Source organism: Moorena sp. (genome assembly GCF_982860115.1).
Genome location: NZ_CEYLVT010000001.1, coordinates 10,360 through 68,030 on the forward strand (window position 1 = coordinate 10,360; position 57,671 = coordinate 68,030).

General features: G+C 43.5%; 45 protein-coding genes and 1 pseudogene (1 of these 46 running past the window's edge). 26 read left to right on the top strand and 20 right to left on the bottom strand.

From position 1 onward, the window contains the following. Positions 1-205: 205 nt before the first annotated feature. Both AC4II3_RS00040 and AC4II3_RS00045 read right to left on the bottom strand, forming a co-directional pair. Positions 206-2,710 carry an endonuclease MutS2 gene (locus AC4II3_RS00040; protein WP_488009758.1) on the bottom strand — a complete coding sequence of 835 codons (2,505 nt, stop codon included), beginning with the start codon at positions 2,708-2,710 and terminating at the stop codon, positions 206-208. A gap of 549 nt (positions 2,711-3,259) precedes the next feature. Then, positions 3,260-4,144 (bottom strand): SDH family Clp fold serine proteinase, encoded by an 885-nt coding sequence (locus AC4II3_RS00045; protein WP_488009756.1) that lies wholly within the window; start codon positions 4,142-4,144, stop codon positions 3,260-3,262. A gap of 687 nt (positions 4,145-4,831) precedes the next feature. Between AC4II3_RS00045 and AC4II3_RS00050 the strand changes: the two genes are divergently transcribed. The 4 genes from AC4II3_RS00050 (at position 4,832) to trxA (ending at position 10,278) form a co-directional block, all read left to right on the top strand. After that, complete coding sequence (locus AC4II3_RS00050) at positions 4,832-5,533, top strand: DUF1449 domain-containing protein (protein ID WP_488009754.1); 702 nt, start codon at positions 4,832-4,834, stop codon at positions 5,531-5,533. A 115-nt stretch (positions 5,534-5,648) separates the two neighbouring features. Further along, positions 5,649-7,751, top strand: a complete 2,103-nt coding sequence (locus AC4II3_RS00055) for a flotillin family protein (RefSeq protein WP_488009752.1) — start codon at positions 5,649-5,651, stop codon at positions 7,749-7,751. A 168-nt stretch (positions 7,752-7,919) separates the two neighbouring features. Continuing rightward, positions 7,920-9,083 carry a GuaB3 family IMP dehydrogenase-related protein gene (locus AC4II3_RS00060; protein ID WP_488009750.1) on the top strand — a complete coding sequence of 388 codons (1,164 nt, stop codon included), beginning with the start codon at positions 7,920-7,922 and terminating at the stop codon, positions 9,081-9,083. A gap of 868 nt (positions 9,084-9,951) precedes the next feature. Continuing rightward, a complete protein-coding gene (trxA, locus tag AC4II3_RS00065) occupies positions 9,952-10,278 on the top strand; it encodes a thioredoxin (RefSeq protein WP_488009748.1) in 327 nt (108 codons plus the stop codon). 66 nt (positions 10,279-10,344) lie between these two features. Here trxA and AC4II3_RS00070 read toward each other — a convergent pair whose 3' ends face one another. Beyond that, positions 10,345-13,305, bottom strand: a complete 2,961-nt coding sequence (locus AC4II3_RS00070) for a methyl-accepting chemotaxis protein (protein WP_488009746.1) — start codon at positions 13,303-13,305, stop codon at positions 10,345-10,347. Between the two features lie 427 nt (positions 13,306-13,732). Continuing rightward, complete coding sequence (locus AC4II3_RS00075; protein ID WP_293086910.1) at positions 13,733-14,095, bottom strand: response regulator transcription factor; 363 nt, start codon at positions 14,093-14,095, stop codon at positions 13,733-13,735. A 563-nt stretch (positions 14,096-14,658) separates the two neighbouring features. Between AC4II3_RS00075 and AC4II3_RS00080 the strand changes: the two genes are divergently transcribed. Then, positions 14,659-15,861: an aminotransferase class V-fold PLP-dependent enzyme gene (locus AC4II3_RS00080; protein ID WP_488007736.1), complete on the top strand. Its 1,203-nt coding sequence runs from the start codon at positions 14,659-14,661 to the stop codon at positions 15,859-15,861. Between the two features lie 305 nt (positions 15,862-16,166). Here AC4II3_RS00080 and AC4II3_RS00085 read toward each other — a convergent pair whose 3' ends face one another. The 3 genes from AC4II3_RS00085 to AC4II3_RS00095 form a co-directional block, all read right to left on the bottom strand. Next, positions 16,167-16,958, bottom strand: a complete 792-nt coding sequence (locus AC4II3_RS00085) for an ABC transporter ATP-binding protein (protein WP_488007680.1) — start codon at positions 16,956-16,958, stop codon at positions 16,167-16,169. A gap of 178 nt (positions 16,959-17,136) precedes the next feature. Beyond that, positions 17,137-17,955, bottom strand: a complete 819-nt coding sequence (locus tag AC4II3_RS00090) for an ABC transporter permease (protein WP_488007682.1) — start codon at positions 17,953-17,955, stop codon at positions 17,137-17,139. A gap of 75 nt (positions 17,956-18,030) precedes the next feature. Then, positions 18,031-19,068, bottom strand: a complete 1,038-nt coding sequence (locus tag AC4II3_RS00095) for an ABC transporter substrate-binding protein (RefSeq protein WP_488007684.1) — start codon at positions 19,066-19,068, stop codon at positions 18,031-18,033. A 50-nt stretch (positions 19,069-19,118) separates the two neighbouring features. Between AC4II3_RS00095 and AC4II3_RS00100 the strand changes: the two genes are divergently transcribed. From AC4II3_RS00100 to AC4II3_RS00125, 6 genes and pseudogenes are all read left to right on the top strand, one after another. Continuing rightward, positions 19,119-19,292 (top strand): hypothetical protein, encoded by a 174-nt coding sequence (locus AC4II3_RS00100; protein WP_488007686.1) that lies wholly within the window; start codon positions 19,119-19,121, stop codon positions 19,290-19,292. A 613-nt stretch (positions 19,293-19,905) separates the two neighbouring features. Then, complete coding sequence (locus AC4II3_RS00105; RefSeq protein WP_488007688.1) at positions 19,906-20,883, top strand: 2-hydroxyacid dehydrogenase; 978 nt, start codon at positions 19,906-19,908, stop codon at positions 20,881-20,883. Between the two features lie 290 nt (positions 20,884-21,173). Next, positions 21,174-22,376: an agmatinase family protein gene (locus AC4II3_RS00110; RefSeq protein ID WP_488007689.1), complete on the top strand. Its 1,203-nt coding sequence runs from the start codon at positions 21,174-21,176 to the stop codon at positions 22,374-22,376. Between the two features lie 15 nt (positions 22,377-22,391). After that, a pseudogene (gene hypA, locus AC4II3_RS00115) lies at positions 22,392-22,776 on the top strand (hydrogenase maturation nickel metallochaperone HypA). 560 nt (positions 22,777-23,336) lie between these two features. Further along, positions 23,337-23,906 carry a hypothetical protein gene (locus AC4II3_RS00120; protein WP_488007691.1) on the top strand — a complete coding sequence of 190 codons (570 nt, stop codon included), beginning with the start codon at positions 23,337-23,339 and terminating at the stop codon, positions 23,904-23,906. Between the two features lie 187 nt (positions 23,907-24,093). Next, positions 24,094-24,537: an EamA family transporter gene (locus AC4II3_RS00125; protein ID WP_488007693.1), complete on the top strand. Its 444-nt coding sequence runs from the start codon at positions 24,094-24,096 to the stop codon at positions 24,535-24,537. Between the two features lie 85 nt (positions 24,538-24,622). Here the strand turns inward: AC4II3_RS00125 and AC4II3_RS00130 are convergent, their stop codons facing one another. Beyond that, positions 24,623-25,405, bottom strand: a complete 783-nt coding sequence (locus AC4II3_RS00130; RefSeq protein WP_488007695.1) for a class I SAM-dependent methyltransferase — start codon at positions 25,403-25,405, stop codon at positions 24,623-24,625. A 109-nt stretch (positions 25,406-25,514) separates the two neighbouring features. Between AC4II3_RS00130 and AC4II3_RS00135 the strand changes: the two genes are divergently transcribed. Beyond that, positions 25,515-25,916, top strand: coding sequence for a pre-16S rRNA-processing nuclease YqgF (locus AC4II3_RS00135; RefSeq protein WP_488007697.1), 402 nt, complete (start codon positions 25,515-25,517; stop codon positions 25,914-25,916). A 286-nt stretch (positions 25,917-26,202) separates the two neighbouring features. Here AC4II3_RS00135 and AC4II3_RS00140 read toward each other — a convergent pair whose 3' ends face one another. The 5 genes from AC4II3_RS00140 to AC4II3_RS00160 form a co-directional block, all read right to left on the bottom strand. Next, positions 26,203-26,466: a DUF3146 family protein gene (locus AC4II3_RS00140; protein ID WP_488007699.1), complete on the bottom strand. Its 264-nt coding sequence runs from the start codon at positions 26,464-26,466 to the stop codon at positions 26,203-26,205. Between the two features lie 446 nt (positions 26,467-26,912). Then, positions 26,913-27,332, bottom strand: coding sequence for a secondary thiamine-phosphate synthase enzyme YjbQ (locus tag AC4II3_RS00145; protein ID WP_488007701.1), 420 nt, complete (start codon positions 27,330-27,332; stop codon positions 26,913-26,915). A gap of 26 nt (positions 27,333-27,358) precedes the next feature. Next, positions 27,359-27,946: a hypothetical protein gene (locus tag AC4II3_RS00150; RefSeq protein WP_488007703.1), complete on the bottom strand. Its 588-nt coding sequence runs from the start codon at positions 27,944-27,946 to the stop codon at positions 27,359-27,361. Between the two features lie 25 nt (positions 27,947-27,971). Continuing rightward, on the bottom strand, positions 27,972-28,571 hold the full coding sequence (locus AC4II3_RS00155; protein ID WP_488007705.1) for a hypothetical protein: 600 nt from the start codon (positions 28,569-28,571) through the stop codon (positions 27,972-27,974). 17 nt (positions 28,572-28,588) lie between these two features. After that, on the bottom strand, positions 28,589-29,677 hold the full coding sequence (locus AC4II3_RS00160) for a glycosyl transferase (RefSeq protein WP_488007707.1): 1,089 nt from the start codon (positions 29,675-29,677) through the stop codon (positions 28,589-28,591). A gap of 163 nt (positions 29,678-29,840) precedes the next feature. Here AC4II3_RS00160 and AC4II3_RS00165 point away from each other — a divergent pair, with 163 nt between their 5' ends. Further along, positions 29,841-30,230, top strand: coding sequence for a RidA family protein (locus AC4II3_RS00165; protein WP_488007709.1), 390 nt, complete (start codon positions 29,841-29,843; stop codon positions 30,228-30,230). A 129-nt stretch (positions 30,231-30,359) separates the two neighbouring features. Here the strand turns inward: AC4II3_RS00165 and AC4II3_RS00170 are convergent, their stop codons facing one another. Further along, entirely contained in the window at positions 30,360-32,948 is a 2,589-nt protein-coding gene (locus AC4II3_RS00170) for an NACHT domain-containing protein (RefSeq protein ID WP_488007711.1), read from the bottom strand. A gap of 383 nt (positions 32,949-33,331) precedes the next feature. On the opposite strand from AC4II3_RS00170, the gene AC4II3_RS00175 reads away from it, so the two are divergent. After that, complete coding sequence (locus AC4II3_RS00175; protein ID WP_488007713.1) at positions 33,332-34,282, top strand: lysylphosphatidylglycerol synthase transmembrane domain-containing protein; 951 nt, start codon at positions 33,332-33,334, stop codon at positions 34,280-34,282. Positions 34,283-34,413: 131 nt separating this feature from the next. Here the strand turns inward: AC4II3_RS00175 and iscB are convergent, their stop codons facing one another. Further along, complete coding sequence (iscB, locus tag AC4II3_RS00180) at positions 34,414-35,709, bottom strand: RNA-guided endonuclease IscB (protein WP_488007715.1); 1,296 nt, start codon at positions 35,707-35,709, stop codon at positions 34,414-34,416. A 276-nt stretch (positions 35,710-35,985) separates the two neighbouring features. Continuing rightward, positions 35,986-37,773: an aspartate--tRNA ligase gene (gene aspS, locus AC4II3_RS00185; RefSeq protein WP_488007717.1), complete on the bottom strand. Its 1,788-nt coding sequence runs from the start codon at positions 37,771-37,773 to the stop codon at positions 35,986-35,988. 431 nt (positions 37,774-38,204) lie between these two features. Between aspS and AC4II3_RS00190 the strand changes: the two genes are divergently transcribed. The 6 genes from AC4II3_RS00190 to AC4II3_RS00215 all read left to right on the top strand — a co-directional run bounded on the left by AC4II3_RS00190 (position 38,205) and on the right by AC4II3_RS00215 (position 47,866). Continuing rightward, on the top strand, positions 38,205-38,615 hold the full coding sequence (locus AC4II3_RS00190) for a roadblock/LC7 domain-containing protein (RefSeq protein ID WP_488007719.1): 411 nt from the start codon (positions 38,205-38,207) through the stop codon (positions 38,613-38,615). Between the two features lie 523 nt (positions 38,616-39,138). After that, positions 39,139-39,999 (top strand): DUF4388 domain-containing protein, encoded by an 861-nt coding sequence (locus AC4II3_RS00195; RefSeq protein WP_488007720.1) that lies wholly within the window; start codon positions 39,139-39,141, stop codon positions 39,997-39,999. Between the two features lie 150 nt (positions 40,000-40,149). Next, positions 40,150-40,698, top strand: a complete 549-nt coding sequence (locus tag AC4II3_RS00200; protein WP_488007722.1) for a GTP-binding protein — start codon at positions 40,150-40,152, stop codon at positions 40,696-40,698. A gap of 927 nt (positions 40,699-41,625) precedes the next feature. Next, positions 41,626-44,121, top strand: coding sequence for a response regulator (locus tag AC4II3_RS00205; protein WP_488007724.1), 2,496 nt, complete (start codon positions 41,626-41,628; stop codon positions 44,119-44,121). A 1,366-nt stretch (positions 44,122-45,487) separates the two neighbouring features. Continuing rightward, positions 45,488-46,246, top strand: a complete 759-nt coding sequence (locus tag AC4II3_RS00210) for a DUF4388 domain-containing protein (protein ID WP_488007726.1) — start codon at positions 45,488-45,490, stop codon at positions 46,244-46,246. Positions 46,247-47,020: 774 nt separating this feature from the next. Next, positions 47,021-47,866, top strand: a complete 846-nt coding sequence (locus AC4II3_RS00215; RefSeq protein WP_488007728.1) for a DUF4388 domain-containing protein — start codon at positions 47,021-47,023, stop codon at positions 47,864-47,866. Positions 47,867-48,118: 252 nt separating this feature from the next. On the opposite strand, the gene AC4II3_RS00220 is transcribed toward AC4II3_RS00215, so the two are convergent. Then, on the bottom strand, positions 48,119-48,763 hold the full coding sequence (locus AC4II3_RS00220; RefSeq protein WP_488007730.1) for a sporulation/spore germination protein: 645 nt from the start codon (positions 48,761-48,763) through the stop codon (positions 48,119-48,121). A 377-nt stretch (positions 48,764-49,140) separates the two neighbouring features. Between AC4II3_RS00220 and AC4II3_RS00225 the strand changes: the two genes are divergently transcribed. Further along, positions 49,141-50,337, top strand: coding sequence for an NAD(P)/FAD-dependent oxidoreductase (locus AC4II3_RS00225; RefSeq protein ID WP_488007732.1), 1,197 nt, complete (start codon positions 49,141-49,143; stop codon positions 50,335-50,337). Between the two features lie 74 nt (positions 50,338-50,411). Further along, positions 50,412-51,065, top strand: coding sequence for an HAD-IA family hydrolase (locus tag AC4II3_RS00230; protein ID WP_488007734.1), 654 nt, complete (start codon positions 50,412-50,414; stop codon positions 51,063-51,065). 120 nt (positions 51,066-51,185) lie between these two features. Here AC4II3_RS00230 and AC4II3_RS00235 read toward each other — a convergent pair whose 3' ends face one another. Continuing rightward, entirely contained in the window at positions 51,186-51,785 is a 600-nt protein-coding gene (locus AC4II3_RS00235) for a MiaE family protein (protein ID WP_488013104.1), read from the bottom strand. 579 nt (positions 51,786-52,364) lie between these two features. On the opposite strand from AC4II3_RS00235, the gene AC4II3_RS00240 reads away from it, so the two are divergent. After that, positions 52,365-53,111 carry a metallophosphoesterase family protein gene (locus tag AC4II3_RS00240; protein ID WP_488013102.1) on the top strand — a complete coding sequence of 249 codons (747 nt, stop codon included), beginning with the start codon at positions 52,365-52,367 and terminating at the stop codon, positions 53,109-53,111. Positions 53,112-53,172: 61 nt separating this feature from the next. Here the strand turns inward: AC4II3_RS00240 and AC4II3_RS00245 are convergent, their stop codons facing one another. Further along, positions 53,173-54,081: a M48 family metallopeptidase gene (locus AC4II3_RS00245; protein ID WP_488013100.1), complete on the bottom strand. Its 909-nt coding sequence runs from the start codon at positions 54,079-54,081 to the stop codon at positions 53,173-53,175. A 432-nt stretch (positions 54,082-54,513) separates the two neighbouring features. Here AC4II3_RS00245 and AC4II3_RS00250 point away from each other — a divergent pair, with 432 nt between their 5' ends. Beyond that, positions 54,514-55,035, top strand: a complete 522-nt coding sequence (locus tag AC4II3_RS00250) for a DUF4330 domain-containing protein (protein WP_488013098.1) — start codon at positions 54,514-54,516, stop codon at positions 55,033-55,035. Between the two features lie 84 nt (positions 55,036-55,119). Here AC4II3_RS00250 and AC4II3_RS00255 read toward each other — a convergent pair whose 3' ends face one another. Further along, positions 55,120-55,668, bottom strand: a complete 549-nt coding sequence (locus AC4II3_RS00255) for a hypothetical protein (protein WP_488013096.1) — start codon at positions 55,666-55,668, stop codon at positions 55,120-55,122. A 26-nt stretch (positions 55,669-55,694) separates the two neighbouring features. On the opposite strand from AC4II3_RS00255, the gene AC4II3_RS00260 reads away from it, so the two are divergent. Together AC4II3_RS00260 and rpoD are read left to right on the top strand one after the other, a co-directional pair. Beyond that, positions 55,695-56,363 (top strand): polysaccharide deacetylase family protein, encoded by a 669-nt coding sequence (locus AC4II3_RS00260; RefSeq protein ID WP_488013094.1) that lies wholly within the window; start codon positions 55,695-55,697, stop codon positions 56,361-56,363. A 920-nt stretch (positions 56,364-57,283) separates the two neighbouring features. Continuing rightward, a protein-coding gene (rpoD, locus tag AC4II3_RS00265; RefSeq protein ID WP_070390974.1) for an RNA polymerase sigma factor RpoD crosses the window boundary here: on the top strand, positions 57,284-57,671 show its beginning. It continues 734 nt past the right edge of the window; 388 of the gene's 1,122 nt are visible here — the first part of the coding sequence; the start codon lies at positions 57,284-57,286; its stop codon lies beyond the right edge, outside the window.

Below are 57,671 nucleotides of genomic sequence, written 5' to 3' on the forward strand. Positions count from 1 at the left end.
CTAACCTGCTAACCTGCTAACCTGCTAACCTGCTAACCTGCTAACCTGCTAACCTACTAACCTACTAACCTGTTAACCTGCTAACCTGCTAACCGGCTAACCTGCTAACCGGCTAACCGGCTAACCTTTTAACCTTTTAACCTGTTAACCTGCTAACCTGTTAACCTGCTAACCTGCTAACCTGTTAACCCGCTAACCTATGACCTTATTTAAGGTAAGCAACGGTAACACCAGTCCCACCCTCAGATTGTTCGGCTAGCTTAAAACGCTCCACGAGAGGGTGCTGTTCCAAGAAAGCGTGGACACCTTGTCTTAATCGACCAGTTCCTTTGCCATGAATAATCCAGAGTACTCCAAAGTCTATCGCCTTAGATATTGCTTGGTCGATGTCAATCTCTGCATTAGCTACCCGACTTCCTCGAATATCAATGGTATTTTTTGAGGTGCGCACAGCCGTAGCTGGCCGCGAGACTGGGGTTGGGGCTGGAGCTGGTTTTGATGTAGTTTTTAGCACATTTTCGGGCTTTTGTCCATCCAACGATTCCACATCTGTTAGGGCAACGGTCATTTTCATTAAGCCAAAGCGTACCGTTAGCTCCCCATTATCTGCGGCACTGAGGATCTCGGCTGTCTGATTCAATCGGGGAATGCGAATGCGATCGCCTACTTTGGGACGGAATCCTGGTTTTGGTTTAGGAGGCGGTGCGGCTGGGATTTGACGCTGGGCAATCTCCTTAAGAGCGTTTGTGGCTTTTTGGGCATTTTGAGCAGTTTGGGAGCCTTGCTGCAACTGGCGAATCACTTGGGCAATTTCTTTCTTAGCTTGTGCGATCGCATCTTGCACAGACCGTTCTTGGGAAAGCTTCAATTCCCGTTCCCGGTCCTGCAAAAGTTTTGCCCGTTCAGAGAGTTCCTGATGGAGAGATTCAGCTTGTTGCAGTAACTGATTAGCCTCTTGGGCTTTAGTTTCCTGAGTGCGCCGTTGAGCTTCTAAACCGGCAATTACCTCATTCACATCTTCCGAAGCTCCCCCCAAAAGGGTTTGAGCCTGATCCACCACCGATGGGTTTAACCCTAAGCGTCTAGCAATGCTCAAGGCATTGGAGCGACCAGGAATACCCCACAATAGACGGTAAGTCGGTGACAGGGTTTGGTCATCAAACTCCACCGAGGCATTCTCAAACCGCTCGTCTTGATATTTTAGTGCTTTGAGTTCCCCATAATGGGTAGTCGCAATGGTTAATTGTGTTGTGTTTGCCAGGTATTTCAGTAATGCGATCGCTAATGCACTACCTTCTGCCGGGTCAGTCCCTGCTCCTACTTCATCTAATAGTACGAGTGACGAATTAGGAGTTGAAAGTTGTTGGATGTTATCTGGTTGGATGTTATCTGGTTGAATGTTGTCTGGAAAACTTTCAACCAGATAACCTTCAACCTGCAACCTGTCAACCTGTAACTCTTCTTTTCGGGTAGTTATCGCCTCAATAATCCGACTAATTCGGCGAATGTGACCCGAGAAAGTGGATAAACTCTGTTCTATAGACTGCTCATCTCCAATATCTGCCAGAATTTGGTCAAACCAAGGCAGTTCTACTGGTTCCCTTGCTGGCACAAATAAACCCGCTTTTGCCATCAGTGCCGCTAAACCAAAGGTTTTCAACGTAACGGTTTTACCGCCAGTATTCGGACCGGTAATAGCAACTACCCGAATATAGGACTGAATCTGAACATCAATCGGAACCACTGATGTTCCTTGTTCATGTTTTTGCTGCCACACCAGTAGGGGATGGCGGAGTTGCCGCAGAGTAATGCTTTCATTCTGATTGCGGTCAATAAATCTGGGGGGATTGGCTTCTAACCACAGACTATACCTTGCCTTAGCGGTAGCTAAATCCAGGGTAGTTGCTACAACCAGCAACCGTTCTAAGTCTGGCTTAACTGCTGCTACTTGTTCAGTCAATGCACGACGTACTGCTTCCGATTCCACTTGTTCTTGCCGCCGCTGGGTTCGCAGTTGATTGCCTAAGCTAACAATAGACTTCGGTTCTACGTATAGGGTGGCACCGGTACTAGAGGTATCGTGAACAATACCAGGAATAGCATCTTTCTGGGGAGCTTTAACCGGGAGTACAAACCGATCACCCCGTTGAGTAATTAACTGTTGCTGTAATGCCCCCCCTTTACGCTGGACAATCCCCTGGAGGATTTCATAAATTCGGTCTCGTAATGATTTCATCTGAGTCCGAATCCCTGCCAGCTTCGGGGTTGCCCGGTCAGCTACATCGCCTCGGTCATCGATACAACGGTGAATTTCTTGTTCAAGTTCTGGGTAAGTGCGGCTGTCAGCCACCAGTTCCTTCAGAATTGGTACATCTTCTTGGTCTTCAATAAACCGTCGTAGACGCCTCACACCAGCTAAGGTTGTTGCGATCGCTAATAGTTCCTCACCAGACAAAATGCCTTGGAGCTCTGCCCGATCCAGAGATTCACCAATATCTTGGATGCCGTCAAAAGTTAGTCCTGTGTCTAAACTCGTTTCCAGTTGATAGGCTTCTTTAGTCTGGGCTAGCAGGTCTAGGCTTTCCCGTTGAGTTGCTGGGGGGTGGAGATAACGAGCCGCAAAGGCTCCCAGCTTAGTAGCCGCAAACGTAGCCAGGTGTTGGCACAGGCGGGACCATTCCAGTAGTTCTAAGGTTTCAGATTGAATCAAGGCTCAGAGACAAACGCATACCTCAATTGTATTATCTTATAATTCGGTTAGGACTGGGAAAGTTTATATTGAGCAAATTACCAATTACGTAAGTATTCAGCACTCAGCTATCAGCGGTCAGCTTATTTTATTGACAAGCTGTCTCGTTCCCGTAGCTTGGCCTACGGCTAATCGGTGATAGCTAATGGCTGATAGCTGTTCGCGCAGCGTGTTCATAGGCTGATAACTGATAGCTTATAGCTGATAACTGATAGCTGATAACTGATAGCTGATAACTGATAACTGATAGCTCATAGCTTACCTAATTAGTAATTGCCATCTGAAAAAGACACAAAAACCCCAAATTGGGATATGCTGGAATAAGTTGATGTATGCCCTACCAGATTTATCCTAAATTCTCCTTCTTCAGATGGTTTAATCGTATGGTAGGGCTTCCCTAAGGTTTTTAGCTCCAGTACGAGTACTGTAAGGTACGTACTAAGCCCTGAGTGGAGCAATTGATTTTATCCACTTCACCCGATTATCTCATCATTTCAGCATTATCAAAAACTACTTGTCAGATAACGATCTGCTGGTGTTATCCGGTAACGTAGGAGTAGGTTTGTATGGCAGAGGAATATACTGTACCGATGGACGTCCACCTTGAGGTTGAGGGTACAAATCCATTAGTTTATAGATAGCTTTAGGTAGACCAACCGTGACAGGTAGACCTAGTTCAGAGGCTTCCTCGACAGTAATCGGACAGTCATGGGTGATTTGACCAGTGGTAAGAAAGTCAATAATTCTATCGATGTGTTCTGGGTCAATCTTCTGCTTAGGGATATCGTCTAGCAGTAGCGTTCGCACGAAACGTTGCACCTGCTTCATGGCTTTGGCTGCCAAATCGGCCATCATCAAGGTTTGATCCTCAATACTCTCAAGGGGCTTTTGCTCCACAACTCTGAGAATGCTAGCAGCAGCAGTATTCCCTAATTGAGGGTCAACTGGTCCAAGGACAGCATTGGCATCCATCACAATTTCATCAGAGGCTAGGGCTAACATGGTACCACCACTCATAGCATAGTGAGGTACAAAGACAGTAACTTTAGAAGGATGACGAATTAAAGCTCTAGCAATTTGTTCTGTAGCCAGCACCAATCCCCCAGGAGTATGTAAAATAAGATCAATAGGAACATCTGGTGGAGTTAGACGGATTGCCCTGAGCACTTGTTCAGAATCTTCAATAGATATGTAGCGGGACACAGGGATGCCAAACAAGCTAATAGACTCTTGTCGGTGAATCAGTAAAATTAACCGACTTTTGCGGTTCTCCTCGAATTCTTGCAAAGCTCGAAAACGTCTATATTGCATCTGGCGACGTTGCCACAAGGGCTGCAACGAGGAGATAATCAGAAAAATCCAGAACAGATCAAAAAAGTTAAAGCTAAAGTTCATCGCTTACGTACAGGTATCTAGTAGTTGTACCCTTTAGTTTTCCCGTGCTTAGGATGGTTTATTGCTAATTTTTAGTTTTTTTGGCTTAGTTTTGTGGGCTCATGACTTGCTAGAGAAACCCAGACTGTTTTGAAGTCTTCAGCAATTCCTGATCATAGTGTGCCCTATCACCTGTACTTTAAGCAACGCCAAAACTCCTGTAAGTTAACTTAAGTTAAGTTTTGTAACAAAACGCCCATCTCAGCCATAAAAGTTAGGGGTTAACCCTGATTAGTATTTAGTGACTCAATCGAGAGTATATGCCCTTACTAATCAGTTTGGTGATTGCTGCAGTAGCTACTTACCTTTCTGTGAACACTACAGAAGAAATATTGAAAGTGGCATCATTATTCATTGTGATAATTTGCCTGTTCCTAAGCTTTGTTTTTGCCCCACTACTAATTAAAGTGTTGATTCTCGGAATTTTCCTAGTAATTCCTAAAATTCCAAATAAATCTTAAGTCTTGTGGCTGAATGCCTAGAGTTAATTTTTGCGGTGCGACCCGTGGCGAATTAAATTCTTAATGGGTCAAGGGCACCAGCAATAACATTAAAAATACTATACATTGTCCCGATTTCCAAGAAACCAGTCGTTAGGCTGGATATATAAAGCAACAATTCATTCAAAAAACGCGATCGCATACACCCATGCTATTTAACCTAGCCAACCTCCCCTACTGGATCTTTTTGGGTATGGGAGTTCTACTGTTTCTGTTAGTCATTGTTTCCGGTGGCGGAGACGATGACATGGATATAGATGCAGATGTAGATCTGGATGTGGATCTGGATGTAGATGCAGATTTCGGTACTGATACAGATACTGATGCCGATGGTGAAGGTGGTATTGAGATTCTAGGATGGCTAGGTATCGGCAAAGCCCCCCTAATTTTACTCTTGGCAACAGACTGTAGTCTTTTGGGACTTTTCGGCTGGATGTTCAATGTCATCATTGGTGGTGTTACTGGCAGTATTCCCACTGGGTTTTTGGCAGGGGTGGTATCAGTAATGTCATTATTCCTAACCCTAGTTACCGGAGGATTCATCTCTCGACCGATAGGAAAAATTTTCGCCTCCTTTGGAGAAGATACCAGTAGCGATCGCTTAATTGGCTGTCACGGTACAGTTTCTTCTGCCACCCTTCCCAAGGAAAACCAAGGCAAAATCGGTCAAGTCGATGTCCTAGATCCAGCTCGTAATTTACTTACAGTCAATGCCACCTTACCAACTTGGGCAACAGTTACTCCTAAACGGGGTAATAAAGTATTAGTGATTGATCGGCACCATCATAACTATCTCGTGATCCTTAAAGATAGTGCTGATCAGCAAGCCTGGTTAGACAATGCCCATTAGTTAGCAAGGGCGTACAACCTGCTGTGATGTATATAAGTTGCTCAAGATTATCAAAAATTTTCTGATTTGCCCTGATTAGTATATATAGCTCCATTTATCTGAAAGATATTTAGCCATGTCAAACTCATCGATGAATACAACAGTGCAAACTGTTCCGGTACAGTCATCTATAGCCCAGCTTCCTCCTGGAATTCTATTTTTCCCCGGTGTGATTGGAGGTCTGATTGTATTATTGCTATTAAGCATCTGGGCTTACACCAGAGTTTATGTCATCACCCCCAACAACGAAGCATTTTTGCGGACAGGTGGTGTCTTTATCAAAAAGAAAACGGTTATTCTCAGTGGCGGGTGTGTGGTTTTGCCAGGATTTCATGAACTTACCCGTGTCCCACTCAGAGAAATTTCCATTGATGTTGAGCGGACAGGTAACCTAGCAGTTCGCACCCAAGACTACCTGCGGGCTAATATGCGGGTAACCTTTTATGTCTGTATTAATGCCAATGAAGACGATGTGATTACTGCTGCCCAACGACTGTCTCGTGAAGGTAAAATTTCCCCCGAAGATATTAAAGAAGCTATCGAAAAACGGGCGGATGATGCTATTAGAGCAGCAGCAAAGAAAAAGAATTTGGCAGAAATTGATTCCGATAAATTAGGATTTGCTGATGAAGTGTTGAATTTGATTCAGCAAGACTTAAGAAAAGTCGGATTAACCCTCAATAATATCGCGATTTCTGAGATAGAAGAGAGTGATACCTACGATACGAATAACTTCTTTGATGCCCAAGGAGTACGTCTGCGCACGGAAACCATTCAACAATCAATTCAGCAAAAAACTGAAGTTGAGCTAAATACCAAAGTTGCCATTGAAGAGAAAGAACTAAACGCTGAAAAGCAATCCCTACGCATTGCCCAAGAACAAGAAGAAGCGAAACTGGCGCAAAAGCTTGAGGTTGAAGCCCTGAAAGCCCAGCGTGAGCGAGAAATCGAAGAAGCTAAAGCCACAGAAGCAGCCACAATTCAGCGGACTAAAATTTTACAGAATAAGTCTGTAGAAGAGGAAGAAATTCGGAAGCTACTAGCCTTGCAGCAAAGTCAAATTCAAGCCGATATTACCCTCGAAGAACGGAATAAAGCCCTCAAGGTAGCCCAAACCCTGCAAAAACAAGAAGCGGAATTGGCAGAAATTAATCGTCAGAAAACCTTAGAAGAGGAAAAGATTCAACAACAGCTGACAGTTCAAGCTAAGAAAATTCAGGCAGATATTGAATTAGAAGAACGGAATAAAGCCCTCAAGGTGGCACAAATCCTGCAAAAACAGGAAGCAGAAGTAGCAGAAGTTACTCGTCAGAAAACCGTCGATGCTGCCTTGCTTAATTCTCAGGTAGAATTGGCAGAAGCAGAACGAGAGTCAAAAATTGCTCAACAAGACGCTGCGATCGCAATTTCCGAAAAAGAACGCGATCGCTTCAATTCCGAAGCCGAACGAGCTCAAGCTGAAGCCGCTGTAGCCACCGCTACGGAAGTAGAAGAAGCCGAACGGCAACAACGCCTTTCTATCATTGCTGCTGAACAAGAAGCCGAACAACGGCGGATTGGTGAGCAAAACGTGATTGAAATCGATGTATTCCGCCGCTCTCGTCAAGCTGAAGCAGCCAGACAAGCAGCAGAACTAGAAGCTGAGTCGATCCGCACCCTAGCAGAGGCAAATCGGGATAAAGCCTTGGCAGAGGCAGAAGGTAAACGATCCCTGATCGAAGCCGAAAATTCCATCAGCGATGCTCAGCTAACTGCTAAAATCATCACTACCATATGGCCAGAGTTAGCCCCTCAACTACCAGAAATTGCCAAAGCCTTGGCTCCCCAGCCAGGAATTTTGGGAGATACTCGGATTTACTCCTTCCCCGGTGTCAATGGCAATAATGGTAACGGAGCTAGCAGTGTAGGTGACATCAACAAACTGCTACTGTCTACCACTGGCTTATCAATGATTAATGGTTTGTTAGAGGAAGGCAAGCTAGGGCCATTGATTAGTCAAATCCGCCAGATGATGAGTAACAACAGTAGCACAATCACCAGTAATACAATCACACCAAAGGATAAGAAAACCCCAACCACGGATATCATCCCATCACAGCCAGCAGCAACCTCAAACCTTACCGAAAAAAACCACCTTAGCCACCCAAGCATCAAGAAACCTAAATCAGGGAAAGGCTAAGGTGCCCTTGACCCATTAAGAATTAAATTCGCCACGGGTCGCACCTGAAGTATTAAGAATTCATAATTCATACTTCATGCTTCACAATTCATAGTTTCTTTGTATAGTTCGAGCAATCTTCGCTCCAATTTGATAACCTAGCTAAAATAATCTCGGAAGAAAAACAGCGTGGATATTCAAATTGGGCGAGGTAAGATAGCTCGCAGAGCCTACGGCATCGATGAAATTGCACTTGTTCCCGGACAGCGGACACTCGATCCCAGTTTGGCTGATACTCGCTGGCGTATTGGTGGTATTGAACGGGAAATTCCCATTATCGCCAGCGCTATGGATGGGGTGATTGATGTGTCCATGGCAGTCAAATTGTCCCAAATTGGGGCAATGGGGGTTCTCAACTTAGAAGGGATTCAAACCCGTTATCCTGACCCATCACCCATACTAGACCGCATTGTCTCGGTGGGAAATTCTGAGTTTGTTCCCCTGATGCAGGAACTTTATAGTTCACCGATTAAGCCAGAATTGATTACCCAGCGAATTCGGGAAATCAAAGACCAAGGTGGTATTGCAGCTGTGAGTCTGACCCCTGCTGGAGCCAGTAAATATAGTCAGGTAGTGGCAGAAGCTGGTGCTGATTTAATGTTTGTTCAAGCAACAGTCGTTTCAACAGCTCACCTGTCACCAGAGTCCATCAATCCCCTGGATTTGGGACAGTTTTGTCAGGATATGCCCATGCCAGTAATTTTGGGGAATTGCGTGACCTACGACGTTGCCCTCAATTTGATGAAAGTTGGGGCAACTGCTGTCTTGGTGGGTATTGGTCCTGGTGCTGCTTGTACCTCTCGGGGTGTCTTGGGTGTGGGTGTACCTCAGGCAACAGCAGTTGCCGATTGCGCTGCTGCCCGTGACGACTACTATCAGGAAACCGGTAACTATGTGCAAGTGATTGCTGATGGCGGTTTAATTACAGGAGGTGACATCTGTAAGTGTATTGCTTGTGGTGCTGATGGGGTGATGATTGGTTCTCCTTTCGCCCGTGCGAAAGAAGCTCCCGGACAAGGATTTCATTGGGGGATGGCAACCCCTTCCAGCGTGCTACCCCGTGGGACACGAATTAAAGTCGGCAGCACTGGCACACTTGAACAAATTCTGACTGGACCAGCCCAAATGGATGATGGCACCCACAACCTTTTGGGAGCATTGAAAACCAGTATGGGAACCCTCGGAGCAAAAAACCTCAAGGAAATGCAACAAGTGGAAGTAGTGATTGCTCCTTCTCTGCTAACAGAAGGAAAGGTATACCAGAAAGCTCAGCAGTTGGGTATGGGGAAATAATATAGTGTGCAGTTGAATACTTATCATTCTTGGTTGCTCATCAATAATTGAAAATTGAAACTTGACCATTGACAATTACCAAATATTATGGTCTTTGAGAACTTGAACAGCTTTTCTACAGGTTTCTAAAGTTCACGAACAACTGTTGTCAATAGTTTAAGCGCTGAGTATATATACTTATCGCAACCCCTGCCAATCGTCAAAATTTTTCGACTGGCTTGGAAATTGCTGAAAAAAAATAAACGGTGACATACAATGGAAAAAGCGGAGACAAATGTTTCCGTTCACTCCTCACACCACACTCCGCCCGGACAGAGTTCGGGCGGTTCCTTATTTTTATCATTTTGAAGGTTAAACGTTTAAGGTTTAATGTTGAAGGTTAAACGTTTAAGGTTTAATGTTGAAGGTTTAATGTTGAAGGTTTTTGGCTTAGCGTGGCCGTTCGCGCAGCGTGGCCTACGGCCTTAAAGCCAAGGTTGTTTGGTTGTTCGCCCCGTATTCGGTGTAGGGTAGGTTGTTGGCGTAGCGTGGCCTTAAAGCCAAGGTTGTTGGCGTAGCGTGGCCTTAAAGCCAAGGTTGAGACGATAACCTGTAACCTGTAACCTGTAACCTGTAACCTGTAACCTGTAACCTGTAACCTTAAACCTGTAACCTGTAACCTGTAACCTGTAACCTAATAACCTGTAACCTGTAACCTGTAACCTTCAACCTGTAACCTGTAACCTGTAACCTAATAACCTGTAACCTAATAACCTGCTGTTCCCGCCCTATGGGAGTGTCAACTTTTGCCCAACATATTTAATCGGTGTTGTGACTATGGTAAAATTTCGTAGGTACGTAGCAAAAGTATTCGCAAGGATTTCCAGGCATGTCAAAAGCCGCCCCAGTTACAGACTCGACCTTTCAGGAAGAGGTACTTGATAGCGACACCCCAGTATTGGTAGATTTTTGGGCACCTTGGTGCGGTCCCTGTCGGATGGTGTCTCCGGTTGTGGATGAGATAGCAGACCAGTACGAGGGTCAGGTCAAAGTTGTTAAGCTGAACACCGACGAAAATCCTAAGGTGGCAGGTGATTATGGTATCCGTAGTATACCAACGTTGATGATTTTTAAGGGAGGTCAACGAGTAGATATGGTTGTGGGTGCAGTCCCCAAAAGTACCTTGGCGAATACTCTCGAAAAGCACCTCGACTAATGGCAAAAGGCTTGTAGGCAAAAGGGGAAATGTAAAAGATTGCGTCCCACCTCCTGAGCTCCTCAGCTATTCGTCACCAATCTTAAATTGACCAACGGACATCTGCAACTTCTGGGCAACCTCTACAGTTGTTCGTAGGGATTGAGAAACTTCGCCAGAAGAATGAGAGGTTTGTCGGGAGGTAGCAGCAATTTCCTGTATTAAGTCAGTAACGTCCCGAGATGTTTTGGCTTGGGAAACTGTGGCGTTAGAAATAGATTGGACTAACTGGTCAATCTCATGGGAGACGGCAACAATTTCTTCTAGGCTCTGTTTAGCCTTGAAAACCATTTGGGTTCCATCAACCACTTGTTTTTTTCCGTCTTCCATGGCTTTGACCACCTCTTGGGTTTCCTGCTGAATGGTGTCAATCACCTGTTGAATGTCTTTGATGGCATTGGCTGACTGAGTTGCTAGTCTACCCACTTGTTCTGCAACCACTCGAAACCCTTCTCCCTCTTCTCCCGCACGGCTCGCTTCAATTCCAGCATTGACTGACAGTAAATTAGTCTGTACGGCTATTTCCTGTACCAACCCGACTACTTTAGCAATCTCCTTAGAAGATTCCCCTAGCAGCTTTACTTTGTTGGCTGTGTTGACTACAGTCTCTCGCAAATTTACAATAGTCTCAACTGTGCTATCCATAGCTTGCCCACTAGTAAGGGCAGCGTTTGAGGCGATGTGAGAAACGTCTGCTGCTTGGCGGGCATTTTTTGAGACGGCTTCAATCGAGTACATCATCTGCTCAATAGAGCTTAGAGTGTTGGTAACCTTATCTGACTGCTCCATGGCTTGCTTGGCCAATTTACCCACTGCCTGTTCATCAGCAGCAACAGCAGTATTCACTTGAGTTGAGGCAAGTTTGACCTGGATTACAATTTGCCGCAAACTTTCAATCAGGGCATTGAAGAAGTCCGCCACTGTACCAATTTCCCCCTCACCCACTTCTGCCCGGACTGTCAGGTCTCCCTTGGCAGCATTTTCCACATTATACAAGAGTTCCAATACTTGGTGCTGGAGTTGTTCTTTTTGCTGACGTTGCTCAATAGCATTTAACTCCGCCGCCCGGCGTGCTTGTTCGATTTGGTCAGAGGTTGATGCTGCTTTCTTGAGCGCTAAGTCCGCGTCTACTCGTGCTTGTTGTAACTGTTCAAACAGATGAGCTTGGTTTAGGGCAAAGCCCATCTGAATCGCCAATTGCTTTAATAAATCCGCCTCTTCTGGCTGCCAGTCCCGTGGCTGAGAACACTGGTGAGCACATAATAAACCTACCAGTTCCTCCTCATGCAAAATAGGCGCAACCATGTTGGCTTTGACCTGTAGCCGTTCGAGAATCTCACAGTGGCAGCCCGTTAAGCTAGCTTCATAGACGTTATGGCAAACCCAGACTCGCCCACTTTTGAACCGATCCACAGACCCTTCCCGCAATGGGTCATTGATAATTTTTCCCATGGCTTCAATCCAACCAGGTCCTAAGGATTCCGCCATGATTGTTCCACTATCCCACCCTTCATTGAAGCTATAGATCACCACCCGGTCGGTTTGCAAGATGCTGCGAACTCCATCTACTGAAGTACTTAGGATATTTTCTGATGTCACAGATTTATAAAGAAGGCTGGTAAACTCAGCAAATAACTGGGAGCGCTCCGCTATGGCTTGCTGCAGAAAAGCCTGTTGAGCGAGAGCTTCTTCCTTAGATACGATGTTGTCAGCAAGTTTATTGAAGGTATCTGCCAGTTGACCAAGTTCATCAGTAGCTATTACCTCAGCACGGGTTTGGCGATCGCCTGCCGCAAATTTATGGGTAGTCTGCTGTAGCCTTTTAATCGGTTCAGCAATTGACCGCCCCAGCAGAATTGCCAAAAATACATCTGTTGCTAATACCAAAAACCCAATAGACCCTTGTAGCAGTAGGCTACCTGTAAGAAAAGCATTTAGGTTAGATTCGCTAGTCCCCCGCACTAATACTGCCACCGGTTTTCCCTGAAAATTCATGAGAGCTTTTGCTGCCATGGTGTAGGTTTGCTCTCCTACCTTCTGACGGTCGGTAACTAACTCGCCCACTTTACCAACATTAACGGCTTTCTCAAGTAGGGATTGGTTAGGTAAGGGAAGATCAGATTGGGCTTGGTCCCAATTGGCCGCTTGACCTTGGTCTAAGGCTGTTACTAAGGCAAATTCTCCGGAAGGCTGACGCAAATAAACAGCACTGTAGCCTCCGTTAAAGGTTTTCAGGGTTTCCTTGACAATGGGTTCCTTGCCATTAACAATATCCCCAGAAATCAAAGCACCAATCACCTCGTCAGTTTTTGGGTCTTTTACTGGTGTGACCGTGTAACGAATTAGGGCACCTTGCTTTACAGTATCTTGGTTCGTCAAACCATCAGGTAAAGGGGGTGATTCTTTTTTTAATTCTTGCCAGCTGACAATTTGATTAGCGCTAATTTGCTTACGCTGCTTGAGGACTTGACTAACCAGGTTATTGGGATCAAACTTTTCTCCTTTCCGGTCAGCATTAGCATTAACAATAATTCGTAAATCTTTGTCTACCAGAGTAGCATATTCAATCTGCCGAGCCCTCATTTCATTCTGGAGAATCTGCTTAACTTGTCCCTCTAATGATTTGGACAATAACTGATTTCTACTATGGGCAAGAGCAGCTTCAATAATAGCAGTATTTTCCGATTGACCACGGAAACCAAACCCCATTTGGTTGATTTTAATGTTGTAGTTGATTTCTGTAACAGCCAATTCTGACTGAGCTTGTCCACGTAATTGAGCTCTTCCTCCAAATATAATTAATATTGCTCCTACACCCATCAGTGCAGCCACAGAGATTACTTCGGAGGAAAACAAACCAACAATTTGCTTACTCCTAACTGGTAAGTTATAAAACCATTGTAGGCGTGATTTTTTGCTTTGTTGAGAGGAAGAAATTCTGAGGGTAGTCGTTGGCTTGATTACGGGACGCAATTGTATACCTGTCATTATTGAGTAACTATCCAACTAGAATAATATATAATAATTAATTATTTTTTTATATATATAAATAATAGAATAATTTCTTTAGAAGATTTTATATAGCCGATCTAATATTAATCAAGTAGAGACACTTATTTTACCCTTCCTGATCGGAATTTACTTCCTAAAATCAAAAACTTGTTTACTTTTTTTAAAAAATGCTATAATTTTATCAAAGCTAGCATTTTTATGCTAGTACTGTGTTATCTGTAATCTCTCTATAAAAAATACTATTATAGCAATAAATAATAAAATAATCGAAATAAATTACTTTAAATTAATAAATATATTTATATCTATTACTTTTAAATCTTTCAAGAGATAAAAGATTTAAAAGATTAGGGTATTATTATTATGATTCCTAGGAATCAAATGATGTGAATCAACTGATGACTCAAACCACAGCCAACTTAACAATGTCCACTAGCTGCTGTTTAGAAAAAGGTTTGGTGAGATAGGCATCAGCGCCTTGTTTCATACCCCAGAGACGGTCGATGTCCTGATTTTTAGAAGAACAAATAACAATGGGAATGCTAGTGGTATCCCGATGGTTTTTCAGGCTGCGACACAACTCAAAGCCACTCATGCCTGGCATGATTATATCTAGGACTATAACATCAGGTTTTTCGGTTACTGCCTTATCCAAAGCATCTTTAGCATCGGCAATACAAATAACTGTGTTACCACTGTCCCGTAGGTATCTAGCCATTAACTCTAACTGAGCCAGGTTATCTTCAACAATCAAAACTTTACTCATAGTTCAATTAATTGGTGTTTAACACTATAATCTAATCATGAATTTGTTGACTGTTGACTATTGGTTGACTATTGACTGTTGACTGTCCAATACGGTCAACTCAACAAAAAACGTTATTTTAAATAAACTTTTCAAGTTTAGTCAAGTTTAATTCTCATTGACCTATTTAATTCTCATTGACCTAGTAAAAAATAAAACTTTAATAAAATTTTAATAAAACTTTAATAAAATTTTAATAAAACTTTAATAATATAATACGGCTCATTAGACCGGTTCTAGTTTACTGCTATGGACTTAATCCAAAGACAGTAGTAGAGTAAGTTGACTGGGGCATACATAATAAAATAACCCCAAGACCAACGGATTAGTGTTAGCGACCGTCAACTGAGGAATTTCTTAAAATTTATACATATGCACTTGACAAGCTCAAGCAGCGCTGTAGAAATGCACGAAGTTTGCGCTTTTTAAATTAAGACATATGTCTTAGTTCAATATATCCAAAAAATTTTAGCTTGTCCACGGGGCTGATACGATAAAATACCACGGGAATGACTAAAATGCTCATGACTGGTATATCTCTTACAGCAACTCCACGGGACATCCACCGACAGCAATTTCCGGCATTAGCTCATAAAGCCTATTTCAATTTTGGGGGCCAAGGGACTCTGCCTCTGGTATCTCTAAATGCGATCCAACAAGCCTATGAGTATCTGCAGCGCTATGGCCCATTCTCGGGTAAAGTCAATGACTGGGTTACCGAGGAATCCCACAAAACTAGAAGTGCGATCGCATCAGAGTTGGGGACATCAGCAGAAACCATCACCCTAACCGAAAATGTTACGGTTGGCTGCAATATTGCGATGTGGGGGATTGATTGGCAACCGGGTGATCACATGTTGATGAGTGATTGTGAACACCAAAGCATTATCGCTACTGCCCAGGAAATTTCCCGTCGGTATCAGGTAGAGGTATCTACTTGTCCAATTATGGCAACTCTAAATCAGGGAGACCCTACTAAAACTATTGAGCAATACTTACGACCTCAGACGCGATTGGTGGTATTGAGTCATTTACTGTGGAATACCGGTCAAGTATTGCCACTCAAGGATATTACTCAAGTCTGTCACAACTACAATCAGAGTAGCCAAGTGGTAAGGGTTCTAGTGGATGCAGCTCAGTCAGTAGGTTCTTTGCCCTTAAATCTAACCGAACTGGGGGCAGATTTCTATGCCTTTACCGGTCACAAGTGGTGGTGTGGCCCAGCAGGCGTGGGAGGTCTCTATGTCAGTCCAGATGCCAAGAGCAGCCTCAATCCCACATTTATTGGTTGGCGGGGGATTATTCTGGATAAAGCTGGGAAACCTGTGGATTGGCAACCAGATGGACAGAGATTTGAAGTGGCTACCTCGGCTTATCCCCTGTATGGAGGATTACGTAGTGCGATCGCAATTCATCAGCAATGGGGAACTGCTGAAGAACGTTATCACCAAATTTGTCAATTGAGTGAATACCTATGGCAAGGCTTATCCAAGTTGGAAGCAGTCAGCTGTTTGGCGACTTCACCACCCAAAGCTGGTCTGGTGTCCTTTGTGTTGACTAATGGCAAGCGCCATAACAGGTTAGTAGAGTTTCTGGAGCAGCAAGGCTTTTTGCTACGAACTCTCCGAGACCCAGACTGTGTCCGTGCCTGTGTTCACTACTTCACCCAGCCGGATGAAATTGATAGGTTGATTGAGGCCATTGATGGGTTTAGTTCTGATAATTAATCATAAAAGCTTAAGTCAAAGCTTAAGTCAAGGTTTAAGTAAAGATGCACCCCATTAGATAGTCATGGCCTACGATTCACACACATTTCATACTTTCAATAATGAGGGGCTAGTGTTTGCGATCGCATTTGCAGTTAGGTTTGTTTTGTATGAGTTGATGTTTGTTTTCGTTGACGATTGACGGTCAAGGGTTGACAGTGAAGCGTCAACCCTTAATATCATCTCAGGATAATTAGCCTTAATAAAAATCTCCCCTATCTCCCTAAATCTCCCCGCGCCCAGGCCCCATACTTTTATTATCGGTATTAAACCGGACTTGATATTACACTCCTACTTACTTCCTCTGGCCTATCCCGGAGCAAATCCATAATTTCCTCAGTGTAGCGATGGAATTCGGGATTACGCTTGATTTTGTAAGTGCGCTCACCCTCTAACTCAATCCGCAATTCCCGTTGGATTGTACCAGGTCGTGCTGTCAGCACATAAATCCTTTGAGACAAAAACACTGCTTCTTCTACATCATGGGTAATCATTAATATAGTGCAACCCGTCCGCTGCCAAACCTCAAGCAAAAACTGTTGCATGGTTTCCTTAGTTTGTACATCGAGTGCGCCAAAGGGTTCATCCATCAGCAGGATTTTCGGATGACAGGCTAGAGCTCTTGCGATCGCAACCCGTTGTTTCATGCCCCCAGATAATTCTTTCGGATAGGACTTAGCAAACCCAGACAGCCCAACCACATCTAAATAATAACCAGCCTGTTCTCGGCGTTTTTGCTTTGGGACACCTTGCAGCTTTAAGCCAAACTCCACATTATGGATCACATTCATCCAAGGGTATAGGGTATATCGTTGGAAAACCATGCCTCGCTCTGAACTAGGTCCAGTCACCGTCAAACCATCAACCGTAATTTCTCCAGCTGTAGGCATATCTAAACCAGCTATCAGACGCAACAGCGTAGACTTACCCGAACCAGATGCACCCACAGCACAGACCAATTCCCCCGTCTCAACATGCATATTAATATCCTTTAGGGCAACAATAGTACCTTGTTTCGTGGGAAACTGTTTGTAAAGGTGAGCAATTTCTAAGTGCATGGTTTTTTATTATTACTTATTGCAATTTTAAATTTTCCTGCAAGCCTTTTCCCTTTTGCCTGTGATTAGGTAAGCATATACTGTTCGCGTAGCGTGGGCGTAGCCCATTAGCTGACAGCTTACCTTCAACTTTCAACCTTCAACCTTAAACCTTAAACCTTAAACCGTTAAAAAAAATCTAATCAATCGCCCATTTACAGGTCAGTCTGAGCAGCAATCGGAAGGATAAATCAATGGCAAATCCGATTAATCCTAGAATAATCAAGCAGGCAAATATTTCATCAGTTTTGAGGAATTTTTGTGCTAGCAAAATTCGTTTACCTAGTCCCACTTTTGCTGCCACCAATTCTGCTACAATCACTAAATTCCAAGACGCTGCCATATTAACTCGGAAGGCATCAATAATATTGGGAATCACATAGGGAGTAATAACCTCGAATAGGACTTGTGTTCTTAGTCCTCCCAAAGTGTAGGTGCTTTCAATTAAATCCTTGGGAACAAACTTTACGGCATCCATAATCATTAAGGTATTGAAAAAGACAGTACCGATAAAAATAAGTGCGATTTTCGGAGCTTCATCAATACCTAGATAGATAATGAATAGAGGGATAAATGCTGGAGCTGGCATATAGCGAACAATACCAATTATTGGTTCTGTTAACCCTCGGATACTGGCAAATGCTCCCATGGAAATGCCCAAGGGAATGGAAACAATTGCTGCCAACAAAAATCCCGCAAAAACCCTGAGAATGCTAGCAATAGTATCTTGAATAAGAAAGCCTTGTTGCCACAAACGGATAACGGCTTTACCCACGTCAATCGGTGACGGGAGGAAGACGGAATCAAGGCCAGCAAAACTTGAGATTAGCCACCAAGCAACAAACGGAACAGTAACTGATAGGATAATTAATATCCAGTTTAAGGATTTGGGAATATCCTCAGCAATGCGCCAAAAAACAGTGGGTTTTAGAGTTTTGGTTGTCTGGGAACTATTCATTAAAGAGTTTAATAAATGTGTAAGGTGCGTTAAAGACGTGTAACGCACCGGTTTAATTCGATAGCTTATTAATGACTAAGAACGACCTGCGGCATAGGCTTTTACAAACTGGTCATCAAGTATCTTATCTAAATCAGGAACTTTTTGAATAAATCCCACATCCAGCATAAACTGAGACATTTTTTTAGCGGCAAACGGCATATGCTTCATGGTATCACCAGGGCTAAATGCCTCTAAGTTTTCTTCCAGGGTAAATATTCGAGTTCCCTCTTTAAACTGTTGAAATTCTTCAACGCTAACATTAGCGCGTTCTGCCATCAGTTCATCGGCTTTCTTGGGATTAGTTTTGATAAACTCCAGGATATCAAACCAAGTATTCACTAGACCTTGAACTTTATCAGGACGTTCATCAATCAGCTTTTGAGTAACGACAAGTAAGTCAGGGATTGCCCCAGGAAATGCTTTGGAACTAATTAATTCTTTACTTCCCTTTCGTTTTAGGGCAGTGAGCCAAAAGGGAGGAAATGCACCCACGGCATCTACTTTACCCGCTGCAAATGCTGCTGCTGCTGCCCCAGTTTCTAAGGGAACAATTTCCACATCTTTTCTGGACATTCCCTTTTCTTCTAGGGCTAAGCTAAGCAAGAAGTCATCTACAACTCCCTCTTCTATCGCTACCTTTTTCCCTTTCAAATCTTTCACGGAATTAATTTCTGCTGTGACAATAATTTTGTCATTGCCAGCAGAGTTATCATTCACCAGTACCGCTACTTCACCATTAATAGCATCAGCAGCAAAAGATATCGTATCATTAAGGGTTTGGCAATTAGCATCCAGTTTTCCTGCTGCTAAAGCTTCCATGGATTCCAGGTAGCCATCAAACCATTTTAGTTGTACATTAAGGCCATTGGCTTCAAATAAACCTTCTTTCTCTGCAATGTACCACGGCCACCAACCAGGCCAACTGCTGTATCCCATAACAATGGGAGTAGAATCTTTAACGGCTTGGGACGTATCTGAGGGTTTAGTGTTTGGGGATTGGTTGCAACTAATAGCTAGGACTAAACTTAGTAGAAATACAGCACATAGGGATAGTAATTTGGGAATTTTCATTCTTCTATTGCGGCAGTATAACACACCTACACTCCTAGAGTTAGGTGGGAATGAATGCTGCACCTCCAACTAATGGTTTACAGATTAATCCGGCACTGGGTTCAAGTAACCGTTTTTTCTGGGCAGAAAATTTTCCAAGTCTTTTCCAGTTAACATCTGACCCAGACACCGATCATCCTACCATCCACACTTTCCTTTTAGGAGTATTAGATTTGACATGGTAGATGACTGCTAACGTTACACCGTCCATTGCCTGGTTGGCTGGGATCTGCTTACTTTTGTCAGCTTTATCTTTGTCTAGCCTGATGTTCTAAGGTTAGAGGTTTCCCCAGAAGTGTTTAATCCAGCTATCAAAGTTTACCAAAATTGCTAATGTCTGTCTATCGTTGTTGTGAACAGAGCAATAATTAGGATAAAGATGCTAAAAAGTGTAGTTAAAGATACCAAGTTAATCTAAAACTAGTTCATCCGAAGTTCCCTGATATGAAGTTCAACACTTCTGCATCCCACCTTGAGGAGTAAGCAATCCAATCAATCATTATATAGAGTGGAAAGATCAGAATTTCTAGGAATTTGTGGGGTCTTTTTGTAACGCTTCCCTTGCGCCCTAACTTGCACCCTCACCCTATAAGATCATAGGTCTGGTGTGAGGAATTCTAGTTCTTCTAGTTTCTAGTTTGGGTAAAATGCAATCAGCCAGGTCTAACTAAGGGGAATCACTATGCTAAAGTATGACCCATTACAATATTTTCCTACTTCCGAGGAGTTACCCTCTTCTGATAACACCCCTGTGGATAATGAACTGATCGCATCCGTTGATCAATATTGACCGACCCCATGTCTCAACCCAAAGTCTTCATAACTCGCCGCCTTCCTGATACCAGACTCGAACAACTCCACCAAATCGCCAATGTGGAAATCTGGCCAGAGCGTCAACCCCCTCCCTACGAGGTCTTGCTCAACAAAGTTAAAGAAATCGATGGCTTACTGTGCCTACTGACAGATTCCATTGACAAGCAAATCATCGAAGCTGCACCATCCCTGAAGGTAATCAGCCAATTAGCAGTAGGTTACGACAACATTGATATCCCTGCTGCCACCATCCGGGGTATCCCCATTGGTCATACTCCTGGTGTCCTGACTGAGGCTACAGCTGATTTAGCCTGGACCTTACTAATGGCAACAGCACGGCAAGTGATTGAAGCAGATAAATTTGTACGTGCTGGTCATTGGCAGACTTGGGAACCTACCTTATTGCTAGGACCAAACATCAGCGGTGCTACTTTAGGAATTGTTGGCTTTGGACGCATTGGTCAAGCTGTTGCTCGTCGTGGGCGAGGGTTTGATATGGAAATTCTTTATTACAGTCGGCATCGACGGGACTCAGAATTAGAACAATCCCTTGGTGTAAAGTATGCTGAATTCGACCTGCTGCTAAGGGAATCAGACTTTATTACCATTCACACTGCTCTGTCTGAAGAAACCTACCATCTATTTAGTACTCCCCAGTTTGAGCTGATGAAATCCTCCGCTATCTTGATCAACACCGCACGAGGAGCAATCGTAGATCCAGAAGCATTGTACCAAGCTCTGAGCAATGGTCAAATCGCTGCAGCTGCTCTGGACGTAACTAAACCAGAGCCCATTCCCATGGATAGTCCCTTGTTGAGCTTGGATAATTTGATCATTACTCCTCACATTGGCAGTGCAACTTATCAAACGCGATCGCAAATGGCTACGATGGCCGTGAATAATCTTATTGCTGGACTTTTGGGTAAGCGATTACCCCATTGTGTGAATCCACAAGTTTATTAGATTAAATCAGTTTCCTTGATTTCTAGGGTCTGTCTGCAAACTACTCGATGAAGAAAAGTAGGGGGTAAGACAGTGGTAATTTATCATTGCTTCCCATAGTTCCCCTACCTCCCCTGCACCCCTAAACCAAGGGTGACGATCTCGAACTTAGGTAAAAGAAATCTGTAGGTTTATCATTTCAGAACCTATCGGTGAGAAGTTTAAAAAATACCATAGCTTTCATCTCCAACCTGGGAATGTAGGCTATAAGTCGCTGATTAAGATGTTTTGAAAACTTCTCGGGAGTGCAAATGACTGAAAATTCTTCTGAAAACCCCTTGTTTGAAAGCCCAGGCAGTAACAGTTCAAATTCTTCTGAGGCGGAACGTGCCCTGGAGCGTGAAGCTCAACTACCATTGACGGGATGGCAGCAGGAGGTGTCAAGGGGGCTCGAATACGGGCTGGAAGCAGCAGAGAGTATTAGCGATCGCACTATTCCCACCTTTTCGCGCGGTGAACTACCTCACTACGCTGGCATCAATACCTTCCTCAAAGCACCTTATCTCGAAGATGTTCGCCAGGTTGAGGGATACGATGTGGCCATTGTCGGGGTTCCCCACGACTCGGGAACCACCTATCGCCCCGGAACCCGCTTTGGTCCCCAAGGCATTCGCCGCATTTCTGCCTTGTACACCCCTTACAACTTTGAGTTAGGGATTGACCTGCGAGAGCAAATTACCCTCTGTGACGTGGGAGATATTTTCACCATTCCAGCCAACAACGAAAAGTCATTTGACCAAATTTCTAGAGGCATTGCTCACATCTTCAGCTCTGGAGCGTTTCCCATCATTTTGGGAGGGGATCATTCCATCGGATTTCCTACCGTTCGGGGTATTTGTCGGCACTTAGGGGACAAGAAAGTTGGCATTATCCACTTTGATCGTCATGTAGATACCCAGGAAACCGACCTGGATGAGCGGATGCACACCTGCCCTTGGTTTCATGCAACTAACATGAGGAATGCTCCACCCAAGAACTTAGTGCAATTGGGCATTGGCGGTTGGCAAGTACCTCGCCAGGGAGTCAAAGTTTGCCGGGAGCGGGCAAGTAATATCCTGACAGTAACCGATATCACTGAAATGGGATTAGACGCAGCGGTAGAGTTTGCCCTGGAACGGGCACTAGACGGTACCGACTGCATTTATATCAGCTTCGATATTGACTGTATCGATGCCGGTTTTGTTCCTGGTACAGGCTGGCCCGAACCGGGCGGACTCCTCCCCCGGGAAGCTCTGTATCTACTGGGCAAGATAGTTCAGAAAGCTCCTGTTTGCGGTTTGGAAGTAGTGGAAGTCTCGCCGCCCTATGACATCAGCGACATCACTGCCCTGATGGCAACTCGCGTAATCTGTGACACAATGGCGCACCTAGTGCTATCCGGTCAACTGCCGCGCCAGGAAAAACCCTCCTACATTCATCCAGAAGCGCAGCCGGAATTAGTAGAGTGGACTTGAAGGTGGATTTCAACAATGCATGAAACTGACATGACCAAGGCACTAATTGTGACCTTGCGCAATTGGTGGGAAGCACAGCCAGAGCGACCCAAAATTTCCTGCGTCCATCTGACAGTAGGCCAGCCAGTTCACTGGCGTCGAACCCGTGAGTTTGGAATTGGCCTTTGAAGCTCAAATTCCCAACACCTTTTTGTCTGGTGCAAAACTGGTGATTAAGGAAACCCCCTTGATTGCCTTTTGCCATCAGTGTCAACAAGACTATCGGCCTGATATTGATAGTCAATACGCTTGCCCAGAATGTAACTCCCCGATGGAAGACATCCGCTCTGGGCGAGAATTAAAGATTGACCGCCTTGAATACTGTGGCTCTGCTGTTGAACCCAATGCATCAAACCTTTGATGCAGCTCTGGAAATTAACCTGCTCCATGGAAGAAAGGCGTTGACCACAATCGCACTAAGGGTAAACCTATCTAAATTAAGTTGAAAAATCGACTATTTTATGAATTATCCCAGTAAGGATTAGAACGGTAATTAAAAGGCGATCGCTATGATATTAGCTGTAAGCGATCGCCTTTTAGTATTGGTTACTAAAGTTTGACAACGTTGATAAAAATCAATAATCTGAAGTTAATAACTTGTGTTTTGTGGAGATAGTCAAGTAATTTTTTATTAGGCGTTACTGAAGCGATGCAGTTAACTAAAGGGGGTTTCACCCACTCGCGCTTTGCATCAAGACATTGAAGTATGAATGCGCGATCATTTGATTTGGGTAAACCACCCGTTGGTTTCGCAAGTTTGGGGGACTAGGGGGGCAAAACGATACCAATTAAGTAACGCCAATAATCTCATAACTGGACTTTTGGGTAAGCGATTACCCTATTGTGTGAATCCACAAGTGTATTAAAATAAAGTATTAAAATAAATCGGTTTACTTCATTTCTAATTTAAGCAAACTTAATATGGATCCTAAAAAACCCATCCAATCAGCTATTTCAGACATCCAACCAAAACCCTCTGGTCGCCCTAGTCTGCGGGAGAAGTTCTTCGATACCCTCAAGACTAAATACCCTAACATCCACGCTCTATATGTAACAACTTGTATCATAGCCATCTGGAGTGGTGCTGTCCTGATCTCGGATACATGGGCACAAGGCACCAATTTGCTTGAGGAGCCTGCCCCTGATTTTGCCCTAAAAGTGGTGATGCGTCACCTTGCTTTGTTAATAGTTGGTTTGTTCACGCTCTGGATAGATGACCTATCCTTGGAGGAGCTGGTACTTATGAAAAAAACTCCTATGGAAAAAGATTTCGAAGAAATGAATTCGAGGGAAAAGCTCTTCTACCACTTCAAAACCAAATATCCCAACTTATCAACTATGTATACTCTGATCGCAATCATCACTTCTTGGTGTGGGATATGGGGATTGATTTGGGACATACCCATTCAACCTTTTTGGCGATCACTAATGACAATATTTCTAGGCTTCTTCCTGCTCTATATTGACGATTTAAAATTGGAGGAGCTTTAACTTGGAGGAACTAAACTAGACTAATTCAGTAATCGGGCATAAGTAAGACTTTTTCAGCAAGCCTTACTTAGAATAAATCTTATCCGACCAAGTAAGTCAACTCTGAGAGATTATACCTATTGTGACTGTTTTAGTGTTAGATTAGATGAGTTTAATACATACTCGGATACTTGACTAGGATATTTTAATGAGTTCAGGGCTTATAATTCTTTCGTTAGTGATAGCGTTTCTTTATGGATCGTACAACTTTTTTATAAAACTATCATCAGAGCAAATTGATCATATCTTGGGAGCTGCTATTCTCCAATATACGGCTCTTCTCCTAGGACTACCTGTACTTCTTTTTTTAAAACTAAAAGGTGCGCCAATAGAAGTTACTACCAAGGGCATCGCCTACTCAGTATCTGCCGGAATCCTGATAGGGCTAGCTGAAATTCTTTCATTTTACTTTTTTGAAGATACTGATGTCTCTATTGGGTTACCTGTAATTATTGGAGGAAGCGTTTTGTGTGGGAGTTTGTTAGGTTTTTTTATTTTGCATGAAAAGTTCACTGTATTGCAAATCATAGGAATCCTTATGGTGATTATAGGTATAGCAATAATTTCCTTTAATACTCAGTTAGATACCTAAGGTGACCGCTTTTAAGGTGTTGTAAGTTTGGTGGTATCATCTGATATTTGATAAATACTATAGAGTGACAATTATTGATCACGACTTAGCACTTAGGTTGAGCTAGGTAAACCTTGGTACGATACCTCAAGTAAACTAAACCTTTGTGATCACACCAGCTGTTGTACAATTCCTGCAAATCAGAGATAAGTTTCTGGTGGGCTAATCCTTCCCGTGGGATATATGAGACACTCATAGCACGACCAATCAGACCATCTTTGTCCAAGGCTTGCTGATAAGAAAAGGTGTAGGAATAGACATTGGGAAACAATGGACTAGCGAGCAAGGGGTCTACCGAACACATACGGGACTCGGCGGGATGATGATTGGAGGCGATTTGCACTAGATGACTATAGCCTTGGGTAAAATTATCTTGACGGTTGCGGTCATTCCAGACCACAGCTAATTGTCCAGTAGGCTTCAGAATACGGCGAAACTCTAGCAAACTTGGCTCTGGGTCAAACCAATGGAAGGATTGAAAGCAAGCCACTAAGTCAATAGATGCATCAGCTAAGTTGGTCTGTTGAGCAGTTCCATCCCGGAATTCAACCAATGGATCGGTGCTAGCAGCTTGTCTCATCTCAGTATTGGGTTCGATGGCAATCACTCGCACTCCCCATTGAGCTAGTAGCCGAGAGGAAATTCCTGTTCCTGCACCAATATCCGCAGCTACCAGTTGCCCTCTGTTCTCAAGTCCTTCGAGAATCTTGTCGATAGCTGCAGCTGGGTAACTGGGTCGGTATTTGGCATAATCTGCCACCAACTCAGAAAATCGACTCTCTGGGTTCATCTGGTGTAATGGTGTTGTCTCAAGGTTCGTTTCGTCCATGATTAATACCAATCATGATTTAGGCAATCACTCTACCGGTAGGGTAGGTTACTAGTTGTGTTGCCAGATTAGCAATTTTGAGAAAGATTTACATTACCCGTGACTTGAGATGATTTTAGGCTTCGATCCAGGACGAGATAAATGTGGTGTAGCAGTGATGGAGAAAGAGGGTCAGGTGCTAACCCATGAGGTAGTGGCTTCAGGAAATGCGATCGCAAAACTCCAGCAACTGTGTCAACAATTCCCCATTGAAACCATTGTGATGGGAGACCAAACTACTGCCAAGAGATGGAAACGGAAAATCAAGGAGGAATTACCAGCATCAGTACCTATTGTCCTGGTAGATGAGCGCTACAGTAGTTTAGAAGCTCGCCCACGCTACTGGCAAATGTATCCTCCCAGAGGGTTCCAACGCCTCATCCCCCAAGGAATGCGCCAACCTCCTCGACCCATTGATGATATTGTGGCAATTTTGTTAATCGAGCGCTATATAATCAAAAGCAAAAGCTAAAAGGGATATCGTCGTCTTCCCTTGGGCATGACCTATTGACAGGATGCTCAAGCCTGTTCTAATTTCCCCCAATTCTCCCAAATCCCTGACTTTCCTAACTTCCCCCTCTTATCCCTTCTGAGAATATAGCGTTTATCAGAGTTATGAGGTACATAAGTTACCTACTCCCTACTCCCTACTCCCTACTCCCTACTCCCTAATCCCTAATCCCTACTCCCTAATCCCTAATCCCTACTCCCTACTCCCTAAAACCCAGAACAAAAGTACCTCACCGAATTGATATATGCTATAGTTCAGCTCGAATGGTAAAAGCATAGTTTCCTCCTGCTTCGAGCTGGTAATCCCACTGTTCTAAAAATCTGCCAAGGGGTTCCTGAATCAAGGCACGGCCCAGAGAGGGGGTGACTAACAGCTGACTGACCCGAAAATGCCATTGAAACTCCCATTCATAGTCTGCGGCTTGGACTTCTCCTTCAATCTTGCCCTGTTGCCAGCAGTGCCGCGTAATTCTGACGTAGGCAGTGGTTTCAGGCAAACCCTTTGCACTCACAATGGTAAAAAATCCTAATCTGCTTTAAAGACATAGGTTAGCAGACCTGTTGGCAGATAAGTCAATAGGGATCAACCGGAATGTCATATCCGTGTGGGTGGTTGATGCCCAAGGCAACCAGGTGCTGATGGATGCTTTTTACAAAACCGTTCCAAAAGATAACATCACTAAGAGCTGATTCGTAAAGACTATCATAACAAGTCTGAAAGCCTTGCTATGATAGTCTTTTCGGTATTAAATAGTTCAATTGTTCTATTTTAGCGCAAGCCTTATCCTACAAGGTTTAGTGCGAGTTTACGAATCAGCTCTAAGACTCAAGCCCTACAGCAAGCACAACTCCCGTGGCTCTTGAGTCCTAAATACAGTAACCCTTAGTACTGGTCACAATTTCTGCTTAATTATTGGTAACAATTTTAGGTAATAGTTAGAATAGATATTGGTTGATATTAAATCCCTGCAATATGCACCACCACCTCCCGGTAGTGAGCCTGTCGCCGATGCTCCCAAATATAAATGCCCTGCCAGGTTCCTAGGAGCAATCTCCCTTGAGCAATAGGAATCTGTTCCGATGTTTTAGTCAGCGCAGTGCGGATATGAGCAGGCATATCATCGGGACCTTCCGCACTATGGCTATAGCTCTTACCATCTTCTGGTACTAATTTAGCAAAAAAGTTCGATAAATCCATGAGCACATCAGGATCAGCATTTTCCTGAATTACCAAACTTGCCGATGTATGACGCAGGAAAATGGTACACAATCCAGTCTCCAGTCCTGATGTAGCAACCACGGATTGAACTTTGCCGGTAATGTTGGAGAAGGATTTACCGGTAGTCTTAATTTTGAGTCGTTGTTGATAATGAGTCATAGAAGGGTTAGTTAATCCAGCCACTGCTACCCGAGCTGTTTCAGTTCCTCCGATGGTGTTTCGCAGGTTTCTGTGGCAACACCTGTTGGTGGATTTTCAGCAGACTTCTCCACCACAAGTGTAACGGAAGTTTCTGTGGCTACAGCTGTTGGTGGATTTTCAGCAGACTTATCCACCACAGCAGCAGTTTCTGATGACTCTATAGTATCTTCTGATAACGACTCAGGGACAGTTGCCAATTCTGCAGCAGTTTCTGATGACTCTATAGTATCTTCTGATAACGAAGTATCTTCTGATAACGACTCAGGAACAGTTGCCAATTCTTCTGTATACAGCTTATCGAGTTGAGCAGCAGTTTCTGATAACTCCGGCTTTTCTGCTGATTCTGGCTCAGTTGCAGATTGATTGTCACAGGACTCATCTGCCTGCTCGGAATTTTCCGATGCCTCTGGATTCTCTGGTTCCCCGTCACGCCAAGGGGAATCATAGTGATTCCAGGGCAGAATAGGCTCGTTGGGCAGGTTACGGGTCAAGACAGTGATGTTCTCTGGGTCTGGTTCTGGTAAACTCAAGGGTTCTCCAGAGGGTTTGTTATTAACCTGTTTAGAATTCATAGTCTCAGCGAAAGCCAACAATACATCACATCAGTTTAAGCGCAGGAATGCAAAACTCTGCTATGACATTCAACGTAATAATCAAGGCAACCCCCCAAGTTACATAAGCAGAATACTTCAACGATAGAGAAAAATCTTCTAATCGCTGCCTGTTTGCATTATAAGTCTCTACCAGATTAACCAGCATCTGTAGCTGGTATTGTTGTGGTGAGAGTACCAGGTAACGTTCTAGGAATTTTTTATCTCCCAAGTTGGGACTGACTGCGATCTGACGCGGTAGAAAAGCACGGATTAGTAGGGTAAAATTAAGCATAAATCCCAGTATCTCAGCAATACCAAAGGGACTGCGGAAAAATACTAGTCCCGAGATGGTTAAACTGGTTAACAAGGCTCCATTAGTCACAAACAAGATATTGAGCTTTGTGGTCAAGGTTTGACTGCGCTCCCTTTGTTGATCAAGTACCATACGAACATCTCGTGCTGCCAACTCTAGGCTGGGGAAAGAGGTCTGCTCTTTAGAGGTTTGCTCTTCAATAGTAGAGGTTTCTGGTGTGTCGATGGACTTTGGGATAGAATTATGGCTATTCTGGATCTGTTCTATAAGCGAATCTACGGTAGATATCATGGCAGGGGCTATTTAGGCTATTTAGTGTAAGTCTGGAGGTAGTTAACAATATCTTTAGCAATCTTGTCTGTTCCATCCTTTACCAAGCTTTGAGATTTTCTGGGAGGCTTGGGAGTATGATGGAGGAATTCCCACTTGCCGTGGAAAAATTCTGTCGGTGTTAAAATCTGGTGGTGACCGTAGTCTTGCACCCCTTCTATAAGGATAGCGGCTTCAGCAAATCCCGAGCGGGTAACTGAAGAAATAGGTATATCCAGGCGTAAGGCTTCAGCAAAAGTACTGTACCCCGGTTTGGAAATCACTCGCGAGCACAAGGGCATGAAATCCACTGGTCGATAGTCGTGACCCTTGATTTTTAGTAAATTGGGTAAATCTGGTGCTTGAGAGTCAAATGTGATAAACTGCCACTTAGGGAATCTAGATAGATTATGGTAAGGAATTTGTTCCAACCCTAATCCCCCAAAGGTGAGTAAAGCAGTTTTAAACTCTGGAGACTTCAGATCAAAATGCTTCCTTAATTGATCGGTACTGTATCCTGGTGATCCCCCTGTTAAGCCCACATCGGTGATATGGGTGAAGGCGCTCATGGGTTCATGTAAAGGAAGGCGAAATAAGCGATCGCATTTTCCATAATACTCACTGATCCAATCGGCAATCTCAGCAAACTCTCCTCCCCAGTCTCGATAGATGAAGTCCCAGCCAAAGTTACTCATCATCCAACAGGGAATGTCAGCCGCTTGAGCAATACCTACAGCTAAGGGGGGAATATCGGCTAATATCAGCCCTACTCGATTGTTACGAATAAAGTCAACCTCACTAGCAATAATTGATCTAGCATTGGAACGAATTTGCTGTAGTTTGCTTAAGGTTACCTCTTTATCCATTGTTAAGCTGTCGGTTTGAATAACACCAACATCAAAAGCCCGTGGGCGATGAATAAAATCCCCCGGAATGTAGGATTCTAATAACCAGCGTGGTATTGTTGTTACTAAAATCAGTAAGATATCCGGACACAGTCGTTGAATAGCCGCAGCTACGGAGGCACTACGTACAGCATGACCAAAACCGTGGCTAGTGATAGCGATGTATAAAACTGGTCTAGACATTCTAGGAGCTCAGGTATTGAGTTAATTGAAGGCTTTTATGCAGGCTAACAAAAATAAACCACAAGTGGCTAACTTTGGCAGTTACTACCTTGATTATAATTTCCACAGTTGAAAATCAAATTCAGAAAAAAATTTAAAGTTTATTGTTTAAGGAGTTGAAAACGTGCTGGAATATATCACTTTACCGAACAACGTTTTGCCACCTGTAGCTCCTTATTCCCACGCTGTTCGGGCAGGAGATTTTCTATTTGTGACGGGACAGCTAGCTGAAGACCCTGTCACTGGAAAATTAATAATTGGGTCAATTGAGGAACAGACTAAACAGGTAATGGAAAACTTGAAGCTGGTTTTAGACCATGCTGGCACTAGCTTCGCTCAGGTAGTTATGGCTCGCATTTTTGTGACTGATTTTAGATACTACCAGACAGTGAATGAGTTATATGCTTCTTATTTTAACAAGAATCGGTTACCTTGTCGAACAACGGTTGGAGTCATAGGTCTGGCTGGTAATGGTGATGTAGAAATTGATTTGATTGTTTATTGTGGTGATTAATGATAATGGTAAATTCGCAAGATTTTATTTAGCTCTTAGCATTCAGCTTAACCACTTCGCCCATGGGAAGCTAATCGGCATTTCCATTTATAACTGTTAATAATTATTTTGCTTTTTTTATTGGATAGTCTAGTTAACTTTTTCTCGAACAACCCGAATTCCCTCCCAAGCTGGCATTCGACCAGTTCGTCGCTCATCCATTAATAAAAATAATGTGTAAATTGGAGCAATTTTATCCCTATTACTGGCATACTTATGGCTGAATTCTTGACAATTTTGAACCGTCAAATGAACAGGTTTTAGGATTTCAGGATTGGTAGCAGCTTTTTTATAAATATCAGCTCGCACACTCCAGGCAATAAATACTAACAACACATAGAAGCGGAGTAATTTAAGATCTGGGTTTTCGTATCGCTCAAGGTTGAAGTTGAGGTAGGGATTGAGGTTGATATATTTACCTAGCTTGAGGTCTTTGTATAGGTCTTGGTATGGCTCAAGGTTTTGGTAAAGGTATCGATCAAGGTCGAGGTTTTGTTCCAGCTCTTGGTAAAGGTTTCGATATTGGTAGAGGTTAAGCTCTAAATACCGGTAGAGTTGGATATCTAGGTATCGGAACAGTTCTAGTTCCCCCTCCAAGTTTAGGTTTAAATCTAGAGCTATATCTAGTTGAACAACATTAGCTAATTGTTTTTGCCAATTTTTCCACTTAGCTGGTTTTATGCCCACAATCACGTTGTGTTCTTTTTCCTGGCACCAGCAGCCTACTGCCTGTTCAATACCTGGGTACTCCTGTGCTTCATCGGAAGTGGGCAATCTGTACCTGAATCCTGATGTTGAGTAGTTTTGAGTCAACCATTTACAAAATGCTTCGGCATCACTAGCTCCAATTCCAGTAATTGGCTGATTTCCCTCTAACGCTATAAACCGTTTGCTTTGCCAATGATCTGGCTGATGATACTCACCTGCTGGTAGGGTTTCATCCAAAAATAATTGATACTCAGCACAGGTAATATAACTCAAGCCAATTTCGATTTTGTCATCAATTCGGAATAGTTGATTCAACCGCCTAGATAACTTAACCTCTGCAGCTAACTGAGCAATTTCTGGATTAGGGGATGCTAAATCGGCTGCTAGGACTTGTTCAAGTTGTTGCTCTAGCTTAGGCTTAACGGTCAACCCTTGCGCTAGGCAATTATAGGCAAAAGCTAAAGACTCTTCTGTTGCCTTTTCCAAGGCTGCACGAATCAAGTTAGTGCCATCAGCATCCGACGCCCAGAAGAGGATAGTTTCAGTCCACCAGGGATTATCCACGTTTTTAGTCAAGATCTGCTCTTGGTTCAGTTCCTTTACCTGAGCAGCGGCTAAATAGTCCTGAAAACTCTGGTGAGCAAACTCGTAAATACCTAGCCTCCTTTCCACTAATAACCCAGTAGCTGTCTCTATATGCTTAAGAAATTCTTTTGGTTTTAGTGGACTCCCTGCCACTGATGCTAGGTACTCTTGACTATCAGATGGGGTGAATTCACAAGTTTCCTGTTCCATCAACCCTAGTGCTAGTTTTTGTAAGACTGATTGTTTTTGCACAGTTGTTAGCGGTCTAGGGATGTTCTGAGCTGATGACACCTCCAGCAATACATGGCAAATTTTGCTGTAAAGTTCTCCCCGACGCTCTGGTAAGATGCTACCGCAAGCGTGAAGGGTAGCTATCATAGTTAGCAGCAGTGGGTTGCTTGCCATTGAAGCTATCGAGGGATTCTTTCTAATCCGCTCTACTAAATCCTCAACTTGCTTCTGAGCTGATAATTGTTTTCCTCGACTACTAATCTGAGTTTGTTGATACCAGCCCTGAAGAAATTGCTGAATTTGGTTGAAATTGAATGGTTGTACTTCTAAAACTGTTTCGATCTGCGACCCCAGTATACTACGATAGCCCTGGTGACGATATGTCAGGATAAAAGCAGTTTGGGGATAGGTTTGCATCTGCTGGTTAACCCATTGACTCACCTGCTGACGCTGATCCGGATCAGCGACTTCATCCAACCCATCCAACATCACTAAGCATTTGCCATTTTCTAACTGATCCCGAAACCAATTAGCAGGAGGTTTCTCCAAGCCTGCGGATTGACCCAATCCTGGTAATGACCCTTCCTCAACTTGTTTAGTAACTAGCTGTGCCAATAATGGTGTTTGCTCACTAGTAATGCGATCGCAACTATTCCGCAAATCTACCAGTATAGGAATTAGTTTTGGCGCTTTATACTGGCGGTGAGCATTCTTGGCATAGGTCAGGGTCAAATGCTGCAACGTAGTGGTTTTTCCTGACCCTGGGGGGGCAATGATTGCCAAATGTCGATAGGCTGGTCTTTTAGGTATTTTGGCGATAAAGTCCCAAATTTCCTGACTGATCTGAGATTGATGGGAGTTTGTCCATGGGTTAGGTCTATTACCTGGAATTTTTGTAGCGAATCTTAGGGGGACAAATACCTGCTCGAATGAGAGCCTTGATAGCCTTGTGTTCAACACTACCGTCTTCAAGTCACGAAAACCGTAGACTAAGCTTTGGTAATACTTGTCTTGAAACTGTGAGGTTGATTTTCCGTCGTGAAACTGTGAGGTTAATTTTCCCCACAACCCCATGACCAAGTTTTCTTCTGGTTCCAAAGCTTTCTCATTTGACTTGTTTTGGAACGATGGCTTGTCCGACATGTTTTCTGGCATAGTGATGCTACTGCTACAAAGCCCCTTGCTTTCGAGTGTAAGCGAGTCTAATACTAAGTTGCCGCTTAAAGATGTAATTTACTGGTAAGACTATCCTTGAATTTGACTTTTAACCGTCAACTGTCAACGCTCAATCCTCTTGGGCAAAAAACCGTTGCAATAGTGATCTAGTAACAACCGAACTTGCTGTAAACACGCTTACTCGATGACACTGCTGATCAATTCTAAATTTTTATAAACAATGCTATATTTTAAATATATATTTTTAACTATTAGTAATCTAATTGAGTTTTTAGCATTTTATCACTCTCATTCTTTGTCTGTCATTTGTGATATCTTCTAAGTGTCGTATTACTTTGTAAAAATGTTAGAATAGATAGTCAATGAATGTAGCGATTAAGCGAGTCCTATCACCCCTAAAACCTTACCTACGCTGGGCAATATTAGGTGGAACATTATTCTTTTTAGCAAAAGCCTTGAAAGACAACTGGCAAGAAGTGCTAGCGATTCGGATCAGCACTTCTGGATGGACTTGTTTAGGGATCGCTGTTGGCGTGACATTGCTAGCCCACACTTGGACTGGCTGGGTTTGGCATTGGATACTCAGGGAATTCGACCAACAACTAGGGCTTGGATGGTGTATCCGGATCTATCTGAAAGTTAACATTGCCAAATACTTACCAGGTAACGTTTGGCACTTCTATGGTCGGATCTGGGCAGCGAAAACAGCAGGAGTTCCATTGGGAGTAGCTACTCTGAGTGTGTTAATGGAACCTCCCATGATGGCAGTAGGTGCTTTATTGCTGGCTTTGATCAGTTCTCCTTTGGCCAGCCGGATCATTCAACTCCCAATTCTGTTTGCTGTACTGATACTGATTCATCCTTGGTGTTTAAACCCATGCCTACAGTATTTAGCTAAATTAACAGGTAAGAAGAAAAGCATTGAATCAGGTGTTGATCAGATTATCCGGGTCAAGCGCTACCCAATCCTACCATTGTTGGGGGAATTGGGCTTTTTGGGATTGCGAGGTTCAGGCTTTTTGCTTACCCTGTTAGCCTTAAGTCCAATCAGCCCCAGCCAACTCCCCCTGTTGCTTAGTGGGTTTAGTGTAGCTTGGCTGTTGGGCTTAATTATCCCAGGGGCACCAGGGGGAGTTGGGGTATTTGAAGCCACTGCAGTGGGTTTACTAGAGCATGACTTTGCTCCGGCAGTGGTGCTGAGTTCGGTTGCCTTGTATCGTTTGATCAGTATTCTATCAGAAGTTGGCGGTGCGGCACTGGCATGGTTAAATGAACCTCCAAGCGATAGCTCTTCTAACCAAGATGAAGGATAAATTCTTGATACTTCATCCTTCATACTTGATATTTCATCTGTCCGCCTCCCTGGAGACTCCCGCTATAATCGCGTGATTTAGCGGTGAGACTTGCCATATAAACACCTGGGGAAACCCCAGGTGACAGGCACTCAGGAAAAGGAGGACAGGGTATTGATTTGATACGCATATCCATCTTTTTTGTGAATTGGTGTACAGTACTTGTAGCTAATTCCTTGAATCAACCCGCTGCTAGTTAAAATGTTGAATGATCCAGTTTTACGAGTGGTAACCCGTCCAACGTAAGTTCCGATTTTCTTACCCTTAGTAACAATTGCTTTAACAATATCTCCGGTCTGAAAACCTTTGTGGATCTTGGTTCTTGAACAGTACCTCTTCGGGAATCCAAACTTGTCTGTTCGACAAATTTGACGAGTTCCATGACCTTTAGCCATGATCGATAAAAATTGATAGTCCTCGACATAAATGTTTTGAACATTCCCCACACAAGCGGCGTCAATCCAATGAGTTTTAACTAGGTTAAACCGACGTCGATTGTATTTAGTTTGACCTCCCGAACCTGTTTCTACTGGCAATCCGGTGAACTTAAGCTCGTTGTACAGCTTCCAGCGAGTCGCGTTAACCGCAGCGGCATCAGTTAGAGATCGTTTAGCTTGAGACAGAACTTGCTTCAAAACATCAGGCTTCCCTGATAAGAATTGTTCAATCTCCTGGCTTCCTTTAGCCTGGTTACAATAGTGACAAGCTATTGCCAGGTTGCTAACTCTGTCGGAACCCCCATTAGATTTTGGCTTGATATGTTCAACTTCTAACCGGGCATCTCTCGCGCCACAGTAGGCGCATTTACGGTTCCATTTTTCAAGCAAGTATTCTCGAATTTCGTAGCCGCATAAAGTACCTTGTTGATATTCAGTACCGGAGATTTCTGGGTTCTCCATCTTCTGAGTGTCAAACCGTACCAACTCCTGAGAAATACCCGCTATGGGACAAAAACGAATCAGTTTTTTAACCCAAGTCAAGATGTTATGAACTCTAGACATTAAGCTAGGAGCCAGCCATCCGGAGGGACGTTTCCGATTAAGAAAGCGAGGTTTTCTATAACGAGTTTTACGGCTACGACGAGAACGTCTTAATTGCCGTCTTGATGTTAAAGCGTCTCGGATTTGGAATCCACGATGCGTTATTTCAGCACCCCAAATAACAGTGTTGTCTTGCCGGTAGCTCACGCCTGTTGTTTTTGAACCTGGGTCAATTTTTAAGTGGTAATCATGAGTCGTGCAATTTTCTACCTCCAAATCTGACAGGATAATTGTGAATGGATACCTTCTCAACACTTTGGCTCTACCTTGCTTGAGTAATAATCTGGCTCTGGCAGGACGGCAAGGGTCTAGTGCTTTAAAGTTTTTGTCGAGTACAAATACACGCATAATTGTGTTTTCTCCTATCACTAGGGTAAAGTTAGCTTAGTCAAAGTTATTTCTCGGTACTTTCCCAATCGCACTAACTTAACTCAACTAGGTCTGTTTAACAATCGGGTTCTAGAGCTGGGAACTAGCTACGCATCCCCAGGTATGAACTTTAACTCTTAGAAATAACGGAGTTTTATGAAAACTTAGACTGGTAAACTATGAGCTTAAAAGCTCCCGTTATAACCCGTTCGCGTCAGCGGAGGCCGTAGGCCACAGGGTTTAACGGTGAGTTGTTTACGCTTCATCGTGATAGGTAGAAGCTACGTACAACTCTTTTAACTGTTTATCATCCACAGCACCTGGAGCATCGGTTAGCAAAGAACGTGCTTGTTGGGTTTTCGGGAAAGCAATCACATCGCGAATAGATTCTTCCCCAGCTAATAGCATTACTAGCCGATCTAAACCATAAGCAATCCCACCGTGAGGGGGGGCACCATAGTCAAAGGCTTCCAGCAGAAACCCAAACTTACTGTGAGCTTCTTCTTCAGACAAGCCAATAGCTTCAAAAACCTGTTGCTGAATCTCTGGCTGGTATATCCGGAGACTACCACCACCGATTTCTACCCCGTTCCATACTAAGTCATAGGCTTGAGCCCGAGCAGTTTTCAAATCATCTAAGTCATCAGGATGGGGAGCTGTAAATGGGTGGTGCAGTGCTTCTAAACGCTTTTCATCCGCATTCCACTCAAACATGGGGAAGTCTGTTACCCAGAGTAAGTTAATCTTTGTTGAATCAATTAATCCCAATTCTTGACCAATCACAAGTCGTAACCGGTCGAGGGTTTTATTAACGATGTCAGCTGAACCAGCACCAAACAGCAGCAAATGACCAGCAGTAGCACCAGTTACTTCTAATAACTGCTGTTTTTGGCTATCACTTAGGTTATCCTTAATCGCCCCGATGGTATCAATTTCACCTCCTTCTCGCACCCGGATGTAAGCTATCCCCTTAGCACCAGCTTCGCTTGCTTCTTTGAATAAGTCACCCCCTGGTTTAATCCGGACATTCGAGATAGCTTCATTACCACCAGGAATAGGTAGAACTTTGACTACACCCCCACTCTTTACTGCACCGGAAAAGACTTTGAAGCCAGAATCTTTCATCAAATCAGAGACATTGACTAGTTCTAAGCCAAAGCGAGTATCGGGCTTATCACTTCCGTAGCGTTCCATGGCTTCAGCGTAAGTGAGGCGGGGGAATGGTCTGGGGATATCAATACCTTTGACTGTTTTAAAAATGTGAAATACTAATGTCTCATTAAGCTGGAGAATTTCCTCTTGGGACATAAACGACATTTCCATGTCCAACTGGGTAAACTCTGGCTGTCGGTCAGCTCTGAGGTCTTCATCCCGGAAACATCGGGCAATCTGGTAGTATCGATCCATACCCGATACCATCAACAGCTGCTTAAACAATTGGGGGGATTGGGGCAGAGCGTACCACTGACCCGGATTCACACGGGAGGGGACAAGATAGTCTCTAGCACCTTCGGGAGTGGAACGAGTTAGCACTGGGGTTTCCACTTCGATGAAGCCTTGTTCATCTTCCAGGTAACGGCGAATTCCTCTAATCACTTGATGGCGCAGTTGCAGGTTTTTGCTCATGCGATCGCGTCTTAAGTCCAAGTAGCGATACTTCAGCCGTAAGTCTTCTCGCACTGACTCAGTATCAGCACTGGACACCTGAAATGGTAACTGCTTACGCACTTTATTGAGCAGTTCAATGCTATCAGCGTAAATTTCTACCTCGCCAGTAGGCAATTTCGGATTAAGGGACTCGTCAGGACGCTTAGTAACTCGTCCGGTAACGTTTACTACATATTCATTGCGCAGGTGATCGGCATCGTTATAGGAATCGGGGGTACGCTCAGGGTCACTAACAATTTGGACAACACCACGAATATCCCGTAGGTCCAAGAAGATGACACCTCCATGGTCACGACGTTTCGAGACCCAGCCGCAGAGGGTAACAGTTTCACCAATGTGCTGGCTTCGGAGTTCACCACAATAATGAGTTCGCATAGTTTTTGTCTATAATACTAGTTCAATTAATTTACTTATCAGGCTAAACCCTGGCGCGTGATAGTCTTAGATTCTCACCCTCACGGATGATATTTCCTGTCTTACAGGCACTTTACTAGGATTAAAATCCCCCGCCAGTAACCCGACCCAGGCAATTTCAGCCACCACAAAGTCTGAATTATAGCTCATTTGACCCGAGTCTACGCCATAGCCTGACACTAGGCTTACTGATATGGGGCAAAAGGTTTCATAGGTTCTGTGTACCTTTGGGCTATAGTTCCTGATATCCTAACCCAAGCCACATCTCGGACGATTTTACGGCAACCACCGAGTATGGCAACTAGACCTTGATAATTGGCTAGACTTTCCCTATCACTCTATTTTCGACAAACTCGATTGAGCAGTAACGTTTTGATGAGGAATGGATAACCATGACCATTAATACCGCCAAGCTGGAGACCATTATCCAAAATTTTGTTACCAGCACCAGTGAGGTTCAAGGAGCTGCTTTAGTTTCTCCTGATGGACTGCCTATAGCATCCAGTTTACCGAGCGAGATGGATGAAGAACGAGTATCAGCCATGTCAGCTGCTATGTTATCCCTAGGTGAACGAATTGGCTCGGAATTGTCCAGAGGCATTCTAGACCGCATTTTCGTAGAAGGTAATAAAGGTTATGGTATACTAACCAACTGTGGGGAGTATGCTGTTCTATTAGTCTTAGCCACCAAGGCAGCTAAACAGGGAGTGCTGATGCTGGAAATCAAGCGGGTGATTCCAGAGTTGAAGGCAGCTTTAGAGCCTCACCATACCATACCAGGAATTTATGAAACAAAACTCTAGCTAAAGTGCCACAGCAACTATATGAAAGGTTGCCAATGCTTAGAGTAGGGTGGGTCAATTTTATCTTGACAGCTAGTTCAAGATAATGTATAAGCTAGGATTTTTAGTAAAAATGGTCACTGTTATTTGAATAATTCAAGAAATCCTTTTGATGTTAGGTAACTCAAGATACCTATGGTCTTAACTGGAAGTGGCTATACTGGCAAAGCTATCTAAGGGCCAGGTTTGAGTTAACCCTATTGCCAATGTGAGATTGCCAATGTCAGAAACCCTCCTGACCCTCTCCTCTGTGATGCTTATATCTTCACTTTACGCATCAGTCATAAGATAGAACTTTTGTCCTCTACACTTAGTGAATTACCAACCAACTGGGTGGAATTTCCTTGTAAAATAATTAAAAATTAATAACTTTAAGATAAAATCCAAAAAAATGGATTAAAAAAAATAGATTATTCATTATGTTATGTGACTATCAATAAACTTAAGCCTAGTAATAGGTGACTTTCTTTCTTATTGGCAAGTAATGGCTATCACGAGTTCTTTAGCGGAATTTTCCCTCCCAGAATTGTTTCAGTTCCTCGATCAAGGAAACAAAACTGGATTACTAACCCTCCGATTCAAGCTAAGTAGGCATAGTCAAGAAATAAAAGCTCGACATATTCTACTGCGCCAAGGTCGGATCTTGGCAGTTAGCCATCGTCTGGATAACCAATGCCTGCTGAAAATGATGTGTCAGCGGGGTTGGCTGAGCCCTGAGGTAATCAATGAACAGGTAAACCGATGTCCGGCGAATAAACCCATTGGTCTGTACTTGAAGACTAAGGGATTTCTGCATCCAGAGCAGTTGAGACTACTATTTCATGCCCAAGTGCTACGCTCAGTTTGTGGCTTATTCCGGCTCAAAGATGCTAAATTTAGGTTTGACTCTAAGGCAACCTTGGCCACGATAGAAATGACGGGTTTAAGCATCTCAGCTACCAAAGCAACTTTAATTGGTCTGCGAGCTTTACCAGATTGGACTGGATTAGCAGACAAGCTACCTGAGACAAGCTCAGCACTATCTAGGGCGATGGTCGGTCATCGCCAGTTAGGGCTAGACCCAATGGAAGCTGCAGTTTGGAAATTAGCCAATGGGTCGATTCCCCTCACTGATATTGCTACTCGGTTGGGGAAGTCTCTGGAAACGGTTCAACAGATATCCTACCGGTTGATTAGCGTGGGTTTAGTTGCAGAAGTGCCTATGCTTACTTCATATCAACAGAACTATTGGCAATCACAGGGATTAGAGCCAGTGGCCGTTGGGGCAAATCGAACTGAGGAGGACAATCCTCAAGAGCTGAGCAATCGCTTTGTGCAACACTTACTTGGTTTCTTAAGGAGGTAATAACGATTAATAAGAGCTAGGTACTTTTTGGAGTTAATGGTAGTTTTTCTGCAATCAGAGCATGGTAATGCTAATCCAGTGGTTGACAATAATGTTGTCGTGTTTCCGATTCTGCTTCAGAACGGCTAACAGCAAATAAGCGTGGAAATTATGCGTCTAGTTGTAACCGGTGCCGTGGGTGCTGGAAAATCCTCTTTCATTCGCTCGGTTAGCGAAATTGATGTAGTGGATACAGATTGCCTAGCAACGGACGTGACAACTAAAATTAAGCAAAAAACTACAGTAGCGATGGACTTTGGGCGTTTGCAATTTGCTCAAGATATGGCGCTACATTTATATGGTACTCCAGGACAGTCTCGCTTTGATTTCATGTGGGACATCCTGATTCGGAAAGCCCATGCTTACATACTCCTTGTTGATGCCCATCGTCCCAGTCAGTTTAGCGCTTCCCGTCGCCTCCTCAGTTTCATGGGACAGCGTGTGAAAATTCCCTTAGTGATTGGTCTAACCCATGTTGATTGTCAAGGAGCTTGGTCCCAAGAGGATGTAGCGATCGCGTTGGGCTTTGTCGATCAAAGTAACCGACCGCCGATGGTCAGCCTCAATGCCAATCAACGCGATTCTGTGATTCAAGCATTAATAGTGCTAGTACAATATATCATTAAATGCGACATCTACCAAACTCCTCCTAATGGCTAGAGTGTGGGCTGATCGCCGTAAAATCTAAATTTAGCATCTAGCGATACTAAGTTTTGGTATCTTTAAGCCATTTTGAGGTGTTTTTTGATAACTAGCAATTTAGGTTAGTAGTAGGGTGGATAATTCCCACCCTACAAGAACTTACGCAGCAATTTTACCTGTAGCTTTCGTTAATAATGTCCCCTACTAGTTATAGACTGTGTTGCCCAGTATTGAGTAACTCCTGCCTAGTTGTAGAGTATCTGCGTAAGTCCACCGAAAAGAACGACAGGGTCGTAAATGCTAGATTTTGAGAGTTTTCAGAGCTTTGATGGCTATAAATCCATAGATTTTCCAGCAAACCTTCATCGAACCTGAATTTCTCAAGTTCTATTACTAAATTGGTTCTCGAGTGGTGACAAAGGACTAATAACAACTGCAAGCGGTGCGACCTAGCGCTTTGAAAAAGTGCTAGGGAACGCCCACCAAGAGAATGACTTACGAATTTGAGTCCAACTTGGTATTATTACTGGACTAGTGTTCTCGAAGAAAAGAGGCTTCCCACGCGACCCTTTTTTTTAAGGAGTGGTAACGCCACTGAATCCTAAGTTGCGATCATCAAAGATGCGGTGCGAAGCGCGCCCTTTTTGCGACGCGGTGTGACCCCGGTCGGGAAACCCGACCGGGGTGAACGCGCACCAACAGAGCTAAGCGTGAATGCGCACCAAGATAGGGAAGGCTAACTTCTTAATTTGACACAATCTTTACACACTCTTTACAGAATTTTGAGATGATCCAGTGCAACTAGCCGTTACTAATGGTAAAACCCAAATAGTGATGAACACATATGAAGAAATTAAATATAGCATCTGTCAAAAGAGGTATATTTTTTAGTGTTCTGTGTTTATCCAAAATTTGTAAAGGACTAGGCTTACAGCAGGATTGCTCATGAGACTTTTGCTGGTAGAGGATGACAATGCTCTAGCTCTAACCTTGAGTAAAGTGTTGAGAGAGCAGAATTACATTGTAAATATTGCTGGAGATGGGGAAGAAGGTTGGGAGTATGCTCAAGCCTTTACCTATGACCTGATTGTGCTCGAAGTGGATTTACCCAAGCTTGATGGTATCAGCTTGTGTAAACGACTACGGCAGGCAAGCTACGATAGAGGGATTTTGCTGTTACTTTCTCAAGCAGCTATTGCTGAGCAAGTCAAGCTTAATGCTGAGGCTGATGATTATATTGTTAAACCCTTTACAGCCAAGGATCTGTTGACTCGGATTAAGACATTACTGCGTCACCACAGTGTTTCTGGATTAAGGCTACTGGAATGGGGTGATGTTTGCCTAGACCCGAGTACCTGTGAAGTAACTTATAAAGGGCAACTGCTCCATCTCTCACCAAAGGAATACGGTCTTCTAGAACTATTCCTGAGCCATCCGCGCCGAGTATTTAGTCAGAGTATCATTCTCGAACATCTGTGGTCATTTGAAGACCCTCCTTCACCAGAAACAGTTAGGGCACATGTTAAGGGGTTAAGGCGCAAGCTCAAGAGTGTTGAAGCTGATGATGTGATTGAAACTGTCTATGGAATGGGCTATCGCCTCAAGAGCTTACCGAGGAGCAAGATAAAGAAACTCAAACCAACCCCAACAAGGATCAATCAGCCTTGGGAGCGTTCTAAAGGAACCATATGGCGTCAGTTTGCCACTGTAGAACAGGCGGTTAATGCTCTCGAAGCCGGACATCTTACTGAGGAGCTGCGAAAACAAGCCCAGCAGCAAGTCCACAAGCTCGTCAGAGCTTTAGATAAGTTTGGGTTAGTGGAAGGATCACGGCTAGCCCAAACTATTGAGTACTGGCTACAGTTCGTTAGTATAACCAAGACAAGTAACTCCGGTAAACGGAGATATCGCTCAAGACGCAGGAACTATGACAACCAAATAGAATTACCTAGTCCTCAATTACAGCAACTAAGCTCCCCAACTAATATTCAAAATCTGGCATCTTTGGTAGCACTTCTGTCTGAAGAACTCCAGCAACCTCCATCAGCATTCTCTGGTGATGTCAGTAGTCCGTTGGACGATAATCCAACCATTACTGTATTACAAGACTCTAAACTAACCGAGGATAATAGATCACAACCCCCGGCACCCGAGCAATTCCTAAAAAAGCTTCCCTTGATTTTAGTTATCGATGGAGACGTGCAACTGACACAACAGTTGCAAAGAGAAGCAGTGAATTGGGATATGCAAGTAAAAGTTGTCCTAGATCCCAGGGAAGCCGGAGTTGTCATAGATCAAGAAATACCTGATGTTGTGCTACTGGACTTGATGTTTCCCAATTATCCAGAGGTCGGAATGGCACTCCTAAAATATTTCCAGAACCAATACCCTCAAATCCCAGTAATCGTTTCTACACAGCAAAATCGGTTTAGCGATCGCGTTGAGGTTGCTCGTCAGGGAGGACGAGCGTTTTTATCCAAACCCGTTACCCCAATACAGTTACTAGAAACCGTTGAATATGTCTTAAATCAAGACAGACCTTCCACCGCCAAAGTCCTGGCAGTAGACGATGATCCCCTAGTGCTCGAAAGTATAAGACACTTCCTACAACCTTTAGGAGTGGATATTTTTACCTTAGAAGAACCCGATCAATTTTGGGAACAGCTCGAAGCGACAGCACCTGATCTACTAATCTTGGATTTAGACATGCCCCAATTCAATGGGATTGAACTGTGCCAAGTTGTGCGCACTGATCGCATCTGGCATGGATTACCTATCCTATTGCTTTGTGAACACCAAGACTCTGAAACAATTCACCGCATTTATCAAGCTGGAGCTGATGACTATATCTTTAAACCGATAACGAAATCCGAGTTAGTCACCCGTGTTTTCCATCGTCTAGAGCGTACCAAACTGCTCCGTAGTTTAGGAGAAACTGACCAATTAACTGGTGTGGCTAATCGTCGTCAATCTACCATAGAATTTAAACGATTACTGCGCTTATCCCAACGCTACCATCAACCTCTTTGCTATGCCTTATTGGATTTAAACAACTTAAAGCAGGTGAATGACCAATTTGGTCATGTGATGGGAGATAGAATGCTTAGGCGGTTGGGACAAATCTTGCGGCAAAAGTTTCGCAGCGAGGATATAGTTGCCCGCTGGGGAGGTAAGGAATTCTTGATCGGGATGTATGGTCTCAATCGACAGGCTGGGGTCAGAAGGCTCCAAGAAATTTTGGAGACTGTTAGTGAAGAATTTGATGACTGTGATCTAGTGCAGGTAACATTTAGTGCTGGGGTGGCACAGTACCCTGAGGATGGCACAGACATCGAAAGCCTCTATCGAGCCGCTGATGAGGCTATTGAGCGAGCCAAAGCCATTGGTCAAGATTGTGTATTGCCAGCTCAATCCCTAGCTGGAAACATCAGTCAGTTATGATTTTTCAGTTTTAATTTTTCAGTTTTAATTTTTCAGTAGGTGAGTCAAGCGTTCTGAGCCTTACACCAAGCTGATGCGTGATCCATTAAACCCAATTGCTACCAAGTAGGACCTGAAAAATCGAGTTGATACATTCACATTTTATTCACAACTTACTCGATTATTTCACAATTGGGGATAATATAAAGATAGTTTAAAGATTATCAATTCAAAGATATTAATCTTTCATTTGGAGTTAGGCTCAACAGTATAAAGCTTGAGAGTAGCCATCAAGCATAGGTCATTTTTACGATCTTATTAGGGTGTAAAGCTTATTTAGTGGAATCCGACAATAGTTCAGCAAGAGCGAAAGTGCAGACTTTTCGTTGACCGTAGGTCACGCTACGCGAACGGAATCGACGTTTATTGACCCAAGTCGCAAACCTTTGACCGTAGGTCACGCTACGCGAACGTTGGTTTGTTTCTAACCGGAATATTGGGTGGGGAGTCAGCCAATGGTGGTTTTGCTGTGTGATCCTGCGCTTTTTTAAAGCGCTAGGTAACGCGCACCAAGAGATTGATTGTTGTGGGCTGTCTGAAGGGGGCATCTAATCTCATAGGTGCGCTCTTACTTGGCGAATTAAATTCGCCAAGTAAGAGCGCACCTCAAAAATAGGTTGCAGCCCATAGAGTTTGTAGGGCTTACCCTGAATGGATTCTCGTACAGATATGCCCTTAAGCTTGCGCCATGGTCGTGCTCGAGCGCGGTGGTCGTTGCTCTTTAGGGGCGGCCTTTGGCCTTAGTAGCCCTTGCGATTAAGTATAGTCCTTCGATTAAAGGTAACGTAGGTTGTGGATGCACAGCCTATTGGCGAGCGCGTCAGTTGAAAGATTTTGATCCAACCCTAGTAAGCAATTACTGATCAGAGTCTAACTAAAAAATCAAGCCTGACCAATAGGGTATAGAACAGGGTATACAACCGTTTATAGCCTATGAATGTGCTTTTCCCCTCGCCTGTTAAATATAAAATTTCTTGGAAAATTTATCAGCCCATAGCAATAATTTTGGTATTCCAGATCTTAAGGTAGAAGCGTTCTAGGAAAATTTTTTACCAGCCTTAACATCGCTAGTACCTGATTAGTTGATGGGTCAGACCCCTCATAACTCGATGGGTCTGACCTTTCGGAAACTGCTACTAATTATTGTTTCTCTCAAGAGAATTAATCAATTGATATGGGATTTAATTTCAAATTAACAAGCCACTCAGGTCATAAGACCTTGACTTTGACTGTTAAAAACGATTTTCAGGTGTTTTTTTAACAAATCTTAATTTATTATAAATTAGTAATTTCCGCTAACCCTTTAGTATGAAGCCAATTAACAATTATGTCTGTTACAGGCCATTTAAGCGATATTTCCCTACCAGAAGTTTTTCAGTTTATCGCCCAGGGACAAAAAACTGGTTTGCTAAGGTTGGTTCCCTTGCCAAGAAACCAAGCAACCCCTAGGAGAAATCATTATATTTGGATGTATCAGGGTCAGCTGGTGGCAGCTGCAGATCGGTTAGACAATCAAGGTTTGGTATCGCTGATTGTTAAACACTGCGGGGTTAGCGAACGGGTAATTGCTAAGTTAGCTCAGCTGTGTGCCATAGATAAACCTCTGGGTTTATGCCTCAAAACTCAGGGTGCTTTACAGGGTGAACAATTAAAACAGCTATTTCGTATGCAAATTTTACAGCATGTGTGTGCTTTGTTTCAGCTCCGAGATGGTCAGTTTAACTTTGAACAGAATGTACCCATACCAACACGAGAAATGACGGGTTTGAGTATGCCAACAAAAATAGCTATGTTGAAGGGATTGCGATCGCTCCGCAACTGGGAAGCTCTGGCAGATAAATTACCTGACCCGAATGGTGGTTTGGTCAGTATCAACGGTGGTCAACCTAAATACAGTTTGGACTCTATAGAGTGGCAAGTTTGGGAGTATACAAATGGCAATGTTTCTCTCAAGAGAATGGCAAGGCAACTGAGAGTACCAGTAGGAAAAGTGCAACAAGTTGCTTTTAGACTAATCACAACAGGTTTAGTAGAAGAAGTTCCGTTATTGGTTAGCAACTTATCTGACATATCTACATTTAACTGACGGTAACGTGTGGTAATATCATCCCTTCTTAAACAGGATAAAAACTTACGTAAAGTACTACTTAAAAGTACTCTTAATTATGGATTTCGACACAACTGTATTTCCTCAGAGCGAGTTTTAGAGTTGGGAAAATTTTCAGAATTGCTCGCACAATGGTTGATTGGTTAGTTAATATAACCGTTAATCCAAAGCTGCAAATCGTAATCAAACTAGTCTTGAATACTACAATCATTTATCCAGTGCTATCCCGCGCTTTTTAAAAGCTAAGGGTGAACGCGCACCAAGAGTTGGCACTCATCTCGATAAGAAAAGAGTTGAGACTTAGAGGCAGGGTTTTACTGAAACACTACGTATCCAGCTTATTCAGCTATGTTTCCAACTATTCAAAAGAACTTTCACGCATCAGCATCAAGGGAAGATTTATTTAATTCCAACTTAGCACTTTGTCGATCTGGCCAACCTTATAGTAATATAACAAAACATCTTTGCTCCGATAAAAAAAAACAACTTCTGTCTGAGATTGATGAGGGGCTGAGTGCTGAAAGGTTGCGTCCCTACCTTGAAAGCCCAGACCGATGGCTAACCTACTTCTTATCCTTGTCCTAAGGACTCTCTGCCTTAGTAAACAAAAGCCAACGCCCAGGGTGACACATGGGGATGATCGCGGTTGAGCTAAAACTCGGATTGTGCCGCACAAACCATCTAACACTATATAATTTATTGTCACTCATAGTTGACACTTTCAAGGTGCTCTCTTGGTTTTAATTACCCGACATGTCCCTTAATGGTTACCTAAGCGACTTATACTTGCCAGAACTTTTTCAGTTTCTAGAGAAAGGAAAGAAAACTGGTTGGCTCAGAATTACTGCCTTACCCAGAGTTTCTGGATACCGGCGACCAGTTCATCACTTTTGGGTCTATCAGGGTCGGATTGTGGCAGCAGCTAATCGATTGGACCATCAGGGTTTAATTGTCCTGATTGCTCAACATCAGTGGGTTAAACACAGTATAGTTACTACACTAGCTCAGTCATGTACTCCCAATCAGCCACTGGGTTTATACCTCCAAAGTCAAGGTATTTTACAAACTGCACAACTAAAATGGTTGTTTCAGATTCAAATACAACGGCAAGTGTGTCCTTTGTTTGAACTGAAAGATGGTCGATTTAAATTCGAGCAGAACGTGCCGATCCCAACCTTGGAAATGACCGGTTTAAGTATACCGGCAACAGAAGCAACATTGATCGGGTTAAGGAAACTGCAGCACTGGGAGGCTCTGGCTGAGCAATTGCCTGACCCTAATTGGGGTTTAGTCAGTACCATCTGCGATCCACCCCAATCCCATTATCGACTCAACCTTTTAGAATGCAAAGTGTGGAATTATACAACAGGCAAAGTTTCTCTCAAAGCGATCGCAAAGCAGCTGAAACTACCAGTAGAACAAGTACAGCAGATTGCGTTTAGGCTAATCACAGTGGGTCTTGCACAAGCAAGACCTTTGTTGAAGGATACTTCTCATCAAAACTTGGACAAATCTAAACAAAACCCAATTGCTCTCGACAAACAAAAATATCCATTCATTAGCTTCCGCCGCAATTCATCCCACGTCCGAAAGCAGTAACGTCGGCGTCGGATGAGCACACAGGGCAGGGCAAACGAATCTTATTTTTGTACATGCTGGCGGGGTGAGGATTTCAGCAGCGGTGCGACCCCGGTCGGGTTTACCGACAAGGGTGAACGCGCACCAAGAGAATCGAGTCCGGGTTTTTATCAATTGATGAAATCCTTACTGGATAAGGGTTTTGGAATTTAGATGGGGTTTGCCTCTGAAAGCATCACAAACTGAGGTTTTGTGTAAGTTTTATCGAACAGTTTAAAGATAAATATCTTCTCCTTGCTCTGTGAAGCGAACATCTTTAATATTCAACTGAGAGTTAGTAGTAAGAGTTTTACGCAAACTACCGAAAAGGGCAAATTGCTCACAAGTGGAGAGGGAGACAAACTGCCGCTGGGAATCTGGTGATAGGCGCAAATCGACAGTAGCCACACCAGTATTGGCATTGACCTTCACGCGGTATCCCGATACATTAAAGTCACTGGAGTTACCAGTCTCTAAAACTTTTCCTATAACTGTATTTACTGGATTTACTACTGGTACAGCTACCTGTTCAGATACCAGAGACTGACACTGAGTGTCAGCCCGATAGACATTAAGAATTACTGCGTTAGCTCGATTGCTATTATTATTACCTTGGCTGACTGTAGCATTAAGCGCGACCTTACCAACCTTGGTTCCTGGTTGAGTTTCTTCCGTAGGTACAGTAATCTTAGGTAGAGTAGTATTAGTCGGTGCTACACCAATGGTAGAGCTAGCTTCGGTGGCTGGTTCAGCAGATAGATTCCCTACAGGAGTTTTCTGGGAACCAGGATTGTTATCACTCACCAAACCATAGCTACTGAAACCAACGACAATTGCTGCAATCGCAACAGGAGCTAGATAGTGTTGAAAACTTTTCATTTGGCTTCGCTCAAAACAATGCTTCTAGCTGTTGTCTAAAGCAACAGTTACATCAATCCATATTCAAGGCGAAGTTTGGTTGATCAGGATAAAACAGTTAAAAAATAGAGACTATAAAATAAAAATTGAAATCATTTTCACGCTTATATCCCAATTCTGGGGCATTAGGGCTATAGATCAATTGAATTTGGCCATCTCCCGACACTCCCAACACTCTCGACACTCGTGACACTCCCGAGCTCCCCATCTGCATCTGTAGTCCTACTTTGAAGAATTGGTATTAACTGTGGGGGAGGCTAAACCCAGCTATCCTGTTGTAATAGCCTTGCTATCCTAAAAGAAGTTCCCCTAATAGGACATCCCCGATTCAATCAACCATGACTAAACAACCAGCCCGAATCTGCATTCTCGGTGGAGGCTTTGGGGGTCTCTATACAGCCCTACGCTTAAGCCAGCTGCCTTGGGAAAAGCCCCAACAACCAGAAATTGTCTTAGTTGATCAAAATGATCGGTTCTTATTTTCACCGCTGTTGTATGAACTGATCACCAGCGAACTACAAACCTGGGAAATTGCTCCACCCTATGAAGAACTGTTAGCAAACACAGGTGTACGGTTTACTCAGGCAGCGGTAGCAGGCATTGATGTAGAACAGCAGCAGGTACAGCTAGAGACTGGAGCGGAATTTCAGTATGATCGCCTGGTGTTAGCCCTAGGTGGAGAAACCCCCCTAGAGCAGGTCCCTGGGGTGGCTGAGTATGCTATCCCGTTCCGAACTATTACTGATGCCTATCACCTGGAAGAACGGCTACGGATTTTGGAAGAATCGGATACAGATAAAATCCGGATCGCTATAGTTGGTGCAGGTTACTCTGGTGTAGAACTAGCTTGCCATCTAGCAGAACGGTTGGGAGAGCGCGGAAGGTTGCGGTTGATTGAACTCGGTGATGTGATTCTAAGAACATCAACGGACTTTAACCGGGAAGCAGCAGGCAAAGCTTTGAATGAACAGAAGGTCTGGATTGATTTGGAAACCAGTGTTGAGTCCATTGGACCTGACACCATTTCTCTGTTGTATAAAGGACAGGTGGATACTATTCCGGTAGATTTGGTGCTGTGGACAGTAGGGACAAGAGTCACACCAGTTGTGCGATCGCTTCCGCTCAAACAAAACCACCGTGGTCAGCTGATCACCACCCAAAGGTTACAAGTGGTTGACCATCCCGAAATTTTTGCCCTAGGTGATCTAGCCGATTGCCGAGATGCTGATAATCAACCAGTTCCCAATACAGCTCAATCCGCTTTTCAGCAAGCCGATTATGTGGGTTGGAATGTCTGGGCTTCTTTAACTGGGCGTCCCCTGCTGCCCTTCCGTTACCAGCAGTTGGGAGAGATGATGACTTTGGGGAAAGACAATGCAACTCTTACTGGTTTAGGTGTGAAGCTGGATGGTCCTTTAGCCCACATAGTGCGCCGACTTGCCTATCTTTATCGGATGCCAACTATAGAGCACCAACTGAAAGTTGGCATGAACTGGATTACTCAACCATTAACTGATCTGCTGTCTGGAACATAAAGACATACATACAGGAAAATGGAAAATGGAAGAAATTAAATGAACAATTAACAATTAACAATTAACCATTAACCATGGAAAAACCGCGAGTAATTTTTCTAGATGCTGTCGGTACCCTATTTGGTGTTCAAGGGAGTGTAGGGGAAGTTTATAGTGCGATCGCTAATCAATTTGGGGTTACAGTACCTGCTTCAGCTTTGGACAAAGCCTTTGTCAAAGCCTTCGCCTCAGCAGAACCAGCGGTTTTTCCAGAAACAGATCCTGAAGAAATTCCCCAGCGAGAATTTGAATGGTGGTGGGTGATTGCCTCCCGCACCTTTGAACAAGTTGGTGTACTTGACCAGTTCACCAATTTCATTGATTTTTTTGACGAACTCTATGGCCACTTTGCCACTGGTCAACCTTGGTTAATTTATCCGGATGTTATCCCAGCTCTGAAAGCATGGCAGCATATTGGTATTGAGTTGGGTGTGGTATCAAATTTTGATTCCCGTCTTCATCTTGTCTTAAAAGCCCTAAAATTAGAAGAATTTTTCTCCTCCATCACAATTTCGACCCAAACTGGCTTTGCCAAGCCTGATCCACAGATTTTTGCTGCTGCTTTACAAAAACATCACTGTAGTGCTCAGGAGGCTTTTCATATTGGTGATAGTTTTCAACAAGACTATCAGGGTGCTCAGGCAGCTGGCTTGAGAGCATTTTTGATCAAGCGCAAACCAATGACTTAAGCATTACGCGATGCTCCTAGGTCGCCGCTACGGGAACGCACCAATTGTTTTCCACAACAGTTTCTGGTTGATACCCACTGCTCTGGTATAGTGTGACTACTTCTTTGAGGAGACTGGCTGCTAACTGTGAATTCTTGGTTCTGGGTAAAGGGTAACCAGCAACTCACTTTCTTTAACTGCTAACTCATCCAACCGCTGAGCTACCAGTACTCGCTCAAAATAGGTATCAGCCAGTACCCAGTAAACACCATAGTGACGAGCCTCAGATGCCATCAAGCTACGATAAAATTTGGCTAAAGATGGATCACAACAGTGAGTTCCTAGTAATCCCAAACGTTCGTGAGAACGAGCCTCGATCAGTCCAGCAACTAGTAAAGAATCCAACAACCGTTCTGGTTCGTTTCGGCGAATCTGAGCTTTCAATCCAGCTCCATAGGGTGGTGAAGAAAGCGGACCTAAGGGAATGCTACGTCTTTCTAGCCACTGGTTAACTTGCTCGAAATGTTCTAGTTCCTCACGGGCAATAACCGTCAGGTGACGCACCAGTTTACTGTAGGAGGGGTAGCGAAACATTAAATTCAGTGCTACTCCAGCCGCTTTACGTTCACAATGGGAATGGTCAAGTAAAATAACATCAAGGTTTGCAAGGGCTTGCTCGATCCAAGCCTGGCTAGTAGGTTGTTTGAGGGTATTAATCAAAGGCAGACCAGAAGAAGACACGGTTTTTGTTCAAATCAGAGTAGTTGGCTTGTTCATTGCAGACAGGCTTTGGTATCGGTAGGGGATGCTATTAATTTTAACTGAATCTTGTAAATCCCCGTCTTGTTAAGGGGCAGGTGTAATCCCTTCAAAAACTGGGTTCAAGACCCACTTTTGTAGCAACAAGTTGGGTGCCAAAGCCCAACTTCCCCGTAGCCAATCCGGGTAGTTCATGATAAATTTACATAGATACTACACATAGATACTTAGAAGACAAGTTAAACTAACTACTTGAGCCTATTCCTCAAACTATTACACTTAACGACTCTATTCAGGAATAGCAAATCTCTTAAAAGGAAGACCACTGTGAAAGAATCGGTGCATCAATCTATAAATGGGTATGAGGCTAATGGTATTAGGTATTAGGTACAACAAAAGCAGTTGATAGCCTCTGTGCTTGAGGAGGGCCGCTTCATACGCTGGTCAGAACCCGCTTAGCCATTTAACCTAGAACTCTGATGCCTAAAGCCATTAACCTTAAATTTTATATGAAGGGGTCTACCTGATATTTAACGAAATTAGATTTGGATAAGTAAAGTAATGACCCACCGTCGTATTGTTATCGGTGACGTTCATGGTCACTATAATCCTCTTATGGCCTTATTGGATGCGATCGCACCCACTAGTGACGACACCGTTTATTTTCTCGGAGACTTGATTGATCGAGGACCGATGAGTTCTCAGGTTGTGGAATTTGTCAAGCAAAACGCTCACCCCTGTTTATTAGGTAATCATGAGCTGATGTTACTAGAAATTATCGGTAACAATTCAGTACCTAACTCAACACGACAAGCCTGGCTCTATAGTGGTGGTGAAACTACTATCAACAGCTATGGTGGAAAAGTCTCTCAAGATCACCTAGATTGGATAAAAACACTGCCAACCTACATGGATTTAGGAGATACCTGGCTAGTTCATGCCGGGGTTAATCCTCGCATGACCATTGAGGAGCAAACCGTTGAGCAATTTTGTTGGATTCGGGATGAATTTCACAGCATGCGTGAACCTTACTTTCTCGACAAGGTGATCATCACGGGTCATACCATGACTTTTACCTTACCAGGAGTGGCTCCCGGTACCATAGCCCAAGGTTGTGGTTGGCTAGATATAGACACTGGTGCTTATCATCCCAAAAGTGGTTGGATGACGGGTCTAGACATTACCAATAATCTTGTTTATCAAGTTAACGTCTTTCGGGGTGATGTTCGCCAATTCCCCTTGGAAGAAGCGGTGACCAAGATAGAACCTAGTAAAATAAGCCGACGTCAAGTATTGAGTACCTCGTGAAGGTGATATAGGTTAACAAAAAGACTATTGATCAAGCTTTCTGCTCTTGAGCTAGCTGTGCTTATCTGAGTACCCGCCCTCCACGACCTGTTGTCCTTTTGAGGGCAGCTTTTTTCTGGTTGCGGACTACACGAGTTTTGTTTTTGTAAGCCCGATTGTTTAATCCATCACCAACATAAGCACTATTTGAATCGATAGACTGCTCCAAGGAATCAATTCGGTCTGCTGTTGACGGATGAGTACTCAGAAACCCTGGAATAGAGCCTCTTTGCTTGAGGAGTTTTTTCATAAAGTCTACTGATCCTATCGGAGCATAGCCTGCTTGTTTTAAGTTGTTGATACCTAGTTCATCAGCTTCAAACTCATGCTGACGACTGTTGGGACGACGTAGTGCGAATTCCACGCCCAGATTAACCATCGTGTTGCTATCAACTCCAGCCGCTTCTGCTAAACCTCTAGCGATCGCGGCTTGCCTAATTTGCTGAATACTATGACGAGCCACAATATGACCAATCTCATGAGCTATCACACTTGCCAGTTGAGCTTCATTGTCTGCTGCTGCGATTAAACCCGTGTTAATATAAACAAATCCTCCCATGGTAGCAAAGGCATTAATATTAGCATCATCGACCACCTGGAATGTATAGTTAATATTTGGGCGTTCGCTGCTTTTAGCTAGTCGCTGACCAATTTGATCAACATAGCGATTAATTTCCCGATTGCGATAGAGCTTAAATTGCTTTCCAACAAGTTGCTGATTAATTTGCTGACCAATTTGGACTTCCTGTTGATCAGACATATTAGATAACTGGATAATCTGAATACCACGCAATAGCAGCTCTAACCAGGGAACCCCTTGGGCGATCTGGGCTGTTCCCACCACCAGAGTCAGGGATAGAAGCATGCTGATTAACGGATATAACAAACGACGTCGATAACGGGAGTAAATCGATAATATATTGCTGAACATAGCAAAATTAAGAATTATTAAATCGAAAAGAGATTATTTTAGCTATTTTCCAATGGAAAAAGGATTTGCAGCCATGACTTGCTGTAGAGGAGCCTTGTCTTTAGCATCATAAGTCAACTCTCTACTAGGAGTTATCTACCCTAATTACTGACCAGTAGCATTCCTCGTTATGGTTGAACCCCAAATAGGGTAATATGTTCCACAGACGAACCTGGTGTTTGTTATTCTCACTCACCAGTTATGGATAACTCTAATTATAGGTATTAGTTATTAGGTATTAGCTACATCAAAAGCAGTTAACAGCCGACCTGCTTTAACAGGAGCGCTTCATAACTAGGTTAGAACCCCCTTAGCCATTCAACCTAGAGCCAGCGAACCTTAAGGAGTTATCTTGACACTATAAAATTTTATCAAAAACACCTAACCAAGTTTATGGCTATTGTAGATTCTAAAGGACGTTTGTTTGGCAAGGTGAGCATTATCGACTTCGGTGCTGCCTTGGTGATTTTGTTGGTAGTTGTAGGAATATTCTTCTTTCCTGGTGAGTCTGGTTCCGTTGCCCAACTCAATAGCACCAAACCAGTAGAAGTAGATATTATTGTCCGGGGGTTAAGCTTGCTTGAACCAGATGTGTTGGTCAATCAGTTGGAGGAGACCAAGAAGACTAATATTGTGATTCGTAAGCAACCCTATGGTCAGGTTGACGTCAAATCCGTCAAAATTCTGCGTAGAAGTGTCCTGGTGCCACAACCAGATGGCTCGATCAAAGAACTACCAGATCCCAGACCTAGCTTTTATGGGATTAATATGTTACTGACCTTAGGTGGTAAAGCAACAATCACCAAAGATGGAGTAGTCCTGGGCAATAGCAAGATTAAAATTGGTACTCCGGTAGAGTTAGAAGGTAGAGATTATAACTTCAACGCCAGTGTGATTAATGTCAGAGTCAATTAATCACGAGTGATGGGGTGAATTGAACTAAGAATTGATCCCATACACCCCACCATCGCGCACCCGCAAGGGTGGGCTTGATCTCATTCATTTAGTATCAGCTTTTTCCACCGAAGCATCATTGATTCCCAGGGTAAGCCTTAGAGGTTTCCGGTAAGGATAGGCTCTAGCAACTTGCCGGTAAACGTCATAGTTAGTAGGTAGTGTCACTATTTGTGCCCCCTCTTTATAGGTGATATTGTATTTAACTGTACGCAACATCTCTGGGTTGCTAGGCTTATGATGAAGTGGCTGACGCTGTTCTACCTCATCAATGGTTGGTTTTGGTGGGACAACTGGCCACCATAACCCCTTGTCATCAGGTCCTGTTACAGCACCTTCTGGTTTCTCACCATTGCGGTTAACTACGGACTTGGAAGCAAACTCCTCAACATCAGGATCTCTATCAGTTGTTGAATTAATAGAATACTCAACTCGCCAGGTTAAGCTGGTAAGTGCTGTAGCTTCATACTCAGTAATAATCACAGTGTTACAACTGCTAAGGACTACCGCTACACAAAAGCCGATCAACATCAAGATAATCTGGCGACGCCGCAACATGCGATCAAGTAGGACATGGAAACTAGTCAAATTCACTCCACCCCATCCAAACTTACGACTAAATGCAATTTGCTCCGCTATACCCTATTCTGTACCAAATTCTCAAACCTGCCTTTCCCAATTGCCTGTGGTCAGGAGCAACGGATTCACCAGCGATCGCACTGACCTTCGATGATGGACCCCATCCACACTACACTCCCAAGTTACTGCAAGTCTTAGACCGCTACCAAGTCAAAGCCAGTTTTTTCTGGTTGGGCGTTTGCGTAAACCAAGCCCCCAGTCTCGCCAGAGAAGTTTACCAACAAGGTCACTGGTTAGGACTTCATGGATATTACCATCAGTCTTTTCCCTTTCTAAAACGGGATGCCCTTCAGCAGAGTTTGCTCCTTACCCAAGACGCGATCGCTCAAGCTTGTCAGATTCACCCAGACAAGGTAAAAGATGTTCGTCCCCCTAACGGATTATTTACGCCCCGAACCTTGAATATACTGCACCAGTGGAACTATAGATCAGTAATGTGGAGTGTTGTCCCAGAAGACTGGAAACGTCCTGGTGTCAGTATAATCGTGGAGCGAGTCCTAAAGCAGGTTCAAAACGGTTCCCTGATCGTCTTACATGATGGTTATTATGGAGGACAAGATGTGGTTGAAACTACGGCTGAGTTAATTCCTCAGCTATTGCACCAAGGTTATAACTTTGTTAGTATTAACCAGCTATGGCAGGAAAATTAGTAGTGCATGTTAATTGACTTACGGTTTTCTCGCTCACTGCACCGTAAACTCCTATAAAAACTGCTTTGCTAGACGCTTCCGGTTTTCCATCTCCGGAACCCCTGTAGTGAACTACTCGGGTCCAATTACCTAGTCTGTATACTACATATAGAGTATAATAGTTATTATAACGCTATATGTAGTGCTCAGCTAATCTGATAAATTTTAAAAAGAATGAGCAAAACGTAAAAATTCAAATTAGAAATTAAAATAATGATCAAGCGTTTGCTCCATCGGACGAGGAGAGTTGCTTCCCCTACCCAATGTTGAGATCGTCTTTCTCAGGAGTATTTCCGATGCCCTGGTTCACCATTCTGTTACGCAGGAATAGGGAATTAGGAGCTGGTTAAATGAACTTACTTGGCAGTACTTTCACTTAGCGTCTTACTACATTGGCTAGGGTTATGTGTTACAAGAGTAATGCAAAATAATCATTACCTAGACCCAGAGCTTGTCAATGGTTATCATACAGGACAAGTTAATTAACGTAGTGAAGTCCAACTGTCGGGTTTTATAGAACATTCGTACTAAAATAGTGACTATATTCTAGGCATAAGGGAAAGTGGGTACTTATTGCTACACTTTCTCAAAGCTTTTGACCAGATAAATAAGCTAAATTTTTCAGATAAACACTAGAGCAAAATTTTGTAAATAAGGCTACAATCAAAAAGTCTTCCCAAAATTCAGTATTAACACTTAAATGGATAGTAGATTCACTGCAAGTTAAGTCCAAGGAAATAGAGTCGATCTAATTCCTACGGCTGAAGCGATTCGACCCACCATAGGGTGCAACAAACAAGGTTCTCACTGACTAAGCTATCTTAAGTAGATCAACGGACATCATCTACTGGTCTGAAACTGAAGGAGCATGAGGAAAAAACATGACCCAGGCAAATGAATTACTCGCAACAATCGCTCAACCTCAGAGCGATTTAGAAGTCTTGATTGAGGATGACGTGAACCGAGATGATTTGGTGGACGCTCAACCGGACGAGGAAAATACTAAGCCTGGTAAGGGGCGATCTAACCGTCGCCGAACCCAAAGCAAAAAGAAGCACTATACAGAAGATTCAATTCGCCTCTATTTGCAGGAAATTGGCAGGATTCGTCTACTCAGAGCTGATGAAGAAATTGAATTAGCCCGTAAAATTGCTGATTTGTTGGAATTAGAACGAGTGCGGGAGCGCTTGTCTGATGAGTTAGAGCGGGAACCTGGAGATCGGGAATGGGCAACAGAGGTCGATATGGAGCTGCCAGCTTTCCGTTACC

Bases quoted from the DNA above. Each gene is read 5' to 3' on its own strand.
- AC4II3_RS00075 (WP_293086910.1), bottom strand. From the start codon at position 14,095: ATGAGTAAAGTTTTGATTGTTGAAGATAACCTGGCTCAGTTAGAGTTA.
- AC4II3_RS00205 (WP_488007724.1), top strand. From the start codon at position 41,626: ATGAGACTTTTGCTGGTAGAGGATGACAATGCTCTAGCTCTAACCTTG.
- AC4II3_RS00080 (WP_488007736.1), top strand. From the start codon at position 14,659: ATGACTGGTATATCTCTTACAGCAACTCCACGGGACATCCACCGACAG.
- aspS (WP_488007717.1), bottom strand. From the start codon at position 37,773: ATGCGAACTCATTATTGTGGTGAACTCCGAAGCCAGCACATTGGTGAA.
- AC4II3_RS00070 (WP_488009746.1), bottom strand. From the start codon at position 13,305: ATGACAGGTATACAATTGCGTCCCGTAATCAAGCCAACGACTACCCTC.
- AC4II3_RS00230 (WP_488007734.1), top strand. From the start codon at position 50,412: ATGGAAAAACCGCGAGTAATTTTTCTAGATGCTGTCGGTACCCTATTT.
- AC4II3_RS00200 (WP_488007722.1), top strand. From the start codon at position 40,150: ATGCGTCTAGTTGTAACCGGTGCCGTGGGTGCTGGAAAATCCTCTTTC.
- AC4II3_RS00100 (WP_488007686.1), top strand. From the start codon at position 19,119: ATGAATGCTGCACCTCCAACTAATGGTTTACAGATTAATCCGGCACTG.
- AC4II3_RS00145 (WP_488007701.1), bottom strand. From the start codon at position 27,332: ATGACTCATTATCAACAACGACTCAAAATTAAGACTACCGGTAAATCC.
- iscB (WP_488007715.1), bottom strand. From the start codon at position 35,709: ATGCGTGTATTTGTACTCGACAAAAACTTTAAAGCACTAGACCCTTGC.
- AC4II3_RS00220 (WP_488007730.1), bottom strand. From the start codon at position 48,763: ATGAAAAGTTTTCAACACTATCTAGCTCCTGTTGCGATTGCAGCAATT.
- AC4II3_RS00240 (WP_488013102.1), top strand. From the start codon at position 52,365: ATGACCCACCGTCGTATTGTTATCGGTGACGTTCATGGTCACTATAAT.
- AC4II3_RS00170 (WP_488007711.1), bottom strand. From the start codon at position 32,948: ATGCCAGAAAACATGTCGGACAAGCCATCGTTCCAAAACAAGTCAAAT.
- AC4II3_RS00160 (WP_488007707.1), bottom strand. From the start codon at position 29,677: ATGTCTAGACCAGTTTTATACATCGCTATCACTAGCCACGGTTTTGGT.
- AC4II3_RS00150 (WP_488007703.1), bottom strand. From the start codon at position 27,946: ATGAATTCTAAACAGGTTAATAACAAACCCTCTGGAGAACCCTTGAGT.
- AC4II3_RS00175 (WP_488007713.1), top strand. From the start codon at position 33,332: ATGAATGTAGCGATTAAGCGAGTCCTATCACCCCTAAAACCTTACCTA.
- AC4II3_RS00245 (WP_488013100.1), bottom strand. From the start codon at position 54,081: ATGTTCAGCAATATATTATCGATTTACTCCCGTTATCGACGTCGTTTG.
- AC4II3_RS00215 (WP_488007728.1), top strand. From the start codon at position 47,021: ATGTCCCTTAATGGTTACCTAAGCGACTTATACTTGCCAGAACTTTTT.
- AC4II3_RS00155 (WP_488007705.1), bottom strand. From the start codon at position 28,571: ATGATATCTACCGTAGATTCGCTTATAGAACAGATCCAGAATAGCCAT.
- AC4II3_RS00055 (WP_488009752.1), top strand. From the start codon at position 5,649: ATGTCAAACTCATCGATGAATACAACAGTGCAAACTGTTCCGGTACAG.
- AC4II3_RS00260 (WP_488013094.1), top strand. From the start codon at position 55,695: ATGCAATTTGCTCCGCTATACCCTATTCTGTACCAAATTCTCAAACCT.
- AC4II3_RS00110 (WP_488007689.1), top strand. From the start codon at position 21,174: ATGACTGAAAATTCTTCTGAAAACCCCTTGTTTGAAAGCCCAGGCAGT.
- AC4II3_RS00105 (WP_488007688.1), top strand. From the start codon at position 19,906: ATGTCTCAACCCAAAGTCTTCATAACTCGCCGCCTTCCTGATACCAGA.
- AC4II3_RS00190 (WP_488007719.1), top strand. From the start codon at position 38,205: ATGACCATTAATACCGCCAAGCTGGAGACCATTATCCAAAATTTTGTT.
- AC4II3_RS00090 (WP_488007682.1), bottom strand. From the start codon at position 17,955: ATGAATAGTTCCCAGACAACCAAAACTCTAAAACCCACTGTTTTTTGG.
- AC4II3_RS00210 (WP_488007726.1), top strand. From the start codon at position 45,488: ATGTCTGTTACAGGCCATTTAAGCGATATTTCCCTACCAGAAGTTTTT.
- AC4II3_RS00045 (WP_488009756.1), bottom strand. From the start codon at position 4,144: ATGAACTTTAGCTTTAACTTTTTTGATCTGTTCTGGATTTTTCTGATT.
- AC4II3_RS00050 (WP_488009754.1), top strand. From the start codon at position 4,832: ATGCTATTTAACCTAGCCAACCTCCCCTACTGGATCTTTTTGGGTATG.
- AC4II3_RS00125 (WP_488007693.1), top strand. From the start codon at position 24,094: ATGAGTTCAGGGCTTATAATTCTTTCGTTAGTGATAGCGTTTCTTTAT.
- AC4II3_RS00120 (WP_488007691.1), top strand. From the start codon at position 23,337: ATGGATCCTAAAAAACCCATCCAATCAGCTATTTCAGACATCCAACCA.
- trxA (WP_488009748.1), top strand. From the start codon at position 9,952: ATGTCAAAAGCCGCCCCAGTTACAGACTCGACCTTTCAGGAAGAGGTA.
- AC4II3_RS00250 (WP_488013098.1), top strand. From the start codon at position 54,514: ATGGCTATTGTAGATTCTAAAGGACGTTTGTTTGGCAAGGTGAGCATT.
- AC4II3_RS00225 (WP_488007732.1), top strand. From the start codon at position 49,141: ATGACTAAACAACCAGCCCGAATCTGCATTCTCGGTGGAGGCTTTGGG.
- AC4II3_RS00130 (WP_488007695.1), bottom strand. From the start codon at position 25,405: ATGGACGAAACGAACCTTGAGACAACACCATTACACCAGATGAACCCA.
- AC4II3_RS00195 (WP_488007720.1), top strand. From the start codon at position 39,139: ATGGCTATCACGAGTTCTTTAGCGGAATTTTCCCTCCCAGAATTGTTT.
- AC4II3_RS00085 (WP_488007680.1), bottom strand. From the start codon at position 16,958: ATGCACTTAGAAATTGCTCACCTTTACAAACAGTTTCCCACGAAACAA.
- AC4II3_RS00135 (WP_488007697.1), top strand. From the start codon at position 25,515: ATGATTTTAGGCTTCGATCCAGGACGAGATAAATGTGGTGTAGCAGTG.
- AC4II3_RS00095 (WP_488007684.1), bottom strand. From the start codon at position 19,068: ATGAAAATTCCCAAATTACTATCCCTATGTGCTGTATTTCTACTAAGT.